Annotated in this window: 58 protein-coding genes, 6 tRNA genes and 3 rRNA genes (2 of these 67 only partly in view); 12 read left to right on the plus strand and 55 right to left on the minus strand. The window is 61.1% G+C overall.

Annotated features, from left to right (window positions below):
* Positions 1-112, minus strand: partial view of an MFS transporter gene (locus AAGT95_RS04225; RefSeq protein WP_110603332.1) — the start only. 1,271 nt of this gene lie to the left of the window's left edge; 112 of the gene's 1,383 nt are visible here — the first part of the coding sequence; its start codon is at positions 110-112; its stop codon lies off the left edge, out of view.
* Positions 113-273: 161 nt separating this feature from the next.
* Here AAGT95_RS04225 and uvrA point away from each other — a divergent pair, with 161 nt between their 5' ends.
* Entirely contained in the window at positions 274-3,126 is a 2,853-nt protein-coding gene (gene uvrA / locus AAGT95_RS04230) for an excinuclease ABC subunit UvrA (protein ID WP_342595660.1), read from the plus strand.
* 426 nt (positions 3,127-3,552) lie between these two features.
* Here uvrA and rplQ read toward each other — a convergent pair whose 3' ends face one another.
* From rplQ to AAGT95_RS04480, 50 genes are all read right to left on the minus strand, one after another.
* Positions 3,553-3,939, minus strand: coding sequence for a 50S ribosomal protein L17 (rplQ, locus tag AAGT95_RS04235; RefSeq protein WP_071230729.1), 387 nt, complete (start codon positions 3,937-3,939; stop codon positions 3,553-3,555).
* Between the two features lie 95 nt (positions 3,940-4,034).
* A complete protein-coding gene (locus AAGT95_RS04240; protein ID WP_110603329.1) occupies positions 4,035-5,033 on the minus strand; it encodes a DNA-directed RNA polymerase subunit alpha in 999 nt (332 codons plus the stop codon).
* 81 nt (positions 5,034-5,114) lie between these two features.
* Positions 5,115-5,735 (minus strand): 30S ribosomal protein S4, encoded by a 621-nt coding sequence (rpsD, locus tag AAGT95_RS04245; protein WP_110603327.1) that lies wholly within the window; start codon positions 5,733-5,735, stop codon positions 5,115-5,117.
* Between the two features lie 12 nt (positions 5,736-5,747).
* A complete protein-coding gene (rpsK, locus tag AAGT95_RS04250) occupies positions 5,748-6,134 on the minus strand; it encodes a 30S ribosomal protein S11 (protein ID WP_009723883.1) in 387 nt (128 codons plus the stop codon).
* A 36-nt stretch (positions 6,135-6,170) separates the two neighbouring features.
* Positions 6,171-6,527, minus strand: coding sequence for a 30S ribosomal protein S13 (rpsM, locus tag AAGT95_RS04255; RefSeq protein WP_110603326.1), 357 nt, complete (start codon positions 6,525-6,527; stop codon positions 6,171-6,173).
* Between the two features lie 131 nt (positions 6,528-6,658).
* Complete coding sequence (rpmJ, locus tag AAGT95_RS04260; RefSeq protein ID WP_031384759.1) at positions 6,659-6,772, minus strand: 50S ribosomal protein L36; 114 nt, start codon at positions 6,770-6,772, stop codon at positions 6,659-6,661.
* Between the two features lie 30 nt (positions 6,773-6,802).
* On the minus strand, positions 6,803-8,137 hold the full coding sequence (gene secY / locus AAGT95_RS04265; RefSeq protein WP_110603324.1) for a preprotein translocase subunit SecY: 1,335 nt from the start codon (positions 8,135-8,137) through the stop codon (positions 6,803-6,805).
* Positions 8,138-8,572: a 50S ribosomal protein L15 gene (rplO, locus tag AAGT95_RS04270; RefSeq protein ID WP_110603323.1), complete on the minus strand. Its 435-nt coding sequence runs from the start codon at positions 8,570-8,572 to the stop codon at positions 8,138-8,140.
* A 3-nt stretch (positions 8,573-8,575) separates the two neighbouring features.
* Positions 8,576-8,758 carry a 50S ribosomal protein L30 gene (rpmD, locus tag AAGT95_RS04275; protein WP_110603433.1) on the minus strand — a complete coding sequence of 61 codons (183 nt, stop codon included), beginning with the start codon at positions 8,756-8,758 and terminating at the stop codon, positions 8,576-8,578.
* Between the two features lie 6 nt (positions 8,759-8,764).
* Positions 8,765-9,265 (minus strand): 30S ribosomal protein S5, encoded by a 501-nt coding sequence (gene rpsE / locus AAGT95_RS04280; RefSeq protein WP_071230722.1) that lies wholly within the window; start codon positions 9,263-9,265, stop codon positions 8,765-8,767.
* Positions 9,266-9,276: 11 nt separating this feature from the next.
* On the minus strand, positions 9,277-9,627 hold the full coding sequence (gene rplR, locus AAGT95_RS04285; RefSeq protein WP_110603321.1) for a 50S ribosomal protein L18: 351 nt from the start codon (positions 9,625-9,627) through the stop codon (positions 9,277-9,279).
* Positions 9,628-9,636: 9 nt separating this feature from the next.
* Positions 9,637-10,167, minus strand: a complete 531-nt coding sequence (gene rplF / locus AAGT95_RS04290; RefSeq protein WP_110603320.1) for a 50S ribosomal protein L6 — start codon at positions 10,165-10,167, stop codon at positions 9,637-9,639.
* Positions 10,168-10,176: 9 nt separating this feature from the next.
* Positions 10,177-10,569 carry a 30S ribosomal protein S8 gene (rpsH, locus tag AAGT95_RS04295; RefSeq protein ID WP_110603318.1) on the minus strand — a complete coding sequence of 131 codons (393 nt, stop codon included), beginning with the start codon at positions 10,567-10,569 and terminating at the stop codon, positions 10,177-10,179.
* Between the two features lie 31 nt (positions 10,570-10,600).
* A complete protein-coding gene (gene rpsN / locus AAGT95_RS04300; protein ID WP_110603316.1) occupies positions 10,601-10,906 on the minus strand; it encodes a 30S ribosomal protein S14 in 306 nt (101 codons plus the stop codon).
* A 10-nt stretch (positions 10,907-10,916) separates the two neighbouring features.
* Positions 10,917-11,456 (minus strand): 50S ribosomal protein L5, encoded by a 540-nt coding sequence (rplE, locus tag AAGT95_RS04305; protein ID WP_110603314.1) that lies wholly within the window; start codon positions 11,454-11,456, stop codon positions 10,917-10,919.
* 18 nt (positions 11,457-11,474) lie between these two features.
* The gene (gene rplX, locus AAGT95_RS04310) at positions 11,475-11,792 is read right to left on the minus strand and encodes a 50S ribosomal protein L24 (protein WP_075563676.1); all 318 of its coding nucleotides are present in this window, start codon (positions 11,790-11,792) and stop codon (positions 11,475-11,477) included.
* 14 nt (positions 11,793-11,806) lie between these two features.
* Positions 11,807-12,178, minus strand: coding sequence for a 50S ribosomal protein L14 (gene rplN, locus AAGT95_RS04315; protein WP_075571386.1), 372 nt, complete (start codon positions 12,176-12,178; stop codon positions 11,807-11,809).
* 54 nt (positions 12,179-12,232) lie between these two features.
* Positions 12,233-12,493 carry a 30S ribosomal protein S17 gene (rpsQ, locus tag AAGT95_RS04320; protein WP_110603312.1) on the minus strand — a complete coding sequence of 87 codons (261 nt, stop codon included), beginning with the start codon at positions 12,491-12,493 and terminating at the stop codon, positions 12,233-12,235.
* Positions 12,493-12,687 carry a 50S ribosomal protein L29 gene (gene rpmC / locus AAGT95_RS04325; protein WP_071230713.1) on the minus strand — a complete coding sequence of 65 codons (195 nt, stop codon included), beginning with the start codon at positions 12,685-12,687 and terminating at the stop codon, positions 12,493-12,495. Before rpmC ends, rpsQ begins: the two co-directional genes overlap by 1 nt.
* Positions 12,687-13,100 carry a 50S ribosomal protein L16 gene (gene rplP / locus AAGT95_RS04330; protein ID WP_035470382.1) on the minus strand — a complete coding sequence of 138 codons (414 nt, stop codon included), beginning with the start codon at positions 13,098-13,100 and terminating at the stop codon, positions 12,687-12,689. The genes rpmC and rplP overlap by 1 nt, the downstream gene beginning before the upstream one ends.
* A 14-nt stretch (positions 13,101-13,114) precedes the next feature.
* Positions 13,115-13,816 carry a 30S ribosomal protein S3 gene (gene rpsC / locus AAGT95_RS04335; RefSeq protein ID WP_110603311.1) on the minus strand — a complete coding sequence of 234 codons (702 nt, stop codon included), beginning with the start codon at positions 13,814-13,816 and terminating at the stop codon, positions 13,115-13,117.
* An 11-nt stretch (positions 13,817-13,827) separates the two neighbouring features.
* Positions 13,828-14,160 (minus strand): 50S ribosomal protein L22, encoded by a 333-nt coding sequence (rplV, locus tag AAGT95_RS04340; protein ID WP_035470378.1) that lies wholly within the window; start codon positions 14,158-14,160, stop codon positions 13,828-13,830.
* Positions 14,161-14,177: 17 nt separating this feature from the next.
* A complete protein-coding gene (rpsS, locus tag AAGT95_RS04345; RefSeq protein ID WP_075563680.1) occupies positions 14,178-14,453 on the minus strand; it encodes a 30S ribosomal protein S19 in 276 nt (91 codons plus the stop codon).
* Positions 14,454-14,475: 22 nt separating this feature from the next.
* The gene (gene rplB, locus AAGT95_RS04350; RefSeq protein ID WP_110603309.1) at positions 14,476-15,303 is read right to left on the minus strand and encodes a 50S ribosomal protein L2; all 828 of its coding nucleotides are present in this window, start codon (positions 15,301-15,303) and stop codon (positions 14,476-14,478) included.
* 16 nt (positions 15,304-15,319) lie between these two features.
* Positions 15,320-15,616 carry a 50S ribosomal protein L23 gene (gene rplW / locus AAGT95_RS04355; RefSeq protein ID WP_110603307.1) on the minus strand — a complete coding sequence of 99 codons (297 nt, stop codon included), beginning with the start codon at positions 15,614-15,616 and terminating at the stop codon, positions 15,320-15,322.
* Complete coding sequence (gene rplD, locus AAGT95_RS04360) at positions 15,613-16,218, minus strand: 50S ribosomal protein L4 (protein ID WP_110603305.1); 606 nt, start codon at positions 16,216-16,218, stop codon at positions 15,613-15,615. The genes rplW and rplD overlap by 4 nt, the downstream gene beginning before the upstream one ends.
* 14 nt (positions 16,219-16,232) lie before the next feature.
* The gene (rplC, locus tag AAGT95_RS04365; RefSeq protein ID WP_110603303.1) at positions 16,233-16,871 is read right to left on the minus strand and encodes a 50S ribosomal protein L3; all 639 of its coding nucleotides are present in this window, start codon (positions 16,869-16,871) and stop codon (positions 16,233-16,235) included.
* A 138-nt stretch (positions 16,872-17,009) separates the two neighbouring features.
* The gene (gene rpsJ / locus AAGT95_RS04370) at positions 17,010-17,321 is read right to left on the minus strand and encodes a 30S ribosomal protein S10 (protein ID WP_035470365.1); all 312 of its coding nucleotides are present in this window, start codon (positions 17,319-17,321) and stop codon (positions 17,010-17,012) included.
* Positions 17,322-17,496: 175 nt separating this feature from the next.
* Positions 17,497-18,690 carry an elongation factor Tu gene (gene tuf / locus AAGT95_RS04375; protein WP_110603301.1) on the minus strand — a complete coding sequence of 398 codons (1,194 nt, stop codon included), beginning with the start codon at positions 18,688-18,690 and terminating at the stop codon, positions 17,497-17,499.
* A gap of 29 nt (positions 18,691-18,719) precedes the next feature.
* The gene (gene fusA / locus AAGT95_RS04380; RefSeq protein WP_110603299.1) at positions 18,720-20,840 is read right to left on the minus strand and encodes an elongation factor G; all 2,121 of its coding nucleotides are present in this window, start codon (positions 20,838-20,840) and stop codon (positions 18,720-18,722) included.
* An 18-nt stretch (positions 20,841-20,858) separates the two neighbouring features.
* Positions 20,859-21,329, minus strand: a complete 471-nt coding sequence (gene rpsG, locus AAGT95_RS04385; RefSeq protein WP_110603297.1) for a 30S ribosomal protein S7 — start codon at positions 21,327-21,329, stop codon at positions 20,859-20,861.
* 116 nt (positions 21,330-21,445) lie between these two features.
* On the minus strand, positions 21,446-21,820 hold the full coding sequence (rpsL, locus tag AAGT95_RS04390; RefSeq protein ID WP_110603295.1) for a 30S ribosomal protein S12: 375 nt from the start codon (positions 21,818-21,820) through the stop codon (positions 21,446-21,448).
* A 158-nt stretch (positions 21,821-21,978) separates the two neighbouring features.
* The gene (gene rpoC, locus AAGT95_RS04395) at positions 21,979-26,205 is read right to left on the minus strand and encodes a DNA-directed RNA polymerase subunit beta' (RefSeq protein WP_342595661.1); all 4,227 of its coding nucleotides are present in this window, start codon (positions 26,203-26,205) and stop codon (positions 21,979-21,981) included.
* 90 nt (positions 26,206-26,295) lie between these two features.
* Complete coding sequence (rpoB, locus tag AAGT95_RS04400; protein WP_110603292.1) at positions 26,296-30,372, minus strand: DNA-directed RNA polymerase subunit beta; 4,077 nt, start codon at positions 30,370-30,372, stop codon at positions 26,296-26,298.
* 269 nt (positions 30,373-30,641) lie between these two features.
* A complete protein-coding gene (rplL, locus tag AAGT95_RS04405; protein ID WP_110603290.1) occupies positions 30,642-31,013 on the minus strand; it encodes a 50S ribosomal protein L7/L12 in 372 nt (123 codons plus the stop codon).
* 94 nt (positions 31,014-31,107) lie between these two features.
* A complete protein-coding gene (gene rplJ / locus AAGT95_RS04410; protein ID WP_110603288.1) occupies positions 31,108-31,611 on the minus strand; it encodes a 50S ribosomal protein L10 in 504 nt (167 codons plus the stop codon).
* 269 nt (positions 31,612-31,880) lie between these two features.
* Positions 31,881-32,573, minus strand: a complete 693-nt coding sequence (rplA, locus tag AAGT95_RS04415) for a 50S ribosomal protein L1 (RefSeq protein ID WP_110603286.1) — start codon at positions 32,571-32,573, stop codon at positions 31,881-31,883.
* Between the two features lie 2 nt (positions 32,574-32,575).
* Entirely contained in the window at positions 32,576-33,007 is a 432-nt protein-coding gene (rplK, locus tag AAGT95_RS04420; RefSeq protein ID WP_110603284.1) for a 50S ribosomal protein L11, read from the minus strand.
* Positions 33,008-33,121: 114 nt separating this feature from the next.
* A complete protein-coding gene (gene nusG / locus AAGT95_RS04425) occupies positions 33,122-33,655 on the minus strand; it encodes a transcription termination/antitermination protein NusG (protein WP_110603282.1) in 534 nt (177 codons plus the stop codon).
* 8 nt (positions 33,656-33,663) lie between these two features.
* On the minus strand, positions 33,664-34,032 hold the full coding sequence (gene secE, locus AAGT95_RS04430; protein WP_110603280.1) for a preprotein translocase subunit SecE: 369 nt from the start codon (positions 34,030-34,032) through the stop codon (positions 33,664-33,666).
* Between the two features lie 72 nt (positions 34,033-34,104).
* Positions 34,105-34,180 (minus strand) — tRNA-Trp (locus tag AAGT95_RS04435).
* 152 nt (positions 34,181-34,332) lie between these two features.
* Positions 34,333-34,407: transfer RNA gene (locus AAGT95_RS04440), tRNA-Thr, on the minus strand.
* Between the two features lie 21 nt (positions 34,408-34,428).
* Positions 34,429-34,502, minus strand: a tRNA-Gly gene (locus tag AAGT95_RS04445).
* Between the two features lie 56 nt (positions 34,503-34,558).
* A tRNA-Tyr gene (locus tag AAGT95_RS04450) sits at positions 34,559-34,642 on the minus strand.
* Positions 34,643-34,864: 222 nt separating this feature from the next.
* Positions 34,865-35,842 (minus strand): biotin--[acetyl-CoA-carboxylase] ligase, encoded by a 978-nt coding sequence (locus AAGT95_RS04455; RefSeq protein ID WP_342595662.1) that lies wholly within the window; start codon positions 35,840-35,842, stop codon positions 34,865-34,867.
* Positions 35,843-36,209: 367 nt separating this feature from the next.
* Positions 36,210-36,324, minus strand: a 5S ribosomal RNA gene (rrf, locus tag AAGT95_RS04460).
* A gap of 184 nt (positions 36,325-36,508) precedes the next feature.
* Positions 36,509-39,400 (minus strand): 23S ribosomal RNA (locus AAGT95_RS04465).
* A gap of 245 nt (positions 39,401-39,645) precedes the next feature.
* A tRNA-Ala gene (locus tag AAGT95_RS04470) sits at positions 39,646-39,721 on the minus strand.
* 194 nt (positions 39,722-39,915) lie between these two features.
* A tRNA-Ile gene (locus tag AAGT95_RS04475) sits at positions 39,916-39,992 on the minus strand.
* A 100-nt stretch (positions 39,993-40,092) separates the two neighbouring features.
* Positions 40,093-41,632: ribosomal RNA gene (locus AAGT95_RS04480) — 16S ribosomal RNA — on the minus strand.
* The 16S, 23S and 5S rRNA genes sit together here with 2 tRNA genes alongside, the layout of an rRNA operon.
* 250 nt (positions 41,633-41,882) lie before the next feature.
* On the opposite strand from AAGT95_RS04480, the gene AAGT95_RS04485 reads away from it, so the two are divergent.
* The gene (locus AAGT95_RS04485) at positions 41,883-42,107 is read left to right on the plus strand and encodes a hypothetical protein (RefSeq protein ID WP_342595663.1); all 225 of its coding nucleotides are present in this window, start codon (positions 41,883-41,885) and stop codon (positions 42,105-42,107) included.
* Positions 42,108-42,211: 104 nt separating this feature from the next.
* Here the strand turns inward: AAGT95_RS04485 and tyrS are convergent, their stop codons facing one another.
* Entirely contained in the window at positions 42,212-43,411 is a 1,200-nt protein-coding gene (tyrS, locus tag AAGT95_RS04490; RefSeq protein WP_342595664.1) for a tyrosine--tRNA ligase, read from the minus strand.
* A 99-nt stretch (positions 43,412-43,510) separates the two neighbouring features.
* Here tyrS and AAGT95_RS04495 point away from each other — a divergent pair, with 99 nt between their 5' ends.
* Positions 43,511-44,626, plus strand: a complete 1,116-nt coding sequence (locus AAGT95_RS04495) for an anhydro-N-acetylmuramic acid kinase (RefSeq protein WP_342595665.1) — start codon at positions 43,511-43,513, stop codon at positions 44,624-44,626.
* A 16-nt stretch (positions 44,627-44,642) separates the two neighbouring features.
* Here AAGT95_RS04495 and AAGT95_RS04500 read toward each other — a convergent pair whose 3' ends face one another.
* Both AAGT95_RS04500 and AAGT95_RS04505 read right to left on the minus strand, forming a co-directional pair.
* Complete coding sequence (locus AAGT95_RS04500; RefSeq protein ID WP_342595666.1) at positions 44,643-45,776, minus strand: PilT/PilU family type 4a pilus ATPase; 1,134 nt, start codon at positions 45,774-45,776, stop codon at positions 44,643-44,645.
* Between the two features lie 34 nt (positions 45,777-45,810).
* On the minus strand, positions 45,811-46,845 hold the full coding sequence (locus AAGT95_RS04505) for a type IV pilus twitching motility protein PilT (protein WP_110601309.1): 1,035 nt from the start codon (positions 46,843-46,845) through the stop codon (positions 45,811-45,813).
* Between the two features lie 39 nt (positions 46,846-46,884).
* On the opposite strand from AAGT95_RS04505, the gene AAGT95_RS04510 reads away from it, so the two are divergent.
* From AAGT95_RS04510 to metW, 5 genes are all read left to right on the plus strand, one after another.
* Positions 46,885-47,595, plus strand: a complete 711-nt coding sequence (locus tag AAGT95_RS04510) for a YggS family pyridoxal phosphate-dependent enzyme (protein ID WP_110601310.1) — start codon at positions 46,885-46,887, stop codon at positions 47,593-47,595.
* Between the two features lie 39 nt (positions 47,596-47,634).
* Positions 47,635-48,474: a pyrroline-5-carboxylate reductase gene (gene proC, locus AAGT95_RS04515; protein WP_342595667.1), complete on the plus strand. Its 840-nt coding sequence runs from the start codon at positions 47,635-47,637 to the stop codon at positions 48,472-48,474.
* A 33-nt stretch (positions 48,475-48,507) separates the two neighbouring features.
* Positions 48,508-49,098, plus strand: a complete 591-nt coding sequence (locus tag AAGT95_RS04520; protein ID WP_110601313.1) for a YggT family protein — start codon at positions 48,508-48,510, stop codon at positions 49,096-49,098.
* 151 nt (positions 49,099-49,249) lie between these two features.
* A complete protein-coding gene (metX, locus tag AAGT95_RS04525; protein WP_110601315.1) occupies positions 49,250-50,407 on the plus strand; it encodes a homoserine O-succinyltransferase MetX in 1,158 nt (385 codons plus the stop codon).
* Positions 50,407-51,003: a methionine biosynthesis protein MetW gene (metW, locus tag AAGT95_RS04530; RefSeq protein ID WP_157958431.1), complete on the plus strand. Its 597-nt coding sequence runs from the start codon at positions 50,407-50,409 to the stop codon at positions 51,001-51,003. Before metX ends, metW begins: the two co-directional genes overlap by 1 nt.
* Here metW and sfsA read toward each other — a convergent pair.
* The gene (gene sfsA / locus AAGT95_RS04535) at positions 51,000-51,755 is read right to left on the minus strand and encodes a DNA/RNA nuclease SfsA (protein WP_342595668.1); all 756 of its coding nucleotides are present in this window, start codon (positions 51,753-51,755) and stop codon (positions 51,000-51,002) included. The genes metW and sfsA overlap by 4 nt on opposite strands.
* Positions 51,756-52,018: 263 nt before the next feature.
* Between sfsA and dksA the strand changes: the two genes are divergently transcribed.
* From dksA to folK, 4 genes are all read left to right on the plus strand, one after another.
* Positions 52,019-52,456 (plus strand): RNA polymerase-binding protein DksA, encoded by a 438-nt coding sequence (gene dksA / locus AAGT95_RS04540; RefSeq protein ID WP_110601320.1) that lies wholly within the window; start codon positions 52,019-52,021, stop codon positions 52,454-52,456.
* A 113-nt stretch (positions 52,457-52,569) separates the two neighbouring features.
* Positions 52,570-53,472: a tRNA glutamyl-Q(34) synthetase GluQRS gene (gene gluQRS, locus AAGT95_RS04545; RefSeq protein ID WP_342595669.1), complete on the plus strand. Its 903-nt coding sequence runs from the start codon at positions 52,570-52,572 to the stop codon at positions 53,470-53,472.
* A 998-nt stretch (positions 53,473-54,470) separates the two neighbouring features.
* Positions 54,471-55,901 carry a polynucleotide adenylyltransferase PcnB gene (gene pcnB / locus AAGT95_RS04550; RefSeq protein WP_110601324.1) on the plus strand — a complete coding sequence of 477 codons (1,431 nt, stop codon included), beginning with the start codon at positions 54,471-54,473 and terminating at the stop codon, positions 55,899-55,901.
* A protein-coding gene (gene folK, locus AAGT95_RS04555; protein WP_342595670.1) for a 2-amino-4-hydroxy-6-hydroxymethyldihydropteridine diphosphokinase crosses the window boundary here: on the plus strand, positions 55,894-56,133 show its 5' end (the start). Its footprint extends 258 nt past the window's final position; the window shows 240 of its 498 coding nt (coding positions 1-240); it begins with the start codon at positions 55,894-55,896; its stop codon lies beyond the right edge, outside the window. Before pcnB ends, folK begins: the two co-directional genes overlap by 8 nt.

The following is a 56,133-nucleotide window of genomic DNA, read 5'->3' on the forward strand; positions in this document are numbered from 1 at the left end:
CATACAGCGCCAGCACCGGCAGGACCATGAATAGCCCCAGCATTCGCGAGGCGTACAGGCTGGCCAGCCCGACGATGGCACGTCGTTCGGTAACGAGAAAACGAGAAGTCATGGAGGTCGCAACGTTGGGTGAACTCGGCGCGAGCCGAGGATGATTCGGGATGAGCGGTGCATTTTACCGCTCGCCCTTCTCCAGTGAAAGCAGCCGGCTTTGCCGGGCCTTTGATCCGCGACCTATAATGGTCGTTTCCCGCGTCGCAGCACGAGGTAGTCATGGACAGCATTCTGGTCAGGGGCGCACGGACCCATAACCTGAAGAACATTGATGTCGAACTGCCGCGCGACAAGTTGATCGTGGTAACCGGTCTCTCCGGTTCGGGCAAGTCTTCACTCGCGTTCGACACGCTCTACGCCGAGGGGCAGCGACGTTATGTCGAATCCCTCTCGACCTACGCCCGCCAGTTCCTGTCGATGATGGAAAAGCCCGACGTCGACCATATCGAGGGACTCTCGCCGGCCATCTCCATCGAGCAGAAATCGACCTCGCACAATCCGCGCTCCACCGTCGGTACCATCACCGAGATCTACGACTATCTGCGGCTGCTGTTCGCTCGCGCCGGCACGCCGCGATGCCCGGATCACGACGAGGAACTGGAGGCGCAGACCGTCTCGCAGATGGTCGATCAGGTGCTGGCGCTGCCCGAGGGCAGCCGGCTGATGCTGCTGGCGCCGGTGGTCAAGGGCCGCAAGGGCGAGCACCTCCAGTTGATCAGCGAGCTGCGCGCCCAGGGTTTCGTGCGTGCCGTGATCGACGGGCATACCGTCGAACTCGACGATGTGCCGGCGCTCGACAAGAAACGCAAGCACGACATCAGCGTGGTGGTGGACCGCATCAAGGTTCGCCCGGATCTGCAGCAACGTCTGGCCGAGTCCTTCGAGACCGCACTCAATCTGGCCGATGGCACCGCCATCATCCACTTCATGGATGGCGAGCAGGATGACCTGGCGTTTTCGTCACGCTTCGCCTGCCCGATCTGCGGCTACTCGCTGAGCGAACTGGAACCCAGGCTGTTCTCGTTCAACAACCCGGCCGGCGCCTGTCCGACCTGCGACGGCCTGGGCGTGCGTCAGTTCTTCGATCCAGACAAGCTGATCAGTCATCCGGAGCTGTCGCTGGCCGAGGGCGCGATCAAGGGCTGGGATCGCCGCAGCATCTACTACTTCAGCCAGCTGCAGGCGGTCGCCGAGCACTATCGGTTCACGCTGGATACGCCGTGGAACGAGCTCGCCCGACATGAGCGCGATATCGTACTCAATGGCAGCGGCAAGGACGACATCGCCTTCAGCTACGTCAACGACCGCGGCCGCAAGGTGACCCGCGAGCACCCCTTCGAGGGCGTGCTGCCCAATCTGGAGCGTCGCTATCGCGAGACCGAGTCGTCGATGGTTCGCGACGATCTGGCCAAGTACCTGGCGGTGCGGCCCTGCCCCACCTGCGACGGGACCCGCCTCAAGCGCGAGGCGCGCCATGTGTTCATCGACGGCAACAATCTTCCGACGCTGACCCGGATGCCGGTGGGCGAAGCCTGGAACTATTTCCGCCAGTTGACGCTTCCCGGGAGGAAGGGCGAAATCGCGGTCAAGATCGTCCACGAGATCCACGCCCGACTCGAATTCCTGGTCAACGTCGGGCTCGACTACCTAACCCTGGAGCGCAGCGCGGACACGCTCTCCGGCGGCGAAGCCCAGCGCATTCGCCTGGCCAGCCAGATCGGTGCCGGCCTGGTCGGGGTGATGTACATCCTCGACGAGCCCTCGATCGGCCTTCATCAGCGCGACAACGATCGTCTGCTGCGCACGTTGATACGTCTGCGCGATCTGGGCAATACGGTGATCGTGGTCGAGCATGACGAAGACGCCATTCGCGCTGCCGACCACGTGCTCGATATCGGCCCTGGCGCCGGCGTGCATGGTGGCACCATCGTGGCCCAGGGAACGCCCCACGACATCGAGACGACGCCGGAGTCGTTGACGGGCCAGTACCTCTCCGGGAAACGCTGTATCGAGGTGCCCCCGTACCGCATCCCGGTCAACCCGGACAAGCAGCTTCATCTGCGTGGCGCCACCGGCAACAACCTGCAGGATGTCGACCTGGCATTGCCGCTGGGGCTGTTCGTCTGCGTCACCGGCGTCTCCGGCTCCGGTAAATCGACCCTGATCAACTCGACCCTGATGCCGATCGCGGCCCGTGAACTCAATCGCGCCACCACACTGACGGCGGCGCCCTATCGCAGCATCGAGGGTCTCGATCAGCTCGACAAGATCATCGACATCGACCAGAGCCCGATCGGCCGCACGCCACGCTCCAACCCTGCCACTTACACCGGTATCTTCACCCCCATCCGCGAGCTCTTCTCGGGCACCCAGGAGGCGCGGGCCCGCGGCTACAAGCCGGGACGTTTCAGCTTCAACGTCAAGGGCGGACGCTGCGAGGCGTGCCAGGGCGAGGGCATGATCAAGGTGGAGATGCACTTCCTGCCGGATATCTACGTCCCCTGCGACGTCTGCAAGGGCAAGCGCTACAACCGCGAGACGCTGGAGATCCACTACAAGGGCAAGAGCATCCACGAAGTGCTCGAGATGACCATCGAAGAAGCACTGGAGTTCTTCAGCCCGGTGCCAGCGATCGCCCGGCGCCTGCAGACGCTGATGGACGTGGGGCTCTCCTACGTCCGCCTGGGCCAGAGCGCGACCACGCTCTCCGGCGGCGAGGCGCAGCGCGTCAAGCTGGCTCGCGAGCTGGCCAAGCGCGATACCGGCCAGACGCTCTACATTCTCGACGAGCCCACCACCGGGCTGCACTTCGAGGATATCCGGCAGTTGCTCGGCGTGCTGCATCGGCTACGTGACCACGGCAATACGGTGGTAGTGATCGAGCATAACCTTGATGTGATCAAGACTGCCGACTGGATCATCGATCTGGGCCCGGAAGGTGGCTCCGGCGGTGGCCGCATCATCGCGGAGGGCACGCCGGAACAGGTGGCGGGGCTCGACCACTCCCACACCGGCAATTTCCTGGCACCGTTGCTGCCCGCCCCCAAGGCGCGCAAGGCCAAGCGCGCCTGAGTCCGGCCATATGGCGCTTTCGCAGGCGCCCTATGGCGGCTCTGCTCCAATGATCCAGAGAGAGTGTGCCGGCAGTCCGTGACGAACCCGAACCGGGATCAATCCCCATCGCGGAGTGGCTCTTGCGACCCCTTCGACCGATCTGGAGAGTCCGAGCAGCCAATCGACAGCGCTCACGATACCTGAAGGCGCCCTGCGCCCACAGCTTGGATGGCCCGACCCGGCCATCCCGCTTCCAATGCCTTGATGTGCTGCTGAGCGTGGTGGAACGGCAGCAGCAGCGGCTCCAACAGCCCGAGGGGCGAATCGCCGAATCCAGCGCTCTCCCGCGCCATTGAAGCCCCCGACCCTGACCTTTGTCCCAAAAGAAAACCGGCTGCCCAAGTGATTGGGCAGCCGGTTTTTATCGTGCAAGAAGCGTGGGACTTATTCGTCGCCAGCGGCTTCTTCAACGACCGGACGATCGACCAGCTCGATGTAGGCCATCGGAGCGTTATCGCCAGTGCGGTAGCCGCACTTCAGCACGCGGACATAACCGCCCGGGCGATTGACGTAACGCGGGCCAAGCTCGTTGAAGAGCTTGCCGACGGCTTCCTTGGAGCGGGTGCGGCTGAACGCCAGACGGCGGTTTGCCACGCTATCCTGCTTGGCCAGGGTGATCAGCGGCTCGATATGACGACGCAGCTCCTTGGCTTTGGGCAGGGTAGTCTTGATCACTTCATGCTCGACCAGCGAGATGCACATGTTCTTGAACATGGCGTGCCGATGCGAGCTGGTCCGATTCAGATGACGACCACTCTTACGATGACGCATGATTGCTATTCCTTACCAAACTGGTGATTCGAGTCGGCACACTGGATTCGACGCTGACACGAAGGCAGACACCTGGGCGTCTGCACATATCGTCGTCAGGCGGAGGCCTTGTCGTCTTTCAAGCTCGCCGGCGGCCAGTTTTCCAACCGCATACCGAGCGAAAGACCGCGCGAAGCCAGCACATCCTTGATCTCGTTCAAGGACTTCTTGCCAAGGTTCGGCGTCTTGAGCAGCTCGACTTCTGTGCGCTGAATCAAATCGCCAATGTAGTAAATATTCTCGGCCTTCAGGCAGTTGGCGCTGCGAACCGTGAGTTCGAGATCATCCACGGGGCGCAGAAGAATCGGATCGATCTGATCTTCTTCCTCTTCGATTTCCTGCTCTCTGTCGGCTTCGAGATCGACGAAGGCGGCCAGCTGTTCCTGAAGAATGGTCGCACTGCGGCGAATCGCTTCTTCCGGGTCCAGAGTGCCGTCGGTTTCGAGATCGATGACCAGCTTGTCGAGATCGGTGCGCTGTTCGACACGAGCCGCTTCGACCGCATAGGACACGCGGCGGACGGGGCTGAACGTGGCATCCAGCTGCAGACGACCGATGGCGCGGGATTCGTCCTCGTCGGAGAGACGCGCATCGGCGGGCTCGTAACCGCGACCACGAACGATCTTCAGCTGCATTTTCAGCTCGCTGCCATCGTTGAGGTGGGCAATCACGTGATCCGGATTGACGATCTCGACGTCATGGCCGACAGCAATGTCGCCTGCGGTCATGACACCGGGGCCCTGCTTGTTCAAGGTGAGGACGGCTTCGTCGCGACCATGCATCTTGATGGCCACGTCCTTGAGATTCAGCAGAATCTCGATGACGTCTTCCTGAACACCCTCGATGGCGCTGTATTCGTGCAACACGCCTTCGATTTCCGCTTCGACCACGGCACAGCCGGGCATCGAAGAGAGCAGGATGCGACGCAGCGCATTCCCCAGGGTATGGCCGAAACCACGTTCGAAGGGTTCCAGCACGATCTTGGCGTGATGTGCACTGACCTCTTCGACCTTGATGTCGCGGGGACGGAGAAACTCTGTCACTGAACGCTGCATATGAACACCTTCCCAGGCTGCCAAACGAATATCGGTACTCCAGGCGGGAGCCGGGCCGCCTGAACGGCCCGGTTCCAAGCCTTACTTGGAGTACAGCTCGACGATCAGGTTTTCGTTGATGTCGGCAGACAGGTCGCCGCGTTCCGGGACAGCCTTGAAAGTGCCTTCCATCTTCTTCGAGTCGATGTCGATCCAGGTCACGTCGCCGCGGTTGGCAGCGATGGACAGGGCCTGCTGGATACGGGCCTGGTTCTTGGCCTTCTCACGAACAGAAACGACGTCGCCGGGGCGCACCTGATAGGACGCCACGTTGACGGTACGGCCGTTGACCGAAATCGCCTTGTGGCTGACCAACTGACGTGATTCGTTACGCGTGGAGCCGAAGCCCATGCGGTAGACCACGTTGTCCAGTCGGCATTCCAGCAACTGCAGCAAGACTTCACCGGTCGCGCCTTTCAGGCGAGCGGCTTCCTTGTAGTAGTTGCGGAACTGGTTTTCGAGTACGCCGTAGATACGACGCACTTTCTGCTTCTCGCGAAGCTGCAAGCCGTAGTCGGAAAGACGCTGACGGCGCTGGCCGTGCACACCCGGGATCTGCTCGGATTTGCACTTCTTCTCGAAGGGAGTGACACCGCTCTTGAGAAAGAGGTCGGTACCCTCACGACGAGACAGTTTACACTTGGGACCTAGATAACGAGCCATGAGTCTGTCTCCTTAAACGCGGCGTTTCTTCGGCGGACGGCATCCGTTGTGCGGAATCGGCGTCGCGTCAGTGATGCTCTGTACACGGAAGCCGGCGGCATTCAATGCGCGCACGGCAGACTCACGGCCAGGACCGGGGCCCTTGACCAGCACGTCGACGTTTTTCACACCATACTCGGCTGCAGCAGTCGCTGCACGTTCACTCGCCACTTGAGCTGCGAACGGGGTGCTCTTGCGAGAACCACGAAAACCCGAACCACCGGCAGTTGCCCAAGAAAGCGCATTGCCCTGGCGGTCTGTGATCGTCACGATCGTATTGTTAAAAGAGGCATGGATGTGTGCGACCGCATCCACGACCTGCTTTTTAACCTTTTTACGGTTACTACGCGGGTTAGCCATGTTGATGTATCCTGATCTTAAACGCCGGAACGTTAATTACTTACGAATCGGTTTACGCGGTCCCTTACGGGTACGCGCATTGGTCTTGGTACGCTGACCACGCAGCGGTAGACCACGACGATGGCGCAGACCACGGTAGCAACCCAAGTCCATGAGACGCTTGATATTCAGCGTCACATCACGGCGAAGGTCGCCTTCTACGGTGTACTTACCCACTTCGGTACGCAGGGTGTCGAGCTCTTCGCCTGACAGTTCCTGAACCTTGGCGGTAGGTGCGATGCCGGCAGCGACACAGATACTCTGCGCACGCGTGCGGCCAATCCCGTAGATGTAGGTCAGCGAGATCGCCGCATGCTTGTTGTCCGGGATATTGACGCCTGCAATACGGGCCATCAGCTTACTCCGAATGTTGAGCGGCTTGCTCGTTTAGTCGTCCACAAAGGGCGCAATAGCATACCCCTTTGCCTCTCTCAAGGCAAGGGATATGCCATGGCCCGCTTTTTACTCACAGCGTCAGGGTCAAATCAGCCCTGGCGCTGCTTGTGACGCGGCTCGGTGCAAATCACGCGAACCGCGCCGTTGCGCCGAATGATCTTGCAGTTACGGCACATTTTCTTTACAGAAGCTCGAACTTTCATCGTTCTCTCCAAATGCTCTCTGGCGGAGGCTCAGCGCGTCAGACCGCCGCTACCGTAGCCTTTCAGGTTCGATTTCTTCATCACCGACTCATACTGATGAGACATCAGATGCGATTGAACCTGGGCCATGAAGTCCATGATTACCACGACCACGATCAGCAGCGACGTCCCGCCGAAGTAGAACGGCACCTGCCAGGCCACCACCAGGAACTGCGGCATCAACGAGACCAGGGTGATGTAGAGCGCCCCGAACAGGGTCAGGCGCGTCATCACCTTGTCCACGTAGCGAGCCGTCTGCTCTCCTGGACGGATCCCCGGCAGGAAAGCCCCCGACTTCTTCAGGTTGTCGGCGACATCCTTCGGATTGAACACCAACGCCGTGTAGAAGAAGCAGAAGAACAGCACTGCCGCGGCAAACAGGATGATGTACAACGGCGCACCGGGAGCGAGCTGCTGTGATGCCACCTGCAGCCACTCGAACCCGTCGCCCTGGCCCAGCCACTGACCGATGGAACCCGGGAACAGCAGGATACTCGACGCGAAGATCGGCGGAATCACGCCCGCCATGTTGACCTTCAGCGGCAGATAACTGCTCTGTCCCGCATACATCTTGTTGCCGACCTGACGCCGCGGGTAGTTCACCGTGATACGGCGCTGACCGCGTTCGATGAACACCACGAAAGCAACCGTGGCGATGCCCAGAATCGAGAGCGCCAGCAGCGGCAACACGTTCCACGCACCATCGTTGCGCGCCAGCTCGAACGATTGTCCGATCGCGCTGGGCAGACCAGCCACGATGCCGGCAAAGATGATCAACGAGATACCGTTGCCGATCCCCTTCTCGGTGATCTGCTCGCCCAGCCACATCAGGAATACCGCACCGGCCACGAACGTCACGATGGCCGTGAAGTAGAAGCTGATGTCACCCGTGTAAGCAACGCCCTGACTGACCAGACCAACTGACATCCCGGTCGCCTGGATCAAGGCCAGCAACACCGTACCGTAGCGGGTGTACTGGTTGATCTTGCGGCGGCCGGCTTCGCCCTCTTTCTTCAGCGCTTCGAGCTGAGGCGATACCGCGGTCAGAAGCTGCATGATGATCGACGCGGAGATGTACGGCATGATCCCCAGCGCGAAGATACTCATGCGCTGCAGCGCACCCCCCGAGAACATGTTGAACATGCCCAGGATGGTGCCCTGGTTCTCCCGAAACAGGGCAGCCAGCTGGTCAGGATCGATGCCGGGGACGGGGATGTGGGCACCGATGCGGTACACCACGATCGCGATGAAGACGAAACGCAGGCGCGCCCACAGCTCGCTGAGACCGCTACCCATGTTCGCCGGCATGTTTCCTGACTTAGCCATTTAGTCCTCTACCTTGCCACCGGCCGCTTCGATCGCAGCGCGTGCACCTTTGGTGACCTTGAGGCCACGCACGGTAACCGCCTTGCTCAACTCGCCGGACAGAACGACCTTGGCGTACTCGGTAGCATTCTTGAGCACGTTGGCCTTCTTCAGGCTGGCGAGATCGGCGACGTCGCCCTCGACCTTGGCCAGTTCGGCCAGGCGGACTTCTTCGGACACCAGCGACTTGGCCGAGGTGAAACCGAACTTCGGCAAGCGGCGCTGCAAGGGCATCTGGCCGCCCTCGAAACCCGGCTTGACCGAACCGCCGGAACGGGACTTCAGACCCTTGTGGCCGCGGCCACCGGTCTTGCCCAGGCCAGAGCCGATACCGCGGCCAAGACGCTTCTCAGCGTGCTTGGAACCCGGCGCCGGGCTTAAGCTATTGAGTTTCATGGATTACTCTCCCTCGACTCGAACAAGGTAGTTGACCTTGTTGATCATGCCGCGAACGGCGGGGGTGTCTTCCAGCTCGACCGAGTGCCCAATGCGACGCAGACCGAGACCGGTCATCGTCGCCTTGTGCTTCTGCAGGACACCGATGGTGCTGCGGGTCTGGGTGATTTTGATCGTCTGTGCCATGGTCACTTACCCCGCCAGCTCTTCGACAGACAGGCCACGCTTGGCGGCGATGTCTTCCGGAGATTGCATGGATTCGAGCCCCTTGATGGTGGCACGAACCACGTTCACCGGGTTGGTGGAACCGTAGCACTTGGCCAGGACGTCATGCACACCGGCCAGCTCGAGGACGGAGCGCATGGCGCCGCCGGCGATGATGCCGGTACCCTCGGAAGCCGGCTGCATGAAGACCTTGGACGCGCCGTGACGGGCGCGAACCGGGTACTGCAGCGTGCTGCCGCTGAGACTGACCTTGACCATATTACGGCGTGCCTGGTCCATGGCTTTCTGAATCGCGACCGGCACTTCACGTGCCTTGCCGCGACCGAAGCCAACCCGGCCGTTGCCATCGCCAACGACGGTCAGCGCGGTGAAACCGAAGATACGGCCACCTTTGACCACCTTGGCGACGCGGTTGACCTGCACCAACTTCTCTTGCAGGTCTCCGCCCTTCTGTTCGTTATTCGCCATCGTTAAACCCTTTAGAATTGCAGACCGCCTTCGCGTGCGGCATCAGCCAACGCCTTGACACGCCCGTGGTACTGGAACCCTGCGCGGTCGAAGGCAACCTGAGAGATGCCGGCATCCTTGGCGCGCTCGGCAATCAGAGCACCCACCTTGGCAGCCGCGTCAGCGTTGCCCGTGGCACCTTCGCGCAGGCTCTTGTCCAGCGTGGAAGCGCTGGCAAGGACCTTGCCGCCGTCCGGTGAGATGATCTGCGCGTAGATGTGACGCGGGGTGCGGTTGACGCACAAGCGGTTCACACCCAGATCGCGGATCTTGGCACGGGCGCGGCGGGCACGACGGAGACGAGATTCTTTCTTCGCGTTCATAACCCTGCCTTACTTCTTCTTGGCTTCTTTGCGGCGGACACGTTCGTCGCTGTAACGAACGCCTTTGCCCTTGTAGGGCTCCGGCGGACGGAAAGCGCGAATTTCCGCAGCCACCTGACCGAGTTTCTGCTTGTCCGCGCTTTTCAGCACGATCACGGTGTTCTTCGGCGTTTCCGCCGTGACACCTTCGGGCAGCGTGTAGTCGATCGGGTGTGAGAAACCGAGTGTTAGGTTCAGCGTCTTGCCACTAGCCTGGGCACGATAGCCGACGCCATTGATTTCCAGCGACCGAGTGAAACCCTCGGAAGCGCCGGTGACCATGTTCTGGACCAGGGCACGCGTGGTGCCGACCATGGCCCAGGACTTCGCCTGTTCGCTCGGGGCGAAAACCAGCTGACCATCTTCCTGAGTGATCTTCACGTCGGGATGCACGGTCAGTTCAAGCGTGCCCTGGCCGCCCTTGACGGACAGCTGGTCGCCGTCGAACTTCACGTCGACGCCGCTGGGCAGTTTAACCGGATACTTGGCTACGCGAGACATTACTCACTCCTAGAATACGGTGCAGATGACTTCACCACCGACACCCGCCTGGCGTGCGGCACGATCGGTCATGACACCTTGAGAGGTGGTGACGATCGCCACACCCAGACCGTCCGCGACCTTGGGCAGTTCACTCTTGCCCTTGTAGATCCGCAGTGACGGCTTGGACATACGCTGGAGGTGCTCGATGACCGGCTTGCCCTCGAAATACTTGAGGGTCACGGTCAGCTCGGGCTTGGTGCCCTCGGAGACCGTTGCGTCGGTGATGTAGCCTTCCTGCTTGAGTACGCGGGCCACTTCAACCTTGAGCTTGGAAGACGGCATGGTAACCGTCTCCTTGGTGGCCATCTGCGCATTGCGGATACGGGTGAACATATCCGCCAGAGTATCTTGCATGCTCATTACATTGCGCTCCTGAATTCCTCGACGTGGCTTACCAGCTGGACTTCTTCAGTCCAGGGACATCGCCACGCATGGCAGCTTCGCGCAGCTTGTTACGGGCCAGTCCGAACTTGTTGTAGTAACCGTGCGGACGGCCGGTAACGCGGCAGCGGTTGCGCTGACGGACCTGACTGGAGTCCCGCGGCAACTGTTGCAGCTTCAGCTGAGCGTCGAAGCGCTCTTCGTCAGAAGCGTTGACGTCATAGATGACGGTCTTGAGCGCGGCACGCTTGGCGGCGTATTTGTCGACCAGCTTTGCGCGCTTGAGCTCACGCTCAATCATGCTTTTCTTTGCCATGAATCCACCCTTATTGCTTGAACGGGAAGTTCAGCGCGCTGAGCAGCGCACGACCTTCTTCGTCGGTGATGGCGCTGGTCGTGATGGTGACATCCAGACCACGAATCCGATCGATCTTATCATATTCGATCTCCGGAAAGATGATCTGCTCCCGTACGCCCATGGAGTAGTTGCCGCGCCCGTCGAAGGATTTCGGGTTCAGGCCGCGGAAGTCACGTACGCGAGGAATCGCGATGTTGACCAGCCGGTCCAGAAAGTCCCACATCCGTTCGCGGCGCAGCGTCACCTTGACGCCGATCGGCCAGCCTTCGCGGACTTTGAAGCCAGCGATGGACTTGCGCGCCTTGGTCACTACCGGCTTCTGACCGGAGAGCTTCTCCAGGTCGCCGACAGCATTGTCGATCAGCTTCTTGTCGCTGGTCGCTTCGCCGATGCCCATGTTCAGGGTCACTTTGGTGATCCGGGGCACCTGCATAACGTTGGCATAGCTGAACTGCTCTTTGAGCTGAGCCATGACCTCGTTCTGATAACGTTCTTTCAAGTTCGCCATTTTGCTACCCGACTCGCGTTAGGCGTCGATCTGCTTTTGCGTCGACTTGTAGATACGTACCTTGGTACCGTCTTCCTGCAGCTGGAAGCCGACGCGATCCGCCTTGCCGGTCTCCGCATTGAAGATGGCCACGTTGGACGCATGGATCGGAGCCTCACGCTCGACGATACCCCCCGGGTTGCCAACCATAGGATTGGGCTTGGTGTGGCGCTTGATCATGTTGACGCCCGAAACGACGTAACGGTCGTTTTCGAGGACGCGCTTGATCGTGCCACGCTTGCCCTTGTCCTTGCCGGCGATGACGATGACTTCGTCGTCACGTTTGATCTTGTGCATATCCGCCTCGCTCCTTACAGCACTTCGGGCGCCAAGGAAATGATCTTCATGAACTTCTCGTTACGAAGTTCACGAGTTACCGGTCCGAAGATACGGGTGCCGATCGGCTGTTCGTTGGTGTTATTCAACAGAACCGCCGCATTTCCGTCGAAGCGGATCAGCGAACCGTCGTTACGACGGACACCGCTGCGCGTACGCACGACCACCGCCTTGAGGACCTGGCCTTTCTTGACCTTGCCCCGCGGGATGGCTTCCTTGACCGTCACTTTGATGATGTCGCCAACGCGGGCGTAACGACGGTGTGAACCGCCCAGCACCTTGATGCACTGCACCCGGCGCGCGCCGCTGTTGTCGGCGACATCCAGCATTGTCTGCGTCTGAATCATTGGTTTTCTCCAAACCTAATCTGACTGCACTGGTTCAGAAGGCGCCTGTCGGGCTCAGCCCTTGGCCTGCTCGACCACCTCGACCAACGTCCAGGCCTTCTTCTTGGACAGCGGACGGCATTCCTGAATGGAAACCGTATCGCCGAACTTGGCCTGGTTCGTCTCGTCGTGGGCGTGCAGCTTGGTGGAGCGCTTCATGTACTTGCCGTAGATCGGATGACGCTCGCGGCGCTCGATCAATACGACAATCGACTTTTCCATCTTGTCGCTCACGACCTTGCCGGTGAGCGTCCGAGCTTTGCTTGCTTCAGCCATTATTGGTCACCTGCCTTCTGGTTGAGCACAGTCTTGACGCGAGCGATGTCGCGACGAACCTGCTTGAGCAGGTGCGTCTGGCTCAGCTGGCCGGTGGCCTTCTGCATGCGCAGGTTGAACTGCTCGCGGAGCAATTCGAACAGCTGCTCCTGCAGCGCATCGACTGACTTTTCACGCATTTCGTTGGCTTTCATCACATCACCGTCCGTTTCACAAAGGTGGTGGAGATGGGCATCTTCTGGGCCGCCAGAGAGAAGGCTTCACGCGCCAGCTCTTCGGAAACACCCTCGATTTCGTAGAGCACCTTGCCCGGCTGAATCTGGGCTACCCAGTACTCGACGGAACCCTTACCTTTACCCATACGAACCTCGAGAGGCTTGTTGGTAATCGGCTTGTCCGGGAATACGCGGATCCAGATCTTGCCACCACGCTTGACGTGACGGGTGATTGCACGACGACCCGCTTCGATCTGACGTGCGGTGATACGACCGCGATCGGTGGCCTTGAGACCGAAGTCCCCGAAGCTCACCTTGCTGCCGCGATGTGCCAGGCCGCGGTTACGACCTTTCTGCACCTTGCGGAACTTTGTACGCTTGGGTTGCAACATCGATCAGTCTCCCCTTACCTGGAACCTTTCTTCTTCGATGCGGGCGCCTGAGCTTGCTGCTTCTGCTTGGCACGCACCTCTTCGATGCCCCCGAGGATTTCGCCCTTGAAGACCCAGACCTTGACGCCGATGACGCCGTAGGTGGTGTGGGCTTCATAGGTGGCGTAATCGATATCGGCACGCAGTGTATGAAGCGGCACGCGGCCTTCGCGATACCACTCGGTACGTGCGATTTCGGCACCACCGAGACGACCGGAGAGCTGCACCTTGATGCCGCCGGCACCCAGACGCATCGCGTTCTGGACGGAGCGCTTCATGGCGCGGCGGAACATCACGCGACGCTCGAGCTGACCGGCGATGTTCTGCGCGACCAGGGCGGCATCCAGTTCCGGCTTGCGGACTTCTTCGATGTTGACGTGCACAGGCACACCCATCATGCGGGTGACATCCTGGCGCAGACGATCGACGTCCTCGCCCTTCTTGCCAATCACGATACCCGGACGGGCAGTGTGAATGGTGATCCGGGCGTTGTTGGCCGGACGCTCGATGGTAATGCGGCTGACGGAAGCGTTCTTGAGACGCTCCTCGAGATAGCGACGCACTTCCAGATCGTTGTTCAGCTTGTCGGCATAGGCACCGCGCTCGGCATACCAGACCGAGGTGTGATCCTTGACGATGCCCAGTCGGATACCGACTGGATTGACTTTCTGACCCATCTGGTCGACTCCTACTTCTCGGCTACCTTGACGGTGATGTGGCAGGTGCGCTTCAGAATGCGATCCGCACGGCCTTTGGCGCGCGGTTGAATGCGCTTGAGCGTCATGCCCTCATCGACACAGATGGTCGAGACACGCAGCTCGTCGATGTCCATGCCGTTGTTTTCTTCCGCATTGGCAATCGCGGACTGCAGCACCTTCTTGACCAACTTCGCGGCCTTCTTCGGCGAGAAGGTCAGCACGTCGAGCGCTTCGGCGACCGGCTTACCGCGCACCTGGTCAGCCACCAAACGGGCCTTCTGGGCGGATAAGCTCGCGCCACGCAACTTAGCAGCGACTTCCATCTCTTAATCCTCTTGGCTTACCGTTTGGCTTTCTTGTCCGCTGCATGACCGCGATAAGTGCGGGTAGCGGCGAACTCGCCCAACTTGTGGCCGACCATCTCCTCGGAAACATGCACCGGGACATGCTGGCGACCGTTATGTACCGCAATGGTGAGCCCGACCATGTTGGGCAGGATCATCGAACGACGCGACCAGGTCTTGATCGGTTTGCGATCGTTCTTTTCCGTTGCGACGTCGACCTTCTTCAACAGATGAAGGTCGATAAAAGGACCTTTCTTCAGTGAACGTGGCACAGCCGTTACCTCTTAATGTCTGTTACTTGGACTTGCGGCGACGAACGATGAGCTTGTCGGTACGCTTGTTCTTGCGGGTCTTGTGGCCCTTGGTGGGAATCCCCCACGGGCTGACCGGATGACGACCGCCACTGGTGCGGCCTTCACCGCCACCGTGCGGATGGTCCACCGGGTTCATTGCGACACCGCGAACAGTCGGGCGCACCCCTCTCCAACGTTTCGCACCGGCCTTGCCCAATTGACGCAGGCTGTGCTCTGAGTTACCGACTTCACCCAAGGTAGCGCGGCACTCGGACAGCACGCGACGCATCTCGCCGGAGCGCAGACGCAAGGTTGCGTAGTTGCCTTCACGAGCCACCAGCTGAGCGCTGGCACCGGCACTACGCGCGATCTGCGCACCCTTGCCCGGCTTCAGTTCGATGCAGTGCACCGTGGAGCCGACCGGGATGTTGCGCAGCGGCAGCGCGTTGCCGCGCTTGATGGCGGCGTTGACACCGGACTCCACCACGTCGCCGGCCTTGAGGGCCTTGGGCGCGATGATGTAGCGGCGCTCGCCATCCATGTACTTCAGCAGCGCGATGTTGGCGCTACGGTTCGGATCGTATTCGATACGCTCGACGGCGGCCTTGATGCCGTCCTTCGTGCGCTTGAAATCGATCAAACGATAGTGCTGACGATGACCGCCGCCCACGTGACGCGTGGTGATACGGCCATTGTTGTTACGACCACCCGACTTCGACTGCTTCTCGACAAGCGCACCGTAGGCGCGACCCTTGTAGAGCTCGTCGTTGACGACCTTGACGACGTGACGACGACCGGCGGAAGTGGGTTTTGTCTTGACTACTGCCATGATCCGTACTCCTGCCTTACTCGGCGCCAGAGAAGTCTTCGAGCGTCTCGCCCGCAGCCAGGGTCACGTACGCCTTGCGGTAACCCTTGCGCAGACCAGTGCCGAAGCGAGTGCGTTTGGTCTTGCCCTTGACGTTGAGCACGGAAACACCGGCGACTTTCTTGCCGAACAGCGCTTCGACGGCCTTCTTGATCTCGGGCTTGGTCGCGTCCTGGGCCACCTTGAACACGTACTGATTGTTCTCGGCGGCGAGCGCGGCCTTCTCGGTCATGTGAGGTCCGAGCAGAACCTTGTATACGCGTTCCTGGTTCATCCCAGCTTCTCCTCGAATTTACGCAGAGCGGAGACGGTCATCAGCACCTTGTCGAAGGCGATCAGGCTGACCGGATCGGCTGCCGCAGCATCGACCACATCGACGTTGGGGATGTTGCGCGCGGCCAGATAGAGCTTCTCGTCGATCTCTTCGGTGACGATCAGCACTTTCTCGAGCTTCAGCTCGTTGAGCTTGCCGACCAATTCCTTGGTACGGGGCGCTTCAACGGCGAACTCTTCGACCAGCATCAGACGCTCCTGGCGAACCAGCTCGGACAGGATCGAACGCATCGCCGCACGGTACATCTTGCGGTTGACCTTCTGCGTGTAATCCTGCGGGCGAGCGGCGAAGGTGACACCACCACTGCGCCACAGCGGCGAGCGGATGGTGCCGGCGCGCGCGCGGCCGGTGCCTTTCTGACGCCACGGCTTCTTGCCGCCGCCACGAACGTCGGAACGGTTTTTCTGAGCACGGGTACCCTGGCGGCCTGCCGCCAGATAGGCGGTAACGACCTGGTGCACCAACGCTTCGTTGAAGTCTTTGCCAAAGGTCTCTTCGGACACTTCGACGGTGCCTGCGGCACCTACGAGATTCAGATTCATCGGTCTCAGTCCCCTCAGCGAGCTTTCACGGCACTGCGCACGACGACATCGCTGCCGGGTGCACCGGGCACGGCGCCCTTGATCAACAGAAGATTACGCTCGGCATCGATACGTACCACTTCCAGGGTCTGGACGGTGACGCGCTCGTTACCCAGCTGACCAGCCATCTTCTTGCCTTTGAAAACACGGCCTGGGGTCTGGCACTGACCGATGGAGCCCGGCGCACGGTGGGACAGCGAGTTACCGTGGGTGTTGTCCTGGGTACGGAAGTTCCAGCGCTTGACGGCGCCCTGGAAGCCCTTGCCCTTGGACGTACCGGTCACATCGACCTTCTGACCAGCTTCAAAGAGGGATACGGTGAAGGAACCGCCCAGCTCGGGAGTCTCATCGTCTTCGGAGAGACGGAACTCCATCAGGGAACGGCCTGCCTCGACACCCGCCTTGGCGTATTGACCAGCAATCGCCTTGGAGAGGTGCTTGGCTTTGCGGGAGCCAGTTGTAACCTGCACCGCACGGTAGCCGTCAGACTCAACGGTCTTGACGCTAGTGATGCGGTTGGGCTCAACCTCGATAACGGTTACGGGCACGGATGCGCCATCTTCGGTGAAGACACGGGTCATGCCCGCCTTCTTACCGACCAAACCGATAGTCATGTTCAGTCTCCTTTAGTGTACGGGGCTATCACCCGCTATGGCTGCCCTTTCCAGAGCATTCCACTAGCACATTGTGTGGCGTCTCACGACGCGGCGGATGCTGTCGAACTCAGCGTCCGCTAGTGTCTAGTGTTGGTTTCAGTCGAGTTTAATCTGCACGTCAACGCCGGCGGCGAGATCGAGCTTCATCAGCGCGTCGACGGTCTTTTCCGTCGGCTCGACGATATCGAGAACGCGCTTGTGCGTGCGAATCTCATACTGATCACGCGCATCCTTGTTGACGTGCGGAGAGATCAGGATGGTGTAACGCTCGCGATTCGTCGGCAGCGGGATCGGACCACGTACCTGGGCGCCAGTGCGCTTGGCCGTATCCACGATCTCCTGAGCCGACTGATCGATCAGCCGATGGTCAAACGCTTTCAGCCGAATGCGAATCTTCTGGTTCTGCATTTACCTTATGCTCCACTGGATGCTGACGGCGCGAGCCGTCGACCCACGCGTTCAAAGGACGCGCATTATAGGAGAGCCCCGATCGAGAGTCAAACACCCTCTCCACCCAAGGCTACCGAATCCACATAGAAAAAGGGGCGCGTCAGCGCCCCTTCCTTGGCAATCACCGAAAGTGTTACTCGATGATTTTGGCGACCACGCCAGCGCCGACGGTACGACCGCCTTCGCGGATAGCGAAGCGCAGGCCGTCTTCCATGGCGATCGGAGCGATCAGCGTCACGACCATCTGGACGTTGTCGCCCGGCATGACCATCTCGACGCCTTCCGGCAGTTCACAGGTACCGGTCACGTCAGTGGTCCGGAAGTAGAACTGCGGACGATAGCCCTTGAAGAACGGGGTGTGACGACCACCTTCTTCCTTGGACAGGACGTAGACTTCGGCTTCGAACTTGGTGTGCGGCGTGATGGTGCCCGGCTTGGCCAGGACCTGACCACGCTCGACGTCGTCACGCTTGGTACCACGCAGCAGCGCACCGACGTTCTCGCCAGCACGACCTTCGTCGAGCAGCTTGCGGAACATCTCGACACCGGTAACGGTGGTCTTGGTGGTGTCGTGGATACCGACGATCTCGACTTCGTCGCCAGTCTTGACGATACCGCGCTCGACACGACCGGTAACGACCGTACCGCGACCGGAGATGGAGAACACGTCTTCGATCGGCATCAGGAACGGCTGATCGATGGCACGCTCCGGCTCCGGAATGTACTCGTCCAGCGACTTGATCAGGTTGGCAACGGCGGTGGTGCCCATGCCGTTGTCATCCTTGCCTTCCAGCGCCATCAGCGCGGAGCCGATGATGATCGGGGTGTCGTCGCCCGGGAAGTCGTACTCGTTCAGGAGTTCGCGAACTTCCATCTCGACCAGCTCGAGCAGCTCTTCGTCATCGACCATGTCGGCCTTGTTCAGGAACACGACGATGTACGGAACGCCAACCTGGCGAGACAGCAGGATGTGCTCGCGAGTCTGCGGCATCGGGCCGTCGGCTGCGGAGCAGACCAGGATGGCGCCGTCCATCTGCGCAGCACCGGTGATCATGTTCTTGACGTAGTCGGCGTGCCCCGGGCAGTCGACGTGCGCGTAGTGGCGAACTTCGGACTGATACTCGACGTGAGCGGTCGCGATGGTGATACCGCGCTCGCGCTCTTCCGGAGCGTTGTCGATGGAGTCGAACTGACGCCATTCGCCACCGAAGACTTCGGCGGAGACACGGGTCAGAGCTGCCGTCAGAGTCGTTTTACCGTGGTCGACGTGACCGATGGTGCCGACGTTGACGTGCGGTTTGGAGCGTTCAAATTTTGCCTTAGCCACTGCTATAACCTCTTTACGTTAGCTAACGGTTAACCGTTCTGATTGATGACGGCATCAACGACGCTGGAGGGCGCCTCTTCGTAATTCGCAAACTCCATGGTGTAGCTTGCGCGTCCCTGGGTCTGAGAACGGAGATCGGTTGCATAACCGAACATCTCAGCCAACGGAACCGTGGCGCGAATGACCTTGCCAGAAGAGGAGTCATCCATGCCCTGCACAAGGCCACGTCGGCGGTTGAGGTCGCCCATGACATCACCCATGAAATCCTCGGGAGTCACGACTTCGACCTTCATTACCGGCTCGAGCAACACGGCCTTAGCCTTACGAGCACCTTCCTTGATCGCCATGGACGAGGCGACCTTGAACGCAGTCTCGTTGGAGTCCACGTCATGGTAGGAGCCGTCGAACAGCGTCACCTTGACGTCGATCATCGGGTAACCCGCGATAACGCCGTTCTTGAGCTGTTCGTAAGCCCCTTTCTCGACGGCCGGCACGTACTCTTTGGGTACGACACCGCCGACGATCTCGGACGCGAACTTGAAGGACATCTCCTCGTCCTCGCCCTTGTCTTCGGCCGTCAGCGGCTCGATGCGCAACCAGACGTGACCGTACTGGCCGCGACCGCCCGACTGACGAACGAACTTGCCTTCCTGCTCCACCGACTGGCGGATGGTTTCACGGTAGGCAACCTGCGGCTTGCCGATGTTGGCCTCGACCTTGAACTCGCGACGCATGCGGTCGACGATGATGTCGAGGTGCAACTCGCCCATGCCCGAGATGATGGTCTGTCCCGTTTCCTCGTCGGTCTGAACGCGGAAGGAGGGATCCTCCTGCGCCAACTTGCCGAGGGCGACGCCCATCTTCTCCTGGTCGGGCTTGGACTTCGGCTCGACGGCGACCGAGATGACCGGCTCCGGGAACTCCATCCGCTCGAGAACGATCTTGTCGTTCAGGTCGCACAGGGTGTCGCCGGTCGTGACGTCCTTGAGACCGATACAGGCAGCGATGTCGCCGGCATAGACCTCTTTGATCTCTTCGCGCGAGTTGGCGTGCATCTGGACGATACGGCCGACACGCTCTTTCTTCGACTTCACGGAGTTGAAGATGCTGTCGCCGGACTTCAGCACACCGGAATAGACGCGCATGAAGGTCAGCGTCCCGACGAACGGGTCGGTGGCGATCTTGAATGCCAGCGCCGCGAAAGGCGCGCTGTCATCCGCTTCACGCGTGGCGATGGTGCCATCCTTGTCATCGAGCTCGCCCTCGATCGCCTTGACTTCGGTCGGCGACGGCAGGTATTCGATGACGCAGTCCAGAACGGCCTGAACGCCCTTGTTCTTGAACGCGGAACCGCAAGTCACGAGAACGATCTCGTTGGCCAGGGTACGCGCGCGCAGACCGGCCTTGATATCCGCGATGGACAGGTCGCCCTCTTCGAGGTACTTGTCCATCAGCTCTTCGTTGGCTTCGGCAGCAGCCTCGACCATCTGCTCGCGGTACTTCTCGGCAGTCTCCTGCAGGTCGGCCGGAATATCGACCAACTCGTAGTTCATGCCGAAGTTTTCCTCGTCCCAGAGAATCGCTTTCATCTGGATGAGGTCGACCACGCCCTTGAACTCGTCTTCCGCGCCCCAGTTGATCTGGATCGGAACGACGTTGGCGCCCAGGCGATCCTTCAGCTGGTCCAGCACCATGTAGTAGTCGGCGCCGGCACGGTCCATCTTGTTGACGAACACCATGCGTGGCACTTCGTACTTGTTGGCCTGGCGCCAGACAGTCTCGGTCTGCGGCTGCACGCCGGAAGAGCCGCACAGCACGACGACCGCGCCATCCAGAACGCGAAGCGAACGCTCGACTTCAATCGTGAAGTCGACGTGCCCCGGCGTATCGATGATGTTGATGCGGTGCTCGTCGAACTGCTTGCTCATGCCCTGCCAGAAGCAGGTGGTCGCCGCGGAGGTGATCGTGATGCCACGCTCCTGCTCCTGCTCCATCCAGTCCATGACGGCAGCGCCTTCATGAACCTCGCCCACCTTGTGGGACAGGCCGGTATAGAACAGGACACGCTCGGTAGTCGTCGTCTTGCCAGCGTCGACGTGGGCAACGATACCGATGTTGCGATAACGCTTGAGTGGTGTCTTGCGTGCCACGATGGAAGTCCCCGTTGATTAGAAGCGGTAGTGAGAGAAGGCCTTGTTGGCATCTGCCATGCGGTGCACGTCTTCACGCTTCTTCACAGCAGCGCCTTTACCTTCGGCGGCGTCCAGCATTTCGCCAGCAAGACGTTGCACCATGGTCTTTTCACCACGGCTGCGGGCGGCATCGACCAACCAGCGCATGGCCAGCGCCTGGCGACGTGACGGACGAACCTCGACCGGCACCTGGTAAGTCGCACCACCGACGCGGCGAGACTTGACCTCGACCATCGGCTGAATGGCCTCCAGCGACTTGTCGAAGATGTCCAGCGGCGCTTCGTTACTGCGCTCGGCAACCCGGTCCAACGCGCCGTAAACGATACGTTCAGCCACGGACTTCTTGCCGCTGATCATCAGGTGGTTCATGAACTTGGCCAGGCGCTCACTTCCGAACTTGGGATCGGGAAGGATCTCGCGCTTAGCGGCAACTCTTCTTCTTGGCATGATAAGCCCTCTAGTTAAGGGTCGTTCAGGTAAACCCGACACGGCTCATCGCGGGTGGGCGATAGCGGCCGACCTTACTCTTATCTGACCGATAATGAATGGTGACGGCGTCCGGATCAGGACTTGGGACGCTTGGTGCCGTACTTGGAACGGCCCTGCTTACGGTTCTGGACACCGGAGGTGTCGAGCGCACCGCGCACAGTGTGATAACGCACACCCGGCAAATCCTTGACGCGACCGCCACGGATCAGGACCACGGAGTGCTCCTGCAGGTTGTGGCCTTCACCGCCGATGTAAGAGCTGACTTCGTAGCCGTTGGTCAGGCGCACGCGGCACACCTTACGCAGCGCCGAGTTCGGCTTCTTGGGCGTGGTGGTGTAGACGCGGGTGCAGACCCCACGACGTTGCGGGCAAGCCTGCAGCGCCGGCACGTCGCTTGTCTCGACGGGGCGCTTGCGCGGCTTGCGCACGAGCTGGTTAATCGTTGCCATAATGTTTAGCTGACTCCAATGGGTTGCCTTGCCTCATGCCGGGGTGTTCGTGCATGAATCGCTTGCACTACCCCTACATAAAGGCTGCGCATTCTAATCAGTTGTCATGAGACCCGTCAAGGCCACCCACCCGAAGGTGGGCGGCCCGGGATCACGACCTATAGATCGTCGTCATCGGCATCGAGCGCGGTGAGCTGGGCACCCAGCTCCTGCTCGACATCGAACGCCGACGGCTGCAGCGTGCGCTCGGACTCCTCGCGCTTGCGACGCCGCTCGTCGTGGTGGGCGAGCCCGGTCCCGGCCGGAATCAGGCGTCCCACCACCACGTTTTCCTTCAGGCCGCGCAGGTAGTCGCGCTTGCCCGTCACCGCGGCTTCGGTCAGCACGCGAGTCGTCTCCTGGAACGAGGCCGCGGAGATGAACGACTCGGTGGCCAGCGAGGCCTTGGTGATACCCAGCAGCAGCCGCTCGTACTTGGCCGGGAACTTCTCTTCCTGCTCGAGACGAGCGTTCTCTTCCAGCACCCGCACCAGCTCGACCTGGTCGCCCGGAATGAAGGTCGAATCGCCAGCGTCGGTGATCTCGACCTTGCGCAGCATCTGACGCACGATGACTTCGATGTGCTTGTCGTTGATGCTCACGCCCTGCAGGCGATAGACGTCCTGGATCTCGACGGTGATGTACTTGGCCAGCTCCGCCACGCCCAGCAGCCGCAGAATGTCGTGCGGGTTGCTCGGGCCATCGGAGATGACTTCGCCCTTCTCGACCGTCTCGCCCTCGAACACCCCGATCTGGCGCCATTTCGGGATCAGCATCTCCAACGGATCGCCCTCTTCCGGCGTGATCGTCAGACGACGCTTGCCCTTGGTCTCCTTGCCGAAGCTGATCGTACCGCTGATCTCGGCGAGGATGGAGGGCTCCTTCGGCTTGCGCGCCTCGAACAGGTCGGCGACGCGCGGCAGACCACCGGTGATGTCCTTGTTGCCGGACGCTTCCAGCGGGATACGCGCGATCACTTCACCCACGCCGATCTCGGTGCCGTTCTCCACCGCAACGATGGCACGGCCAGGCATCAGGTACTGCACCGGCGTGTTGGAGCCCGGCAGCGTGACGTGCTGACCGTCCTCGCCCACCAGCATGATCATCGGGCGCTTGTCGCGGCCGGAGGCCGGACGTGCTGCCGACTCGATCACCTCGATGTTGGACAGGCCGGTCATTTCGTCGACCGTGCGGGTCATGGTCAGACCTTCGGTCATGTCCGTGAACTGCGCCTTGCCCTGCACCTCGGCGACGACCGGGTGGGTGTGCGGATCCCACTTGGCGACGATCTGGCCGCCTTCGACGTGATCGCCGTCCTTGACCGACAGCTCGGCGCCGTAGGGCAGCTTGTAGTACTCGCGCTCACGGCCGTGGTCGTCGGCGACGGCCAGGGCACTGGAGCGGGAAACCACGATCAGCTTGCCATCGGCGCGCTCGACCGACTTGATGTTGTGCAGGCGTACGCTGCCGCCGTGCTTGACCTGCACGCTGTCCACCGCCGAGGCCCGCGATGCCGCACCACCGATGTGGAACGTACGCATGGTCAGCTGGGTACCCGGCTCACCGATCGACTGGGCAGCGATGACACCCACCGCCTCGCCGATGTTGGCCTGATGGCCACGGGCCAGATCACGACCGTAACAGGCCGAACAGACGCCATGAGACGTCTCGCAGCTGATCGGGCTGCGCACGATGATCTCGTCGACACCCATGGTGTCGAGACGCTCGCACCAGGCTTCGTCGAGCAGGGTGCCACGCGGGATCAGCACGTCGTCGGTCTGTGGATCGATGACGTCCTGCGCCACGACTCGGCCGAGCACACGCTGGGCCAGCGAGACGATGACGTCGCCGCCCTCGATCACCGGGTGCAGGGTGAGGCCCTCTTCGGTGCCGCAATCCTCTTCGGTAATGACCAGGTCCTGGGCCACGTCGACCAGACGCCGGGTCAGGTAACCGGAGTTGGCGGTCTTGAGGGCCGTATCCGCCAGACCCTTACGCGCGCCGTGGGTCGAGATGAAGTACTGGAGTACGTTCAGACCTTCACGGAAGTTGGCGGTGATCGGCGTTTCGATGATCGAGCCGTCCGGCTTGGCCATCAGGCCACGCATGCCGGCGAGCTGACGGATCTGGGCCGCGCTACCACGGGCACCGGAGTCAGCCATGATGAACACGCTGTTGAACGAGTCCTGCTCGACCTGGTTGCCGTCGCGATCGGTCACGGTCTCTTTCGAGATACCCGCCATCATCGCCTTGGCCACCTTGTCGTTGGCCTTGGACCAGATATCGATGACCTTGTTGTACTTCTCGCCCGCGGTCACCAGACCGGAGGAGAACTGGTCCTCGATCTCCTTGACCTCGTCCTCGGCCGCGTCGACGATCTCGGCCTTGGCATCCGGGATGACGAAGTCGTTGACGCCGATGGAGGCGCCGGACCAGGTCGCCAGACGGAAGCCGGTATACATCAGCTGGTCGGCGAAGATGACCGCGTCCTTGAGGCCGGTGCGGCGGTAGACTTCGTTGATCAGACCGGAGATCGCCTTCTTCTTCATCGGGCGGTCGACCAGCTCGAACGGCATCCCATTCGGCAGGATGCGGAACAGCAGCGCCCGGCCGACGGTGGTGTCCTTGATCGAGACGGTCTCGGTCAGCTCGGTGATCTCGCCATCCTTCTCGTCGGACAGCCACTCGGTCAGGCGTACCTTGACCCGGGCGTGCAGCGACACGTTCTGGGTCGCGAAGGCGCGATCCAGCTCGTTGAGGTTGGCGAACGCCTTGCCTTCACCCTTGGCGCCGATCCGCTCGCGGGTCATGTAATAGAGACCGAGCACGACGTCCTGGGACGGCACGATGATCGGCTCGCCGTTGGCCGGCGACAGCACGTTGTTGGTCGACATCATCAGCGCACGCGCCTCGAGCTGGGACTCCAGCGTCAGCGGTACGTGAACGGCCATCTGGTCGCCGTCGAAGTCGGCGTTGTAGGCGGCGCAGACCAGCGGATGCAGCTGGATCGCCTTGCCTTCGATCAGCAGCGGCTCGAACGCCTGGATGCCGAGACGGTGCAGGGTCGGGGCGCGGTTGAGCAGCACCGGATGCTCGCGGATGACGTCGGCGAGGATGTCCCACACTTCCGGCAGCTCGCGCTCGACCATCTTCTTGGCGGCCTTGATCGTGGACGCCTGCCCGCTGCCCTGCAGCTTGGAATAGATGAACGGCTTGAACAGCTCCAGCGCCATCTTCTTGGGCAGACCGCACTGGTGCAGGCGCAGGGTCGGACCCACGGTGATGACCGAACGACCGGAGTAGTCGACGCGCTTGCCCAGCAGGTTCTGACGGAAACGCCCCTGCTTGCCCTTGATCATGTCGGCGAGCGACTTCAGCGGGCGCTTGTTGGAACCGGTGATGGCACGACCGCGGCGACCGTTGTCGAGCAGCGCATCCACCGACTCCTGCAGCATGCGCTTCTCGTTGCGCACGATGATGTCGGGCGCATTGAGGTCGAGCAGCCGCTTGAGGCGGTTGTTACGGTTGATCACACGACGATAGAGGTCGTTGAGATCGGAGGTCGCGAAGCGGCCACCGTCCAGCGGCACCAGCGGACGCAGGTCCGGCGGCAGCACCGGCAGCACTTCCATGACCATCCAGGCCGGCGCATTGCCGGACTTGTAGAAGGCTTCCAGCAGCTTGAGGCGCTTGGAGAGCTTCTTGATCTTGGTCTCGGAGTTGGTCTGCGGAATCTCCTCGCGCAGCCGCTCGATCTCTTCTTCCAGATCGATATCCTTGAGCAGGGCCTGCACGGCTTCGGCGCCCATGCGCGCGTCGAAGTCGTCGCCGAACTCTTCCAGCGCTTCGAAGTACTGCTCGTCATTGAGCAGCTGGCCGCGCTCGAGGGTGGTCATGCCCGGATCGATCACGACGAACGATTCGAAATAGAGCACGCGCTCGATATCGCGCAGGGTCATGTCCAGGAACATGCCGATGCGTGACGGCAGCGACTTCAAAAACCAGATGTGCGCCACCGGCGAGGCCAGCTCGATGTGACCCATGCGCTCGCGGCGTACCGCGGCCTTGGTCACCTCGACCCCACACTTCTCGCAGATGATGCCGCGATGCTTCATGCGCTTGTACTTGCCGCACAGGCACTCGTAATCCTTGACCGGCCCGAAGATCTTGGCGCAGAACAGCCCGTCACGTTCCGGTTTGAACGTACGGTAGTTGATGGTCTCCGGCTTCTTGACTTCGCCGTATGACCAGGAGCGAATCATCTCCGGCGACGCGAGCGTGATCTTGATCGCGTCGAACTCGTCAGATTGCGCCTGTGACTTGAGGACTTTCACCAAATCTTTCATGGGATCGCTCCGTTGCGGAGTTGTCATGAGCGGGGCCGCGAATCACTCGCTCGCCCCGCAAACCGTCGCTATCGATCGACTGTGCCGGTCTTAGCTTTCCAATTCGATGTCGATACCCAGCGAGCGGATTTCCTTCACCAGCACATTGAAGGATTCCGGCATACCGGCCTGCATGGTGTGGTCGCCATCCACGATGCTCTTGTACATCTTGGTACGACCCTCGACGTCATCCGACTTGACGGTGAGCATCTCCTGCAGGGTGTAGGCGGCGCCATAGGCCTCGAGCGCCCACACTTCCATCTCCCCGAAGCGCTGTCCGCCGAACTGCGCCTTGCCGCCCAGCGGCTGCTGGGTGACCAGCGAGTAGGAGCCGGTGGAACGCGCATGCATCTTGTCGTCGACCAGGTGGTTGAGCTTGAGCATGTACATGTAGCCCACGGTCACCGGACGATCGAAGGATTCACCGGTACGCCCGTCGTAGAGCGTCATCTGGCCGGAGTCCGGCAGATCGGCGAGCTTCAGCAGATGCTTGATCTCGTGCTCCTTGGCGCCGTCGAACACCGGCGTCGCGATCGGCACGCCACCGCGCAGGTTCTTGGCCAGGGTGATGATCTCGTCATCGGTCAGGGAGTCGATGTCTTCCTGACGCGTTTCCTGGGTGTTGTAGACCTGCTTGAGGAAGCCGCGAATCTCGCTGACCTGCTGTTCACGGGCGTCGCGCAGCATCCGGTCGATCTTGACCCCGAGGCCGTGAGCCGCCATGCCCAGGTGGGTCTCGAGGATCTGACCGACGTTCATGCGTGACGGTACGCCCAGCGGGTTGAGCACGACGTCGACCGGCTGGCCGTTGTCGTCGAACGGCATGTCCTCGATCGGCATGATCGCGGAGATGACACCCTTGTTACCGTGACGCCCGGCCATCTTGTCGCCCGGCTGGATGCGACGCTTCACCGCCAGGTAGACCTTGACGATCTTGAGCACGCCCGGCGCGAGGTCGTCGCCCTGGGTGAGCTTGCGCTTCTTGTCCTCGAAACGCTCGTCCATCTCCTTGCGGCGATTTTCCAGCTGTTCGTCGGCCTGGGCGAGGAGCTCGTTGAGCGTCTCGTCCTGCATCCGCAGCTTGAACCACTGCTGACGCGGCAGTTCGTCGAGGTAGTCCTCGCTCAGGACATCGCCCTTCTTGAGCTTGGGCCCGCCATTGACCGGCTGGCCGTCCAGCGTGCGCTGGAGACGCTCGAAAGTCGCTTCCTCGGCGATGCGATAGGTCTCCTGCAGGTCACGCCGCACCTCGTCGAGCTGCTGCTGCTCGATGGAGAGCGCGCGGGAGTCCTTCTCGACGCCATCGCGGGTGAACACCTGAACGTCGATGACGGTACCGCGCATGCCGGTCGGCGCGCGCAGCGAGGTGTCCTTCACGTCGGACGCCTTCTCGCCGAAGATCGCCCGCAGCAGCTTCTCTTCCGGCGTCAGCTGGGTCTCGCCCTTGGGCGTTACCTTGCCGACCAGGATGTCGCCGGCACCGACCTCGGCGCCGATGTAGACCACGCCGGCCTCGTCCAGCTTGCCCAGCGCCGACTCGCCCACGTTGGGGATATCGGACGTGATCTCTTCCGCACCCAGCTTGGTGTCGCGGGAGACACAGGTCAGTTCCTGGATATGGATCGTGGTGAAACGATCGTCCTCGACCACCCGCTCGGAGACGAGGATGGAGTCCTCGAAGTTGTAGCCGTTCCACGGCATGAACGCGAGACGCATGTTCTGGCCCAGGGCCAGGTCACCCATGTCGACGGACGGGCCATCGGCGAGGATATCGCCTCGTGCCACCTGGTCGCCCGGGCGCACGATCGGGCGCTGGTTCTGGCAGGTGTTCTGGTTGGAACGCACGTACTTGGTCAGGTTGTAGATGTCGACACCGGCTTCGCCACCGATGATCTCGTCTTCGTTGACCCGGACCACGACGCGCTTGGCGTCGACGGAATCGATCACGCCGCCACGACGGGCCACGGCGCAGACGCCGGAATCACGCGCTACGAAGCGCTCCATCCCGGTGCCGACGAGCGGCTTGTCGGCACGCAGGGTTGGTACCGCCTGACGCTGCATGTTCGAGCCCATCAACGCGCGGTTGGCGTCGTCGTGCTCGAGGAACGGGATCAGCGCGGCCGCGACCGACACCACCTGGCGCGGCGACACGTCCATCAGGGTCACCTTGTCCGGCGCCATGAAGGTGGTCTCGCCCTTGTGGCGGACCTGGACCAGATCGTCGATCAACTTGTTGCTCTCGTCGACCGTCGCCGAAGCCTGGGCGATAATGAAGTCGCCCTCTTCGATCGCCGACAGATGGACGATCTCGTCGGTCAGTTGACGATCCACGACCTTGCGATACGGCGTCTCGAGGAAACCGTAGCTGTTGGTCTTGGAGTAGGTCGCCAGGGAGTTGATCAGACCGATGTTCGGACCTTCCGGCGTCTCGATCGGGCACAGCCGGCCGTAGTGCGTGGCGTGAACGTCGCGCACTTCGAAACCGGCCCGCTCGCGGGTCAGGCCGCCCGGCCCAAGCGCGGAGACACGACGCTTGTGGGTGACCTCGGAGAGCGGGTTGTTCTGATCCATGAACTGGGACAGCTGCGAGGAGCCGAAGAACTCCTTGACCGCGGCCGCCACCGGCTTGGCGTTGATCAGGTCCTGCGGCATCAGGCCTTCGCTCTCCGCCATGGAGAGACGCTCCTTGACCGCACGCTCGACACGCACCAGACCGACGCGGAACTGGTTTTCCGCCATCTCGCCGACACAGCGGATACGACGGTTGCCCAGGTGATCGATGTCGTCGACTTCGCCGAAGCCGTTACGAATGTTGATCAGCTCTTTGAGGACATCGAGGATGTCCTGGTTGTCGAGCACGCCGGAGCCGGTGTCGGCCTCGCGACGCAGACGACGGTTGAACTTCATCCGGCCGACGCCCGACAGGTCGTAGCGGTCTTCGGTGAAGAACAGGTTGTGGAACAGCGTCTCGGCCGCTTCCTTGGTCGGCGGCTCACCCGGGCGCATCATGCGGTAGATCTCGACCAGCGCTTCCAGCGCGGAGCGAGTGGTGTCCACCTTCAGCGTATCGGAGATGAACGAGCCCGCGTCGAGATCGTTGGTGTAGAGCGTCTCCAGCTTGGTGACACCGCCCTGCCCCAGCTTCTCGACCAGCTCCGGCGTCAGCTCGGTATTGCACTCGCAGATCAGTTCGCCGGTATTGGCATCGACCTGATCCTTGGCCAGCGTCTTGCCGAACAGATAGTCCATCGGCACCTGCAAGCGCTCGATTCCGGCGCTTTCCAGCTGACGGATGTGCTTCTGGGTGATGCGGCGACCTTCCTCGACGATGACGTTGCCGTCGGTACCCTTGATGTCGAAGGTCGCGGTTTCACCACGCAACCGTGACGGCACCAGCTCGACGAAAATGCCGTCGCTTTCGATATGGAAAGTGCTGGTGTCGAAGAAGGTATCGAGGATCTCCTCGGCGCTCATGCCGAGCGCGCGCATCAGCACGGTCGCCGGCAGCTTGCGGCGACGGTCGATACGCACGAAGACGTTGTCCTTCGGATCGAACTCGAAATCCAGCCAGGAGCCGCGGTAAGGAATGATCCGCGCGGAATAAAGCAGCTTCCCGGAGGAGTGGCTCTTGCCCTTGTCGTGATCGAAGAACACGCCCGGCGAACGGTGGAGCTGGGAGACGATGACACGCTCGGTACCGTTGACAACGAAGGTCCCGTTCTCGGTCATCAGGGGGATCTCCCCCATGTAGACTTCCTGCTCCTTGATGTCCTTGATGGCCTTGTTCGAGGACTCTTTGTCGTAGATGATCAGGCGAACCTTGACCCGCAGCGGTGCCGAATAGGTCACGCCGCGCAGCTGGCACTCCTTGACGTCGAAAGCCGGGGTGCCGAAGCGATAACTGACATACTCGAGCGCCGCATTCCCTGAAAAGCTCTCGATCGGAAATACGGACTTGAAAGCCGCATGGAGACCGGTCTCGAGACGCTCTTCCGGCGCCCGGTCCTGCTGGAGAAAGTCGTAATAGGAATCAAGCTGGATGGCCAGCAGGTAGGGCACATCCATTACTTGAGGCAGTTTGCCGAAATCCTTGCGGATGCGTTTTTTCTCAGTGTATGAGTAAGCCATCTGTATTCCCCAGCTTGTTCACCATGGGTGACCGGTGCGTGGTCGGCGCTCCCTAACGCGGGCTACCCCCGTTAGGCGCTGACGGCAAGCCTCCCAACACAGGGAGCTCGCCGTCGGAATTCGTCTAGTGGCTACAATCCTGAACCGGGAGGTCGACCCCGGATCAGGCGTACTAACGCCAGGCTAGCAAAAACAGAAAAAGGCCGGCAGCGGGTAGGCCCGCCACCAGCCGTGGCGCTTACACAGCGCGTGAAGCCGTGAGCACAGAGTTACTTGAGCTCCACAGAAGCGCCAGCTTCTTCCAGCTTCTTCTTGGCTTCTTCAGCGTCGTCCTTGGACAGACCTTCTTTCAACGTCGCCGGAGCGCCGTCGACAGCGCCCTTGGCTTCTTTCAGGCCAAGACCGGTGATTTCGCGAACGACCTTGATGACGTTGACTTTCTTGTCACCGGCAGCGGTCAGAACGACAGAGAACTCGGTCTGCTCTTCGGCCGCAGCTTCACCGCCGCCGCCAGGACCGGCGACGACAGCAGCTGCTGCAGAAACGCCGAACTTCTCTTCCATTGCAGAGACCAGTTCCGCAACTTCCATCACGGACATTTCGGCAACGGCGTTGATGATGTCTTCTTGAGAAAGTGCCATTTTCAGATTCCTAAACTTTGCGGAGCCCCAGCCGGTATCGGCCAAGCGCTCATTGATTCAACAGTCGATCCAGTCTGCGCGAACAGGCTGCCAATCAGGCAGCTTCTTCCTGCTTCTGGTCGCGAAGTGCTGCGAGGGTACGAACCAGCTTGCCGGCAGAAGCTTCCTTCATGACGGACATCAGCTTGGCGATCGCTTCGTCGTAAGTCGGCAGCGTTGCCAGACGGTCGATGTCAGCAGCCGGGATCATCTCCCCTTCGTAAGCCAGCGCCTTGACTTCGAACTCCTTCTGCGTCTTGCCGAACTCCTTGAACAACCGCGCGGCAGCGCCGGGGTGCTCGTAGGAGAAGGCCAACAGCGTCGGGCCTGCGAAAGTCTCGTTCAGGCACTCCCATGAAGTCCCTGACAGCGCGCGGCGCGCCAGCGTGTTGCGGACAACACGAATCTGGACGCCATTCTCGCGAGCCTGTTTGCGCAGATCGGTCATTGCGCCAACGGTGACACCGCGAGAATCGGCAACTACGACGGAAAGAGCGTCCTTAGCGGCTTCACTGACCTCGGCAACAATCGCTTTTTTGCCTTCGAGTGCTAGTGGCACAGTGGTTACTCCTTCGTGCCGGGGCGACGGCGTCGCGACCCGGTGGTTACCATCTCTTTCATCTGACAGCGATGAAAGTCTTGGATGATGGCTGCACACCTGACTCGGCGAGCAACACCATCTGCGCAGGCCCCCATTCGGGACATTAAGTCAGCGGCTAGCGCTGTCACCTGCGGTCTTTGACGGTGCCCCGCCCCACTCTGCCAGGACGACGCGAGTCGTCGAAACAGCGCACGGGGACCGCAAAGTTATTGCCTGGTTGTCGTCGGTCACGCGTAAGCGCTGTGATCGACGGTCAGACCCGGGCCCATGGTGCTGGACAGGGTCAGTTTCTTGAGATAGATGCCCTTGGACGTGCTCGGCTTGAGACGCTTGAGGTCGTTGACCAGCGCTTCGAGGTTGCCCTTGAGCGCGTCGGCGGGAAAGTCGACCTTACCGATGGAGGCATGGATGATGCCGTTCTTGTCGGTACGGAAACGGACCTGACCTGCCTTGGCATTCTTGACCGCGGTGGCGACGTCCGGCGTCACGGTGCCGACCTTCGGGTTCGGCATCAGGCCGCGCGGCCCCAGGATCTGGCCAAGCTGGCCGACCACACGCATGGCATCCGGTGCGGCGACGACGACGTCGAAGTTCATGTTGCCTTTCTTGACGTCTTCGGCCAGATCTTCCATGCCGACGATGTCGGCACCGGCTTCCTTGGCGGCGTCGGCGGCGGCGCCTTGCGCGAACACGGCGACGCGGACGTCACGACCGGTTCCGTTGGGCAGCACGGTGGCGCCACGAACGACCTGGTCGGATTTACGCGGATCGACACCCAAGTTGATGGAAACCTCGACGGCTTCCTTGAACTTGACCGTGGACACCTCGGAAAGCAGGGCGACGGCTTCTTCGAGGGTGTAGACCTTGCCCGGCTCGACCTTCTCGCGAATCATCTGAGCGCGTTTTGTCAGCTTTGCCATGATCAGAGGCCCTCCACGTTGAGGCCCATGCTGCGAGCACTGCCAGCGATGGTACGAACGGCGGCGTCAAGACTGGCAGCCGTCAGGTCCGGCTCCTTGGTCTTGGCGATTTCCTCGAGCTGCTCACGAGTCACGGTGCCGACCTTGGTCTTGTTCGGCACGCCGGAACCGGATTTGATACCCGCGGCTTTCTTCAGCAGCACGGCCGCCGGCGGCGTCTTGGTGACGAAGGTGAAGCTGCGGTCGGAGTAGACCGTGATCACGACCGGCGTCGGCAGGCCCGGCTCAATTTCTTGAGTCGCGGCGTTGAACGCCTTACAGAATTCCATGATGTTGACGCCGTGCTGACCCAGCGCGGGACCCACGGGCGGACTCGGGTTGGCCTTGCCAGCTGCAACCTGCAGCTTGATGTAGGCCTGGACTTTCTTAGCCATTTTGAACTCCAGTCGGGTACGGACGCCTTGCGGCTCCCCAATTCAGCCGACACGACGGCCGGCAACGATAACGCAGCACCGAATGGCGCCGCGATGAACTCAGTGCAACGCCGGTCAGTCCTTGACCACCTGGACGAATTCCAGCTCTACCGGCGTCGAACGCCCGAAGATCAGCACGCTGACCTGCAGGCGACTCTTTTCGTAGTTGACCTCTTCCACGACACCGTTGAAATCGGCGAAGGGGCCATCGACGACACGAACGGTCTCGCCTGGCTCGAAGAGTGTCTTGGGGCGTGGCTTGTCGGTACCATCCTGGACGCGGCGCAAGATCGCATCCGCTTCTTTCTGCGTAATGGCGGCGGGCTTCTCCGGCGTACCGCCGATGAATCCCATCACGCGCGGCGTCTCGTTGACCAGGTGCCAGGTCTGTTCGTTCATCTCCATCTCGACCAGCACGTAGCCGGGATAGAACTTGCGCTCGCTTTTGCGGCGCTTGCCGTCACGCATCTCGACGACTTCTTCGGTCGGCACCAGAATGTCACCGAACTGATCTTCGACCTCGTAGAGCTTTACCCGCTCGATCAGCGAGCGCATCACCTGCTTCTCGAAACCGGAATAGGCGTGAACGACGTACCAACGCTTGGACATGAAAACTCCTAGCCAATGATTCCGGACATCGCCCAACCCAGGACGGTATCGATAAGCCACAGCAGCAGCCCCACGACGAGAACGGCCGCCAGTACGATCAACGTCGTCTGGATGGTCTCCTGTCGGGTCGGCCAGACCACTCGCTGAATCTCACGCTTGGAACCCCGCGCCAGATCCATCAATGCCTGCCCCTTTGCCGTGGTCAAGGCGATCGCGGCGGCAATACCACAAATGACGACGACGCCCAGCACGCGGTACAGCAACGCCTGATCCGCGAACCACGCATTGCCGCCAACCGCGACTGCCAGCAGCAACACCACGACGATCCACTTGGGAGTGTCGAAGCGTGACTCCTGCACCTCGGCGTTGTGCTTCATGAAAACTCCTCAACTCAAGGCGCGATAACCGAACAAGACAAGATATCAAATACAAGCCAGCCTGGGGAAGACTGGCAGGCCAGGAGGGAATCGAACCCCCAACCTGCGGTTTTGGAGACCGCTGCTCTGCCAATTGAGCTACTGGCCTGCAACTATACTTCCGAGAAGCACCCGGAAATTAGGAGGGCGCTATGATAGCGAAGAGATGCCAGGAAAAGCAATCCCATCCGGCATTTTTCTTTTTCACCAAAAAAGCGAGCTCCTGGCTCGCCTTTCGCACATCCGCATCGATGATTGAAATGGAGCTCATGGACGGAATTGAACCGTCGACCTCACCCTTACCAAGGGTGTGCTCTACCCCTGAGCTACATGAGCCTAAATCACTTCAACATCAAATGGAGCGGGTAGTGGGAATCGAACCCACACCATCAGCTTGGAAGGCTGAGGTTCTACCATTGAACTATACCCGCCTACCCGCTCTGATCCGGCTTGCCGAAACAGACCGGCAAAACTACTGCAATAAAACTGGTGGAGAGGGAAGGATTCGAACCTTCGAAGCTTTCGCGGCAGATTTACAGTCTGCTCCCTTTGGCCACTCGGGAACCTCTCCATGACGGCGACAGATTCTACACTGCCCCTCATTGATGTCAAGCGTCTGTTTTTATTGCGATAACAGGCTCGGATATCAATGGCCTTGCGCGCAAAGCGGGGCGCATTGTGTCAAAGCAGGGCACCGAATGCAAGCGCGAATGCCATCTTTTCGACGCCTCCCTGCCTACCCATGCCATGTGGCGGCGATCCCCCACACGCCCGTCGCCGGTTGCTGATCGGATCACTCCGGCCGAATGCTTATCTCGCCCCCCGTGAGAGCCTGCTCCCCAGCTTCGGTCTTCACGATCAGATTGCCGCTAGGGTCCACCTCGACCGCTTCGGCGATATAGGAAGTAGAGCCCTGGTGAATACGAATGGATCGGCCCGCATAGGCATGCCGCCTGTTCCAGTCTGCTCGCCAGGCGCCGAAACCCTGGCGCTCGAACTCGGGCAACATCATCAGCAGCGACTCGATCAGCGCCGCCGCGACATAATTGCGTTTGGGCGCCTGCACCACGTCGGCGAGCGCGCCCACCGGCTGCCCCGCAGCTTCTCGGACGGCATCGCTTGCAGAGACGTTGAGACCGATGCCAATGACCACTTCGCAAGGCCCTTCCACGTCTCCAGTCACTTCGAGCAGGATACCGGCAAGTTTCTGCCATTCGTCATCGACGGCAAGCAGGACGTCGTTGGGCCATTTCAGGGCAACATCGGCACCCAGGTCACCGACGACGTTGGCCAGAACCACCCCGACGGCGAGGCTCAGCCCTTCGAGCGCTGCCACGCCGGACTCGAACCGCCAACCCAGCGACAGGATCAGGCTCTCCCCCCAGCCGGTACTCCAAACCTTCCCTCGGCGGCCTCGCCCCGCAGTCTGGCTCTCCGCAAGGCACACCTCGCCGTGACCCGCGCCATGGCGGAAGCGATCCCGCAGAAACGTGTTGGTGGAGTCGAGAACATCCTCGACGAAAAGCCGTTTGAGATGATGCCGGGTTTCGGCCGACAACCGGGAAACGATACAGGCGCCGTCAAGCGAATCCAGCGGGTTGACCAGCCGATAACCCCGCCCCTTGACCGCCTCCAGCGGCAGGTTCATCGCCTCCAGCTTCTTGAGCTGTTTCCAGACTGCAGTACGCGACACACCAAGACGCTCACCCAACTGCTGGCCGGAATGGTAGTTGCCGTCACTGAGCAAACGAATCAGGTCACCGATACTCATCAGGATACGCCTAGTGACAAAACCGACATTCTAGCGAAGTTCGCAGTTTATCGATAACGCCACCCGTCGCCCGTAGCTCGTAGCTCGTAGCTCGTAGCTCGTAGCTCGTAGCTCGTAGCTCGTAGCTCGTAGCTCGTAGCTCGTAGCGATGATCCACCGGGAAAGACAAAACCCCAGCCTCGATCGAGGCTGGGGTTCGAGATAGAAGCCAGATAGGGGCTGGACGGCGCTCCGCGACTGACTCGTCTCCTCCCGAGACTCGCCCTTCGGGCCCGCTGAAGCGGTTCCCGCTCGTTCCCGACGAACGGGTCCAGGGGAGGCCCCTAAACGAATGAACCCCGACCAATGGCCGGGGTTCGAAATAAGTGCCTGACGATGACCTACTCTCACATGGGGAGACCCCACACTACCATCGGCGCTAAGCGGTTTCACTTCTGAGTTCGGCATGGATCAGGTGGTTCCCACTCGCTATGGTCGTCAGGCAAAACTGACGCTGAAGCGATCTTTTCCTCGCATCGCTTCAACTGATTCGGATCATGCTGACGGCTACGTCTCGTTTGGCCGGCTCTTTCTCGGCCCGCGTATCCAGTCATTGTCGTACTAATCGCTCGACTTCGCGTCCCGGCTTTCGCCACAACGCCTCTTTCCAAAACCCCTTGGGGTTATATGGTCAAGCCTCACGGGGCATTAGTACACGTTAGCTCAACGCCTTGCAGCGCTTCCACACCGTGCCTATCAACCAGCTAGTCTTGCTGGACCCTTTAGGAGACTCGAAGTCTCAGGGAGATCTCATCTTGAAGGAGGCTTCCCGCTTAGATGCCTTCAGCGGTTATCCCGTCCGCACATAGCTACCCGGCGATGCCACTGGCGTGACAACCGGAACACCAGAGGTGCGTCCACTCCGGTCCTCTCGTACTAGGAGCAGCACTTCTCAAATCTCCAACGCCCACGGCAGATAGGGACCGAACTGTCTCACGACGTTCTAAACCCAGCTCGCGTACCACTTTAAATGGCGAACAGCCATACCCTTGGGACCGACTTCAGCCCCAGGATGTGATGAGCCGACATCGAGGTGCCAAACACCGCCGTCGATGTGAACTCTTGGGCGGTATCAGCCTGTTATCCCCGGAGTACCTTTTATCCGTTGAGCGATGGCCCTTCCATACAGAACCACCGGATCACTAGAACCTACTTTCGTACCTGCTCGACGTGTCTGTCTCGCAGTTAAGCACCCTTATGCTCTTGCACTCAATGCACGATTTCCAACCGTGCTGAGGGTACCTTCGTGCTCCTCCGTTACGCTTTCGGAGGAGACCGCCCCAGTCAAACTACCCACCACACACTGTCCTCACACCGGATCACGGTGCCAAGTTAGAACGCCAATGATGCCAGGCTGGTATTTCAAGGTTGGCTCCACCCGAACTGGCGTCCGGGTTTCCAAGCCTCCCAGCTATCCTACACAAGCAACATCAGCGTCCAGTGTGAAGCTATAGTAAAGGTTCACGGGGTCTTTCCGTCTAGCCGCGGGTACACAGCATCTTCACTGCGATTTCAATTTCACTGAGTCTCGGGTGGAGACAGCGTGGCCATCATTACGCCATTCGTGCAGGTCGGAACTTACCCGACAAGGAATTTCGCTACCTTAGGACCGTTATAGTTACGGCCGCCGTTTACCGGGGCTTCGATCAAGAGCTTCGCCTTACGGCTAACACCATCAATTAACCTTCCGGCACCGGGCAGGCGTCACACCCTATACGTCCGCTTACGCGTTAGCAGAGTGCTGTGTTTTTAATAAACAGTTGCAGCCACCTGGTATCTTCGACCGGTTCGAGCTCGGGACGCGAAGTCCTTCACCCTAAGCCGGCGCACCTTCTCCCGAAGTTACGGTGCCATTTTGCCTAGTTCCTTCACCCGAGTTCTCTCAAGCGCCTTGGGATTCTCACCCTGACCACCTGTGTCGGTTTGGGGTACGGTCGCATGTGATCTGAAGCTTAGAGGCTTTTCCTGGAAGCGTGGCATCGATGACTTCCGGACCGTAGTCCGTTCGTCTCGTCTCTCGGCCTTAAGGACCCGGATTTGCCTAAGTCCTCAGCCTACTGACTTTCACCAGGACAACCAACGCCTGGCTCACCTAGCCTTCTTCGTCCCCCCATCGCAACCACATCCGGTACGGGAATATTGACCCGTTTCCCATCGACTACGCTTTTCAGCCTCGCCTTAGGGGCCGACTCACTCTGCTCTGATTAACATAGAACAGAAAACCTTGGTCTTCCGGCGGGGGAGTTTTTCACTCCCCTTGTCGTTACTCATGTCAGCATTCGCACTCGTGATATCTCCAGCATGCTTCTCAACACACCTTCACAGACTTACACGACGCTCCTCTACCGCTCATCCAGAGGATGAACCCGTAGCTTCGGCATCTGGTTTGAGCCCCGTTACATCTTCCGCGCAGGCCGACTCGACTAGTGAGCTATTACGCTTTCTTTAAAGGATGGCTGCTTCTAAGCCAACCTCCTAGCTGTCTATGCCTTCCCACATCGTTTCCCACTTAACCAGAATTTGGGGGCCTTAGCTGACGGTCTGGGTTGTTTCCCTTTTCACGACGGACGTTAGCACCCGCCGTGTGTCTCCCACGCTCTACTCACCGGTATTCGGAGTTTGCCTCGGGTTGGTAACCCGGGATGGGCCCCTAGCCGAAACAGTGCTCTACCCCCGGCGGTAATACGTGAGGCGCTACCTAAATAGCTTTCGAGGAGAACCAGCTATCTCCGAGCTTGATTAGCCTTTCACTCCGATCCACAGCTCATCCCAGCATTTTTCAACATACTTGGGTTCGGGCCTCCAATTGATGTTACTCAATCTTCACCCTGGCCATGGATAGATCGCCCGGTTTCGGGTCTATATCCAGCGACTGGTCGCCCAGTTAAGACTCGATTTCTCTACGCCTCCCCTATACGGTTAAGCTCGCCACTGAATATAAGTCGCTGACCCATTATACAAAAGGTACGCGGTCACCGAACAAGTCGGCTCCCACTGCTTGTACGCACACGGTTTCAGGATCTATTTCACTCCCCTCTCCGGGGTTCTTTTCGCCTTTCCCTCACGGTACTGGTTCACTATCGGTCAGCCAGGAGTATTTAGCCTTGGAGGATGGTCCCCCCATGTTCAGTCAGGGTTTCACGTGCCCCGACCTACTCGATTTCACACATTCAGGTTTTCGACTACGGGGCTATCACCCACTATGGCCGGCCTTTCCAGGCGCGTTCGTCTAACCAGTCACATGCTTAAGGGCTACTCCCCGTTCGCTCGCCGCTACTGGGGGAATCTCGGTTGATTTCTTTTCCTCGGGGTACTTAGATGTTTCAGTTCTCCCGGTTCGCTTCCCAACACCTATGGATTCAGTGTGGGATACCCAGCTTGTGCTGGGTGGGTTTCCCCATTCGGACATGTCCGGGTCGCAGGTTGTTTGCCACCTCACCGAACCTTTTCGCAGGCTACAACGTCCTTCATCGCCTCTGGCTGCCAAGGCATCCACCGTGTGCGCTTAATCGCTTGACCATATAACCCGAAGGAGTCTGGTCGCGCGATTAGTCTAACGACAATTGCCGGATACGCTTGAGACGTATCACTTTCGTTCTTCTCTTGCGAGAAGAACTGTCAGCATGATCCAAATTGTTAAAGAGCGTTTAAAGCTAGAAGCTTTAAGCTGGAAGCTGTAAGACAACCCAAGATCAAACCGGGTTAACGACAGCGTCTAGCTTAAAACTTCGATGACTGTGTGGCGCGTTTTCTCAGGAAAGACATGGTGGAGCCAAGCGGGATCGAACCGCTGACCTCCTGCGTGCAAGGCAGGCGCTCTCCCAGCTGAGCTATGGCCCCAGATAATCCAGCTATCTGGATAATTTTCGTCATGACAAGGCGTTTTACGGTGACGCATAGCCTGCTATGCAAGCCGGGGAACAACGCTGTCATGGCGTAAATTTGGTGGGTCTGGGCCGATTCGAAAAAACCCGGCGACCTCACCCTCTCTTTTTGACACCCCGGGGGTGCGCTCTAACCAACTGAGCGTGAGATGGTGGGTCTGGGCCGATTTGAACGGCCGACCTCACCCTTATCAGGGGTGCGCTCTAACCAACTGAGCTACAGACCCGTTGGTCACTGGGTGGCTTTCGAGAGCCTTTCCACAGTCATTGCTCTTGGCCGATCAGGTAATTGATTGTGGACGCTTGAACCACGTGAAGCTGGTCGTTTAAGGAGGTGATCCAGCCGCAGGTTCCCCTACGGCTACCTTGTTACGACTTCACCCCAGTCATGAACCACACCGTGGTGATCGCTCTCCCGAAGGTTAAGCTAACCACTTCTGGTGCAGTCCACTCCCATGGTGTGACGGGCGGTGTGTACAAGGCCCGGGAACGTATTCACCGTGACATTCTGATTCACGATTACTAGCGATTCCGACTTCACGGAGTCGAGTTGCAGACTCCGATCCGGACTGAGGCCGGCTTTCTGGGATTCGCTCCACCTCGCGGTCTCGCAACCCTTTGTACCGGCCATTGTAGCACGTGTGTAGCCCTACCCGTAAGGGCCATGATGACTTGACGTCGTCCCCACCTTCCTCCGGTTTGTCACCGGCAGTCTCCTTAGAGTTCCCGACCGAATCGCTGGCAAATAAGGACAAGGGTTGCGCTCGTTACGGGACTTAACCCAACATTTCACAACACGAGCTGACGACAGCCATGCAGCACCTGTCTCAGAGTTCCCGAAGGCACCAATCCATCTCTGGAAAGTTCTCTGGATGTCAAGGGTAGGTAAGGTTCTTCGCGTTGCATCGAATTAAACCACATGCTCCACCGCTTGTGCGGGCCCCCGTCAATTCATTTGAGTTTTAACCTTGCGGCCGTACTCCCCAGGCGGTCGACTTATCGCGTTAACTGCGCCACTAAGTCCTTAAAGGTCCCAACGGCTAGTCGACATCGTTTACGGCGTGGACTACCAGGGTATCTAATCCTGTTTGCTACCCACGCTTTCGCACCTCAGTGTCAGTGTCAGGCCAGAAGGCCGCCTTCGCCACTGGTATTCCTCCCGATCTCTACGCATTTCACCGCTACACCGGGAATTCTACCTTCCTCTCCTGCACTCTAGCCTGGCCGTTCCGGATGCCGTTCCCAGGTTGAGCCCGGGGCTTTCACAACCGGCGTGCCAAGCCACCTACGCGCGCTTTACGCCCAGTAATTCCGATTAACGCTCGCACCCTCCGTATTACCGCGGCTGCTGGCACGGAGTTAGCCGGTGCTTCTTCTGCGAGTGATGTCCTTCCTCTGGGGTATTAACCCAGAGGCTTTCTTCCTCGCTGAAAGTGCTTTACAACCCGAAAGCCTTCTTCACACACGCGGCATGGCTGGATCAGGCTTTCGCCCATTGTCCAATATTCCCCACTGCTGCCTCCCGTAGGAGTCTGGGCCGTGTCTCAGTCCCAGTGTGGCTGATCATCCTCTCAGACCAGCTACGGATCGTCGCCTTGGTAAGCCGTTACCTTACCAACTAGCTAATCCGACATAGGCTCATCCGATAGCGCGAAGTCCGAAGATCCTCCGCTTTCTCCCGTAGGACGTATGCGGTATTAGCGTGGGTTTCCCCACGTTATCCCCCACTACCGGGCAGATTCCTATGCATTACTCACCCGTCCGCCGCTCGCCACCAGGGAGCAAGCTCCCCGTGCTGCCGCTCGACTTGCATGTGTTAGGCCTGCCGCCAGCGTTCAATCTGAGCCATGATCAAACTCTTCAGTTTAAAGTCTGATAGTCCTTACTTCTCCCGAAGGAAAAAAGCGGACCAAACTTGGTTCAAGGTCAAACGAATCTTGACGAGTCGCTTGCCTCGATATGTCGTGACTGGCTGTCACGCGAGAACAAGCGCCCACATCAATTACCTGATCGATTGTTAAAGAGCGCCTTACTTTGCCGTTTCGAATCCAAGTGCTTGTCAGCGCTTGTTTCTGGGCCGCCGTAAGGAGTGGCGTATTTTAAGGATCGAGGCGAGGATGTCAACGTCTTTTTTGTCGAATCCTGCTTGGCGTCGCGTGCTGCTGTCGGCGCCGATCCTTGCCAAGAAGCGGGAGCATTCTGCCTGTCTCCCCTGCCTCGCGTCAACCGATTATTTCAATCAAATCAACTGCTTGGCTTTCTTCTTCACCGCCTCCGAAAACCTCTCTCGGCGGCAGCGGATGCGTACTTTACGGATCGACCGCCGCGTTGGCAAGCACTGATTGCAACTTTTTGATCATCCGGTCCGACACACCCTCCCGCCGCCACCCCCCAAAGACCGAAACGCCCGCGCGGGGCGGGCGTTTCAGCGGGATTGGCAAATTGGCTAACCAATCGTGACCCGGGCGTAGCGCTTCTTGCCAGCCTGAATGACATAGTGCCTGCCGGTGGCGAGCATGGTGTCCTTGGCCGCGATCTCGCCGTCGACCTTCACCCGGCCGTTGTTGAGCATGTCCTTGGCCTGGGCGCTGTTGTTGGCCAGCCCGGCTCGATTGAGCACTGCCGCGATCGGCGCCTGCGCCGCCCCCTCGAAGTCCACCTCGACTTCAGGCAGATCCTCCGGCAGCTCCCCTTCCGCGAGCTGGTTGCCCGCCGAACGGTGCGCATTCGCCGCCGCTTCCGCCCCGTGGTAACGCGTGATCAACTCTCTCGCCAAGGCCATCTTGATGTCGCGCGGGTTGGCCCCCTGTTCGATCTCACGCCGAATCGCCTCGATCTCTTCGTTGGATTTCAGCGACAGCAGCTCGAAGTAGCGCCACATCAGGCCGTCCGGCATCGACACGATCTTGTTGAACATCACGCCGGGGGCGTCGTCGACACCAATATAGTTGTTCAACGACTTGGACATCTTCTGCACGCCATCCAGCCCTTCGAGCAGCGGCATGGTGATGACGACCTGCGGCTCCTGGCCGAAGTGCTTCTGGATCTCGCGCCCCATCAGCAGGTTGAACTTCTGGTCGGTACCGCCGAGCTCGATGTCCGCCTTCAGTGCGACCGAGTCGTAGCCTTGCACCAGCGGGTAGAGAAACTCGTGAATCGAGATCGACTGACCCGCCCGGTAACGCTTCTCGAAGTCATCGCGCTCGAGCATGCGTGCCACGGTGGATTGTCCGGAGAGCTCGATCATGTCGGCGGCGGACATCTCCCCGAACCACTCCGCATTGAATCGCACTTCGGTCTTGTCGGGGTCGAGGATCTTGAAGACCTGCTCCCGATAGGTCTGGGCGTTGGCCTTGACCTCTTCCTCGGTGAGCGGCTTGCGGGTGACGTTCTTGCCGGTGGGATCACCGATCCGGCCGGTGAAGTCCCCGATCAGGAAAATCACCTCGTGGCCAAGATCCTGAAACTGGCGCATCTTGGTCAGCAAGACACTGTGCCCCAGGTGCAGGTCGGGAGCGGTAGGATCGAAGCCTGCCTTGATCCGGAGCTTGCGACCGGATTCGAGCTTTTTTACCAGCTCGTCTTCGATCAAAATCTCCTGCGTACCGCGCTTGATCAATGCCAGCGCTTCGTCGACCTGGGCCATCGTATCCGTCTCCACTACTACGCTATCGAGCTTGAAAGGCGGCAATCTTAGCACGACTCTTTTGAACCCGTTGAACCGCTCCGCGACAGGAGAAAGTAGATGACGCTATTCGTGGGCCTGATGTCCGGCACCAGCCTGGATGGGATCGACGCCGCACTCGTCGAGATCGTCGATGACGTCACTCGGCGCCCGCGTCTGATCGACGCGCTGTGCTTACCCATGAGTGCCGAGCTGAAAGCGGCGCTGCTCGAGTTGACCCAGGCGTCCCAGGTCTCTTTCGCCATGCTGGGCGCCACCGAAAGCGCCTTCTGCGACCACCAGGCCGAAGCCGTGCGCCAGTTGCTGCAGCGCCACGACCTCGAGCCCTCGGCGATTACCGCCATCGGCAGCCACGGCCAGACCATCGAGCACGCCCCCTACGCCGAAACGCCCTTCACTTACCAGCTCGACAATCCCAGCCGGCTGGCCGAGCTGACCGGTTGCCAGGTAGTTGCCGACTTCCGCCGCCGGGACATGGCGGCCGGCGGGCAGGCCGCGCCGTTGGCGCCGATATTTCATCAGGCCCTGTTTTCCGATCCTGTCCGTACTCGACTGATTCTCAACCTGGGCGGTATCGCCAACCTGACACGGCTCCCTCCCGAGACGTCATTGCTGCCGGTCATCGGCTTCGACACCGGCCCGGCAAATTTGCTGCTCGACGCCTGGCACGCCCGGCACCGGCATGGGCCGATCGACGAAGCGGGAAGCTGGGCGGCCAGTGGAAGCATCGATCAGTCGTTGCTGGCCCGTCTGTTCGAGGAGCCGTACTTCGCCGCCCCGCCACCCAAGAGCACGGGACGCGAGCAATTTCACCTGGCCTGGCTGGAAGCACGACTGTGCGGCAACGAAGCGGCTGCCGACGTCCAGGCGACACTGGCGGAGCTGACCGCGGCCAGCGTCGCAAGGGCCGCGCGCGACTTCATCGTTGCCGACAACACGGATCTGATCGTCTGCGGCGGCGGTGCCCGCAACCGTCACTTGATGGAACGTCTGGCGACACATCTACCGGCGGTCTCGATCACCCGCTGCGATGCATTCGGCTGGTCGGCCGACTGGCTGGAAGCCGGCGCCTTCGCCTGGCTGGCATGGCGCCGGATTCACCGGCTGACCGGCAACCTGCCGGAGGTGACCGGCGCCAGCGGCCCTCGCGTCCTTGGCGGCATCTACGCACCTTGAACCAGGGGGCACCCCCTCACTCATCGTCGATCAGCGAGAACTTCGCGCCATCATCGCTGCTGTCACCGGCGTCCCGACGCTCGCCATACTTGAGCAGCATGCGCAGGTCATTGGCCGAATCGGCATGCGCCAGCGCCAGACTCTCGCTGATGTCCCCTCGCCGGAACAGCTCGTAGAGCGCCTGGTCGAAGGTCTGCATGCCCTGCTCCCGGGAGCGGCGCATCAGATCCTTCAGCTCGGCGACCTCGCCACGACGGATCAGTTCGCTGATCAGGGGAGACTTGAGCAGCACCTCGGTCGCCACACAGCGACCGGCGCCATCCTGACGCGGCAACAGTCGCTGAGCGACCACGGCACGCAGATTGAGCGACAGATCCATCCCTATCTGCTCCTGGCGTGACGGCGGAAACAGACTGAGAATCCGCTCGATCGCCTGATCGGCGCTGTTGGCGTGCAGCGTGGCCAGGCAGAGATGGCCGGTTTCGGCAAAGCTGAGCGCCAGTTCCATGGTATCCCGGCTGCGTATCTCGCCGATCATGATGACATCCGGCGCCTGGCGCAGGGCATTCTTCAGCGCTACCTCGTAGGATTCGGTGTCGATCCCCACTTCACGCTGGTTGATGATGCCGCGCTGGTGCGGATGCATGTATTCGATCGGGTCTTCGATACAGATGATATGACCGCCAACCGTGCGATTGCGGTGCTGGATCATCGAGGCCAGCGTGGTGGACTTGCCGCTGCCGGTCCCACCCACCACCAGCACCAGTCCACGCCGAATGGAGGCCAATGTCGCCGTCACTTCCGGCAAGCCAAGCGATTCGAGATCGGGAATGTCGAACGCGATCCGGCGAACGACCATCGCCGGTTGGCTGCGCTGGTAGAAGGCGCTGACACGGAAACGCCCCTTGCCGCTGAGGCTGAGGGCGAAATTGGCCTCGTGATCCACCTCGAAAGCCTCTTGCCGCCCCCGGGGCAAAGCGATGGCCACCAGCTCGCGCACCTGGTCCGGCTGCAGGGGGACATCGCCCAGGGCCACCAGTTTTCCATCCAGCTTCAGGCAGGGCGGCGCCCCGGTAGAGATCAGCAGATCCGAAGCCTGCTTGGCCAGCATGATATCGAGAAGCTGCTCAAACCATTGAGAGGGGGTCATTTCAGGTCCTGGTTTCGGAATCCGAAGTGCGAGCTCATTGGTCGAGTCCGGCGCGCGATTTGGCATGAGCTTCCTGGCGGGTCACCACGCCGTCGGCCACCAACTGGGAAAGCGCCGCGTCCAGCGTCTGCATCCCCAGGCTACCGCCGGTCTGAATCGCCGAGTACATCTGGGCCACTTTGCCTTCCCGTATCAGATTGCGAATCGCCGATGTCGCCACCAGAATCTCATGAGCCGCCACACGCCCACCGGCCTCGCGCTTGAGCAGCGTCTGTGAGATCACCGCCTGCAGCGATTCGGACAGCATCGAGCGCACCATGCCCTTCTCGTCACCGGGAAAGACATCGATGATGCGGTCGATGGTCTTGGCCGCCGACGTGGTGTGCAGGGTGCCGAATACCAGATGGCCGGTCTCCGCAGCCGTCAAGGCGAGCCGAATGGTCTCCAGGTCCCTGAGCTCGCCGACCAGGATGACATCGGGATCTTCGCGCAGGGCCGAGCGCAGGGCTGGGGCGAAGCCCTTGGTGTCGCGATGCACTTCACGCTGATTGATCAGGCAACGCTTGCTTTCGTGCACGAATTCGATCGGATCCTCGATGGTCAGGATGTGTTCCTGACGGTTGCTGTTGATGTAGTCGATCATCGCCGCCAGCGTCGTCGACTTGCCACTGCCGGTCGGCCCCGTGACCAGCACCAGGCCTCGCGGCAACATCGACAGACGCCGGAAGACGTCGCCCAACCCGAGGTCGTCGAGCGTCAGCACATTGCTGGGAATGGTACGAAAGACCGCGCCGGCACCGCGTCCCTGCGTGAAAGCATTGACACGGAAGCGAGACACGCCGGTAACTTCGAACGAGAAGTCGGTCTCGAGCGTAGCTTCGAAATCCCGACGCTGACGGTCGTTCATCACATCATAGATCAGTCGGCGCACCTGGCTGTCGTCGAGCGCGGGCACATTGAGGCGACGCATATCCCCATCGACCCGTATCATGGGCGGCAGCCCCGCCGACAGGTGCAGGTCCGAAGCGTCGTGCTTTGCCGAGAACGCCAGCAGTTCGGTAATATCCATGTTTTTTATTCGATCCCCTGCGTAAGGTCGCCATCCAGTATGCCAGAAGCGTCGGTGTCCGAGTCCCTATCCAGCGCCCGCGAACGTCTCGAGGCGGCGCTCTCCGCAGCCGGCCGGCCGCTAGACAGCGCACACCTGCTTGCCGTCAGCAAAACCAAGCCAGCAAATATGCTGCGCCAGGCCTATGCCGCCGGTCAACGCGCCTTCGGCGAGAACTACCTGCAGGAAGCCCTGGAAAAGCAGCAGGCGCTGGCCGACCTCGACGACATCGAGTGGCATTTCATCGGCGCACTGCAGTCGAACAAGACCCGCGACGTCGCCGAGCATTTCAACTGGGTACATGGCGTCGACCGCGAGAAGATCGCTCGCCGGCTCTCCGAGCAGCGCCCGCCGGCGCTGGGCCCTATCGATATCTGTCTGCAGCTCAACGTCAGCGGCGAAGCCAGCAAGGCGGGGGTCGACATCGACGACCTGCCGGTGCTCGCCGAGTCGCTGCTGACGCTTCCCAATCTCCGCCTGCGGGGCCTGATGGCGCTACCGGCGCCCAGCGACGACCGAGACCGACAGCGTCACGCATTCCGCCAGGTCGCCACCGCGCTGGCCGAGCTGCAGCGCCGCTTTCCCGAAGCCCCCCTGGATACCCTGTCGATGGGCATGAGCGGCGACCTGGAGGCCGCCGTCCTGGAGGGCGCCACCATCGTTCGCCTGGGCACCGCCATCTTCGGCAGCCGCCCGCCACTCGGAAGCTGACCCTATCGCTCCTTCTCTGACCGACCCAAGGACCCAGTCATGACCGACTCGCCCACCGCCAGCCGCATCGTCTTCATCGGCGCCGGCAACATGGCCAGCGCCATCTTCGGCGGGATGCTCGAAGGCGGCTATCCCGCCGATGCCATCGTCGCCACGTCACGCAGCCAGGCAACGTGCGATACCATCGGTCAGCGCTATGGCATTCGCACGATGCAGGATAATCTGGCCGCGGTCGGGGAAGCGGACGTCATCGTCCTCGCCGTCAAACCGCAAATGATGCGCGACCTCTGCCTGTCGCTGCGGGATAGCGTCCAGTCCCGGCGGCCTCTGATCATTTCGGTGGCGGCCGGACTCGACGCCGCGACGCTGGACACCTGGCTGGGGGGCGGTCTCGCCGTGATCCGCTGCATGCCCAACACGCCCTCGCTGGTCGGCGAGGGCGCCAGCGGGCTTTACGCCAACGACCGCGTCAGCGATGCCGAACGCCAGCTCGCGACCGACCTGCTGGAATCGGTGGGCCTGGTCGAGTGGGTGGAGGAGGAAGCCCAGATCGAGGCCGTGACGGCTATCTCCGGCAGCGGCCCGGCCTACTTCTTCCTGTTCATGGAGTCGCTGGAGGCAGCCGGTACCGCGCTGGGACTCTCCCCCGAGAGTGCGCGCCGACTGGCATTGCAGACCGCCTTCGGCGCCGCCAAGATGGCGCGGGAGAGCGAATTCGACCCCGCCGAGCTGCGTCGGCGGGTCACCTCCCCCAACGGCACCACCGAGCGCGCGATCCACACGTTCGAGGAGGCGGGCCTGGCCGAGATCGTGAGCCGCGCGACCCACGCCTGCGCGGAGCGCGCCCGCGAGTTGTCGAGCGAGCTGGGTCGGAACTGAACAAGCAGGAACGGAATCCATTAGGAGAAAATAATGGGCAGTAATCTTGGAAGCGCCGGCCTGATGCTGGTCAACACGCTGGTCAACATCTATCTGTTTGTGCTGATGCTGCGCTTTTTGCTGCAATTCTCGCAGGCGGACTACTACAACCCGATGAGCCAGGGGATCGTCAAGGCGACCCAGCCGGTGGTCGCGCCGGTCCAGAAGATCCTGCGGCCCGTGGGGCGCATCGACATCGCCACGCTGTTCGTGGGCTTTCTGCTCAAGGTGATCGTGATCACCGCCATCTTCCAGATTGCCGGTTTCGGCATGCCGCCGCTGCAGGGCCTGCTGCTGGCGGGCATCGCGGGCGTACTCAATGCGATTCTCAAGATCTACTTCTTCGCCCTGATCATCATGATCATCCTGAGCTGGGTAGCGCCTCGTGCCAGTCATCCGGGAGCGCTGCTGGTGATGCAGATCGTCGAGCCGATCATGGCCCCGGTACGCCGCGTGATACCCCCGCTGGGCATGATCGACCTCTCGCCGATCGTGGTCTTCATCGCCATCAATCTGCTCGATAGCGTCGTCGTCGGGTCGCTGGCCCGTGCCGCCGGCCTGCCGGGCGCCCTGGTCGGCTTCTGAGCCACGCCGACCGCCTCCGCCGCCGGCCTGAAGACGGTCCACGCCAGCAACAGGTCGTGGACCGCTGACGAACCGCGGCGGGCGGCGCCCGGGCACTCACCGATGTGAATCGGCCAACTGCCCTCGCTGAACCTGGAGACTATCCCGTTTCATGTCCGCTTCCTTTCCGTCCGACTCCGTCGGGCTGGTCACACCGCAGACCGCCACATTCGAGTCTCCGCTGGCTCTGGCCTGCGGCAAGACCCTCGAAAGCTTCGAGCTGGTCTACGAGACCTACGGCACGCTCAACGCCGAGCGCAGCAATGCGGTTCTGATCTGTCACGCCCTGTCCGGTCATCACCATGCGGCGGGCTTCCACGCCGCCGACGAGCTCAAGCCCGGCTGGTGGGACGCCTACATCGGCCCAGGCAAGGTGATCGATACCGACCGGTTCTTTGTCGTCTCGCTCAACAACCTCGGCGGTTGCCACGGCAGCACCGGCCCCGGCAGCGTCGACCCACAGACCGGCCGTCAGTGGGGCCCGACATTTCCGGTCATGACGGTGGCGGACTGGGTTCACAGCCAGGCGCGCCTGGCCGATCGGCTCGGCATCGAGCGTTTCGCCGCAGTGGTGGGCGGCAGTCTCGGCGGCATGCAGGCGATGCAGTGGACGATCGCCTATCCGGAACGCGTCGCCAACGTGGCGGTGATTGCCGCGACCCCGCGCCTGTCGGCGCAGAACATCGCCTTCAACGAAGTCGCTCGCCAGGCGATCCGCTCGGACCCCGATTTCCACGACGGCTGGTACGCCGACCACGGCGCGATTCCCAAGCTGGGCCTGAAACTGGCCCGGATGATCGGTCACATCACCTACCTGTCCGAGCACTCGATGGGCTCGCGCTTCGGGCGCGACCTGCGCAGCGACCAGTTGAATTTCGGCTACGACGTCGAGTTCCAGGTGGAGTCCTACCTGCGCCACCAGGGTGATACCTTCTCGACCCGCTTCGATGCCAACACCTATCTACTGATGACCAAGGCGCTGGACTATTTCGACCCCGCCGGACAGCACGACGGCGACCTGGCCGCCGCGCTGGCACCGGCCGACTGTCCGTTTCTGGTCATCAGCTTCACCACCGACTGGCGCTTCGCCCCGGCCCGCTCGCAGGAACTGGTCAACGCCCTGCTGCGAGCCGGCAAGGCGGTCAGCTACGTCAACGTCGACTCCCCGCACGGGCACGACGCCTTCCTGCTGCCCAACGACCAGTACGAATCGGTCTTCGGCAGCTTCATGCGGCGCATCGATGCGCAACTCAACGGAGGGGCGAGCTGATGCGCGCGGATCTCGAACTGATCTACGGCTGGGTGCCCAATGACGCCCGCATCCTCGACCTGGGCTGCGGCGACGGTACGCTACTGGCAGCGCTGGCACGCCACAAGAACGTCACCGGCTACGGCCTCGAGATCGACCCGGAAGGCATCTCGGCGTGCCTGACCAAGGGCGTCAATGTGCTCGAGCAGAACCTGGACGACGGCCTGGGCAATTTCGTGGACGATGCCTGCGACCTGGTCATCATGACCCAGGCACTACAGGTCCTGCGCCGCCCGGACGCCATGCTGGACGAAATGCTGCGAGTGGCCCCGGAGTGCATCATCGCCTTCCCCAACTTCGCCTACTGGAAGCACCGGCTGCATCTGACGTTCCGTGGTCGCATGCCGGTTTCGCGCTCCCTGCCCCACGCCTGGTACGACACCCCCAACATCCACCTGTCGACGTTCCGGGACTTCGCCAGCCTGTGCCGCGACAAGGGCGTCACCATCGTCGACGAGGCCGTCGGCAGCGCCGAACACGAGGGACACTGGACATCGAGGCTGTGGCCCAACCTGTTCGGCGAGACGGCGATCTTCCGGGTCCGGCGCGGGCGCTAACGCGACTCGGCGGCTTGCCAGCGCCGTTCGAGATTCAGCTCCAGGCGGCGATCCAGCATCACCGCCTCGGGTCGTCCCTGCGCCCACGTCACCCGGCAACCGTAAGCCAGCACTTCCACGCCACGCTCGACGACCGCCTGGAGCGTGCGTGCGTAGGCGGGGTCGAGATGCGCTGCGGGCGCCACGTCGTCGATACCGGTGTGCGCCGCGCAGAACAGCAGCACCCCGCGGTGGCCACGTGCGACCAGCTCGGCCAGCACCTCGAGATGACGGCGTCCACGCTCGCTGACCGAATCGGGAAAATAGCCGTGACCGTCGTCCTCCTTGAGCGTCACCTGCTTGACCTCGACGAAGGTGTCGCGCCCCTGCGCCGCTCTCAAGCGGAAATCGAGCCGGGCTCCCTCGACGCTCGCCTCCCGCTTGAGCTCGGCGAAGCCGGCGAGTTCGGGGACGAGAGCGTCGCGCAGCGCCTCCTCGACCAGCGCGTTGGCACGCCCGGTGTGCACCGACACCAGATCGACGCCTCCCTTGCCGTCGGGCAGTTCGATCAGCTCCCAGGTCCATGACAGCTTGCGGGCGGGATTGGTGCTCGGCGACACCCAGACCCGGCAACCGGGAACGTTGACGGCGCGCATCGAGCCGGTGTTCGGGCAGTGCGCCACGACCTCGCGGCCATCCTCGAGTTCGATGTCGGCCAGGAAGCGCTTGTAGCGTCTCAACAGCGTGCCAGGAATAAGAACGGGATAATGCATGAGGTACTGATATCCACAAAGACGAGTGCCTGGAGAGACTCGGTCCGGCAACACGATAGTCGTGGCATCGCCAACCCGGCGGATGCCAGCCCGATTCCCCGGCGTTCACGAACCGGGGATGAGAAAAATAAAGCGCCCATTCGGTTGCAAAGCGGCAACTTTTTCGCTAAATAAGCATGGCTTCGGGCAGTGGCAGACGCTGCCCCGGCCGATACTCGGCCAGATCACACGCGTCACGACACTTGCGTAACGAGGCCGCCCCCATGCCAGTAGCGGAAAAGAAAACGGAAGCGCCCAGTCAATTCACCCCGTACCAGCCGGCGCCGGGTGAAGAGTATATGAATGACAAACAACTTGCGCATTTCCGTGAGATCCTTCTGGGCTGGAAACAGGATCTGATGGAAGAGGTCGACCGCACGGTCCGCCACTTGCAGGAAGAGGCCAACAACTTCGCGGACCCCGCGGATCGCGCCACGCAGGAAGAGGGGTTCAGCCTGGAACTGCGCACCCGCGATCGCGAGCGCAAGCTGCTCAAGAAGATCAACGAAACGATCGAGAAGATCGACGAGGACGACTACGGTTTCTGCGAGGCCTGTGGCGTCGAGATCGGCATTCGCCGCCTCGAGGCCCGCCCCACGGCAACGCTCTGTGTCGACTGCAAGACGCTGGCCGAACTCAAGGAAAAGCAGCTCGGCGGCTGAATGACCTCGGTCACCTGGGAACCGCGACGGGCACCTTCATCGGTGCCCGTCTTGCGTTCCGCGCTATCCTGGCGTCACCCGGCGCCGCCATCTTCCACCTCACGAGTCGTCTGATGACCACCGCCCCGCTACCTGCCTCGGGCTATGTCGGGCGCTTCGCGCCCACGCCCTCCGGACCGCTCCACCTGGGCTCCCTGGTGGCGGCCCTGGGCAGCTGGCTGGATGCCAGAGCAGCCGGCGGCCGCTGGCTGCTGCGCATCGAGGATATCGACCCGCCACGCTGCCCTCCCGGTGCCGTCGACCAGATTTACCGCCAGTTGGAAGCGTTCGGGCTGGAATGGGATGGGGAGATCCGCCACCAGAGCACCCGGGGGGCCACCTATCAGGCCGCACTGGACCGTCTGGTCGCCGACCGGATGGCCTACCCCTGCGGCTGTTCGCGACGCGAATGGCAGCAGCATGGCCACTACCCGGGATGGTGCCGCCATGGCTCGCGCCATCCCGAACGCGCCCAGGCATGGCGGCTGCGAACCGACAAGGGCATCCAGCCGGTGTGCTGGCAGGACCGCCTGTTCGGGAGCCAATGCCTGGACCCGACTGTCCAGGGCGACGTGATACTCAAGCGCAAGGATGGCCTCTGGGCCTATCAGCTCGCGGTGGTGGTCGACGACGCGGAGCAGGGCATAACCGATGTCGTTCGCGGCTTCGACCTGCTCGACAATACGCCGTGGCAGCGCCAGCTGCAGGCCGCCCTGAACTATCCTGAACCGCGCTATCTGCATCTGCCGCTGGTCCTCGGCGAGGATGGCCAGAAACTCTCCAAACAGAATCTCGCGACCGCCATCCCCCACGATGGCACTGCGGCTCGCCCCGTGCTCCATCGGGCACTGCAGCTGCTGGGTCAGGCTCCCCAGGCCGCGCTACGCCAGGCGGAGGTGAGCACTCAACTGGCTCACGCGCTCGCGCGCTGGTCCCCCGAAGCGATAGTTGCCACCCCGGGCCGAAAGCCAGGCTGACGCCCCCGTCGGCAAGGTCTCCCGGCGCCCCCCGCCTGACATGGAGCCTGCCTTTCGCTGACGCCGGAGCCGTCCCTCCCTTCGATTGAAGACTATTGTCTAAGCGAAACTCGCGCCGTTTTGCGCCACCCTGTCGCCATTGCGGAGAGGGGCGCACCACAATCACGCACGATGCGCTGCCGATGCCCCCTTATGAATCATCCGGCTCCCACCACGCCGGCAGCCATAGGGCGACTGGCACGAAGAAAAAACAGCAAGAAATTGATTTTGTTAAAAAAAACAAGGAGTGGCACAGCAAGTGCAATAACTAAGACAAGAAAAACAACAGCGGGTACCGATCCAACCCAACAACAATAGAGATCGGAATGGCCCCCACTGCCGATAACAACAACAACACGGCACTCAAACTAGGAAGGCAGATCGCCACCGGCCCCATAACAACAACACAGGCCCAGAGCGAACGAGGACACGAACAACAACAATCGTCCTCGAGCCGACGCAAAATCAGGACGCGACGCTCTTCATCAACGAGGCAACAACAACAAGCTTCCTCGTGATCTGGAGACTTCCCGGAACAACGACAACAACCGGGAAAGGGCATTGCCTGTCGTGGTTGGATTATTGTTTTGAATACGAGGTGGTCGCTACACACAGCATGGCTGATAACGACAAGCCAGTGACTGCAAGCTCGCTCAGCGACTGTGGTGCGTATTCAAGGCGATGCGCCATCACGAACAAGAAGAAGCGGCATGGACGTTGCGAAGCATTCTTGCAAGGGGAGGCCCACCGGGTCTCCCCTTTTACTATTCCCACCTCAAGGTTCCCATCGACCTCGTTCGTTCGACCGAGAGCTGAGCTGGCGGCGAATATCATCCCCCTACGGCCACAACTCGATCCGTGCGTTGTCTTCTGCGCCCCCTCATCCCGCCATTGCCTTTGCAAGCCCCCTGGCCTCCGCTACACTGGAGTTTTGCTACCTCGCGAGTCGATTTCGCCGCATGTTCAAAGGATTTTCCCGTTTTCTCCAACGTCCCGGTGAACGTTTGAAGACCTTCTTCGGCCCGGAATCCGCTCAGGCGGCCGAAGACGCCACGCCCACCCCGCAAGTCCTTCCCCGCGACGAACACAACGTCTCGCGCCAGAACCTTAGCGAGAGCGCTCTCAAGGTGTTGTATCGACTCAATGGCGCGGGTTATGACGCTTATCTGGTCGGAGGCTGCATCCGGGACTCCCTGCTCGGGAACCGGCCCAAGGACTTCGATGTCGCCACCAATGCGACGCCGGACGAGGTGCGTCAGCTGTTTCGTAATTCCCGGATCATCGGCCGACGCTTCCGGATCGTCCACGTCCGCTTCGGGCGCGAAGTGATCGAGGTGACGACGTTCCGCGGACGGCATGGCGAGGAACACACCGGCAATCACAGCCAGCAGTCGGACGAGGGCCTGCTGCTGCGGGACAACGTCTGGGGGAGCGTCGAGGAGGACGCGATCCGGCGCGACTTCACCGTCAATGCGCTCTACTACAGCGTGACCGACTTCGCCATTCATGACTGGACCGGCGGCCTCAAGGACCTGGAAGACCGCGTGCTTCGACTGATCGGCGATCCGGAGACCCGCTATCGCGAGGATCCGGTACGCATGCTGCGCGCCGCACGCTTCGCCGCCAAGCTCGACTTCCGGATTGCCGAAGGTACCGAGGCACCGATTCGCGAGCTGGCCCCACTGCTGCTCCAGATCCCGCCGGCGAGGCTGTTCGAGGAGGTGCTCAAGCTGTTTCTCTCCGGCCACGCGCTGCAGAGCTTCCGAGTGCTGCGCGATCACGGCCTGTTCGCGATGCTGTTCCCCGAGAGCGATGAAGTCCTCGACGAGCAGCCCTGGGCCGTCAAGCTGGTCGAGCAGGCGCTGATCAATACCGACGCGCGGATCGCCCAGGATCGGCCGGTCACGCCTGCCTTCCTGTTTGGCGCCCTGCTGTGGCCCTGCGTTCAGCAACGCACTCCCCGCATCGCCCACGAACAGGACCTGCCGGAAGTCCCGGCTCAGCAGGCCGCGGCGCAGCAGGTCATCAGTCGACAGTTGCAACATACATCGATCCCCAAGCGGTTCAGCATCCCGATGCGCGAGATCTGGGACCTTCAGCAGCAACTCCCGCGCCGCCGCGGCCGTCGGGTCTTCCAGACACTGGAACATCCGCGTTTCCGCGCCGCCTACGACTTCCTGCTGCTGCGCGAGGAAGCCGGCGAGCTGACCCCGGGCCTGGGTAGCTGGTGGACCGAGTTTCAGCAGGCGGATGAGGAGGGGCAGCGTCAGCTACTCGCCAACGATGCCGGCGCCAATCCGGCGGGGACCAGCCCCAAGCCGCGCCGTCGCCGTCCACGCAAGCGTCGGCGACCGACCAACAAGCCGACACCGCCGACGCTGGATGACTGACCATCGACACTTCGCCCTGGCCTATATCGGTCTGGGCAGTAACCTGGCATCGCCGCGTGACCAACTGGCGCGGGCAATGGCGGCGCTGGCAGCGCTACCGGTGAGCGAGTGCGTTGCCGTCTCCTCGCTCTATGCCAGCGCGCCGGTCGGCCCCCAGGACCAACCCGACTTCGTCAACGCCGTCGTCGCCGTTCGTACGCGACTCTCGCCGCTGGCACTGCTCGACCAGCTC

This window comes from Salinicola lusitanus (genome assembly GCF_038648475.1).
GTDB classification, from domain to species: Bacteria; Pseudomonadota; Gammaproteobacteria; order Pseudomonadales; family Halomonadaceae; genus Salinicola; species Salinicola lusitanus.

Coding starts and splice junctions, on each gene's coding strand:
- uvrA (WP_342595660.1), top strand. CDS start 274: ATGGACAGCATTCTGGTCAGGGGCGCACGGACCCATAACCTGAAGAAC.
- rplQ (WP_071230729.1), bottom strand. CDS start 3,939: ATGCGTCATCGTAAGAGTGGTCGTCATCTGAATCGGACCAGCTCGCAT.
- AAGT95_RS04240 (WP_110603329.1), bottom strand. CDS start 5,033: ATGCAGCGTTCAGTGACAGAGTTTCTCCGTCCCCGCGACATCAAGGTC.
- rpsD (WP_110603327.1), bottom strand. CDS start 5,735: ATGGCTCGTTATCTAGGTCCCAAGTGTAAACTGTCTCGTCGTGAGGGT.
- rpsK (WP_009723883.1), bottom strand. CDS start 6,134: ATGGCTAACCCGCGTAGTAACCGTAAAAAGGTTAAAAAGCAGGTCGTG.
- rpsM (WP_110603326.1), bottom strand. CDS start 6,527: ATGGCCCGTATTGCAGGCGTCAATATCCCGGACAACAAGCATGCGGCG.
- rpmJ (WP_031384759.1), bottom strand. CDS start 6,772: ATGAAAGTTCGAGCTTCTGTAAAGAAAATGTGCCGTAACTGCAAGATC.
- secY (WP_110603324.1), bottom strand. CDS start 8,137: ATGGCTAAGTCAGGAAACATGCCGGCGAACATGGGTAGCGGTCTCAGC.
- rplO (WP_110603323.1), bottom strand. CDS start 8,572: ATGAAACTCAATAGCTTAAGCCCGGCGCCGGGTTCCAAGCACGCTGAG.
- rpmD (WP_110603433.1), bottom strand. CDS start 8,758: ATGGCACAGACGATCAAAATCACCCAGACCCGCAGCACCATCGGTGTC.
- rpsE (WP_071230722.1), bottom strand. CDS start 9,265: ATGGCGAATAACGAACAGAAGGGCGGAGACCTGCAAGAGAAGTTGGTG.
- rplR (WP_110603321.1), bottom strand. CDS start 9,627: ATGAACGCGAAGAAAGAATCTCGTCTCCGTCGTGCCCGCCGCGCCCGT.
- rplF (WP_110603320.1), bottom strand. CDS start 10,167: ATGTCTCGCGTAGCCAAGTATCCGGTTAAACTGCCCAGCGGCGTCGAC.
- rpsH (WP_110603318.1), bottom strand. CDS start 10,569: ATGAGCATGCAAGATACTCTGGCGGATATGTTCACCCGTATCCGCAAT.
- rpsN (WP_110603316.1), bottom strand. CDS start 10,906: ATGGCAAAGAAAAGCATGATTGAGCGTGAGCTCAAGCGCGCAAAGCTG.
- rplE (WP_110603314.1), bottom strand. CDS start 11,456: ATGGCGAACTTGAAAGAACGTTATCAGAACGAGGTCATGGCTCAGCTC.
- rplX (WP_075563676.1), bottom strand. CDS start 11,792: ATGCACAAGATCAAACGTGACGACGAAGTCATCGTCATCGCCGGCAAG.
- rplN (WP_075571386.1), bottom strand. CDS start 12,178: ATGATTCAGACGCAGACAATGCTGGATGTCGCCGACAACAGCGGCGCG.
- rpsQ (WP_110603312.1), bottom strand. CDS start 12,493: ATGGCTGAAGCAAGCAAAGCTCGGACGCTCACCGGCAAGGTCGTGAGC.
- rpmC (WP_071230713.1), bottom strand. CDS start 12,687: ATGAAAGCCAACGAAATGCGTGAAAAGTCAGTCGATGCGCTGCAGGAG.
- rplP (WP_035470382.1), bottom strand. CDS start 13,100: ATGTTGCAACCCAAGCGTACAAAGTTCCGCAAGGTGCAGAAAGGTCGT.
- rpsC (WP_110603311.1), bottom strand. CDS start 13,816: ATGGGTCAGAAAGTCAATCCAGTCGGTATCCGACTGGGCATCGTCAAG.
- rplV (WP_035470378.1), bottom strand. CDS start 14,160: ATGGAAGTCGCTGCTAAGTTGCGTGGCGCGAGCTTATCCGCCCAGAAG.
- rplB (WP_110603309.1), bottom strand. CDS start 15,303: ATGGCAGTAGTCAAGACAAAACCCACTTCCGCCGGTCGTCGTCACGTC.
- rplW (WP_110603307.1), bottom strand. CDS start 15,616: ATGAACCAGGAACGCGTATACAAGGTTCTGCTCGGACCTCACATGACC.
- rplD (WP_110603305.1), bottom strand. CDS start 16,218: ATGAATCTGAATCTCGTAGGTGCCGCAGGCACCGTCGAAGTGTCCGAA.
- rplC (WP_110603303.1), bottom strand. CDS start 16,871: ATGACTATCGGTTTGGTCGGTAAGAAGGCGGGCATGACCCGTGTCTTC.
- rpsJ (WP_035470365.1), bottom strand. CDS start 17,321: ATGCAGAACCAGAAGATTCGCATTCGGCTGAAAGCGTTTGACCATCGG.
- rpsG (WP_110603297.1), bottom strand. CDS start 21,329: ATGCCAAGAAGAAGAGTTGCCGCTAAGCGCGAGATCCTTCCCGATCCC.
- rpsL (WP_110603295.1), bottom strand. CDS start 21,820: ATGGCAACGATTAACCAGCTCGTGCGCAAGCCGCGCAAGCGCCCCGTC.
- rpoC (WP_342595661.1), bottom strand. CDS start 26,205: ATGAAAGATTTGGTGAAAGTCCTCAAGTCACAGGCGCAATCTGACGAG.
- rpoB (WP_110603292.1), bottom strand. CDS start 30,372: ATGGCTTACTCATACACTGAGAAAAAACGCATCCGCAAGGATTTCGGC.
- rplL (WP_110603290.1), bottom strand. CDS start 31,013: ATGGCACTTTCTCAAGAAGACATCATCAACGCCGTTGCCGAAATGTCC.
- rplA (WP_110603286.1), bottom strand. CDS start 32,573: ATGGCAAAGCTGACAAAACGCGCTCAGATGATTCGCGAGAAGGTCGAG.
- rplK (WP_110603284.1), bottom strand. CDS start 33,007: ATGGCTAAGAAAGTCCAGGCCTACATCAAGCTGCAGGTTGCAGCTGGC.
- nusG (WP_110603282.1), bottom strand. CDS start 33,655: ATGTCCAAGCGTTGGTACGTCGTTCACGCCTATTCCGGTTTCGAGAAG.
- secE (WP_110603280.1), bottom strand. CDS start 34,032: ATGAAGCACAACGCCGAGGTGCAGGAGTCACGCTTCGACACTCCCAAG.
- AAGT95_RS04455 (WP_342595662.1), bottom strand. CDS start 35,842: ATGAGTATCGGTGACCTGATTCGTTTGCTCAGTGACGGCAACTACCAT.
- AAGT95_RS04485 (WP_342595663.1), top strand. CDS start 41,883: ATGTCAACGTCTTTTTTGTCGAATCCTGCTTGGCGTCGCGTGCTGCTG.
- tyrS (WP_342595664.1), bottom strand. CDS start 43,411: ATGGCCCAGGTCGACGAAGCGCTGGCATTGATCAAGCGCGGTACGCAG.
- AAGT95_RS04495 (WP_342595665.1), top strand. CDS start 43,511: ATGACGCTATTCGTGGGCCTGATGTCCGGCACCAGCCTGGATGGGATC.
- AAGT95_RS04500 (WP_342595666.1), bottom strand. CDS start 45,776: ATGACCCCCTCTCAATGGTTTGAGCAGCTTCTCGATATCATGCTGGCC.
- AAGT95_RS04505 (WP_110601309.1), bottom strand. CDS start 46,845: ATGGATATTACCGAACTGCTGGCGTTCTCGGCAAAGCACGACGCTTCG.
- AAGT95_RS04510 (WP_110601310.1), top strand. CDS start 46,885: ATGCCAGAAGCGTCGGTGTCCGAGTCCCTATCCAGCGCCCGCGAACGT.
- proC (WP_342595667.1), top strand. CDS start 47,635: ATGACCGACTCGCCCACCGCCAGCCGCATCGTCTTCATCGGCGCCGGC.
- AAGT95_RS04520 (WP_110601313.1), top strand. CDS start 48,508: ATGGGCAGTAATCTTGGAAGCGCCGGCCTGATGCTGGTCAACACGCTG.
- metX (WP_110601315.1), top strand. CDS start 49,250: ATGTCCGCTTCCTTTCCGTCCGACTCCGTCGGGCTGGTCACACCGCAG.
- metW (WP_157958431.1), top strand. CDS start 50,407: ATGCGCGCGGATCTCGAACTGATCTACGGCTGGGTGCCCAATGACGCC.
- sfsA (WP_342595668.1), bottom strand. CDS start 51,755: ATGCATTATCCCGTTCTTATTCCTGGCACGCTGTTGAGACGCTACAAG.
- dksA (WP_110601320.1), top strand. CDS start 52,019: ATGCCAGTAGCGGAAAAGAAAACGGAAGCGCCCAGTCAATTCACCCCG.
- gluQRS (WP_342595669.1), top strand. CDS start 52,570: ATGACCACCGCCCCGCTACCTGCCTCGGGCTATGTCGGGCGCTTCGCG.
- pcnB (WP_110601324.1), top strand. CDS start 54,471: ATGTTCAAAGGATTTTCCCGTTTTCTCCAACGTCCCGGTGAACGTTTG.